Here is a 56529-nt window from a genome sequence, read left to right as displayed (position 1 = left end):
CGGCTCGTAACTTTCCCCACGGATAGCCTCGGACATCCACCGGTATGCCGATCAGGGTCGGAAGTCCCGAAGAACAACCTCGTGTACCGGACGCCGCGGCGTGGGGCTGTGCGCCAGGCCGTAGCCGACGCGAACGACCATCTGCGGCGTTCCCCCGCCGCACAGCGCGCTCAGCCGCGTCCGCACGGACGCCACCTCGATCGGCTGGGAGTAGAGCGACGCGGTCAGCCCGGACGCCGTCGCACGGAGCAGCACGTGCTGCAGGGCCTGCCCGGCGCGCAGCTCGTCGTAGCGGCTGTCACCGCTGGTCGTGAGCACGGCCAGGCACGGGTCGCTCTCGTAGGGTCGGGCCGCGCCACCGCCGAAGTCGCGCCGCCGCAGCCGTTCGTCCAGGTGCGGACGCCCGGCAAGGCGGTCCGCGAGGACGCCATCCACGGGGTCGGGGGCGGCGGAGCCGCGGGCGGCAGAGCCGCGGGCGGCGGCGTCGGAGCCGCGGGCGCCGGCGGCGGAGCCGCGGGTCCACGCGCGCCGCTCGGCGGCGTATCCCGGACGCTGCTCGAGGTCCTCGTCGGCCGCCCGGATCAGTGCGAATGCCTCACCGGCCGCCCGCGGATCCAGCACGGTCAGCCGGCACGCCTCGGCGCCTGCCGCATCGACCAGCGCCCGCAGCGTGTCCGCGGGCACCGCCACCTCGAGGTAGGGACGTCGGTTCGTGTGTCGCCGCGGGATCGCGGCGGCGAGCTCCCGCTCCGCCGGGGTCGCCACGTGCTCGGCCTCCGGGTGCACCCGGAGGATCACGTCCGAACCCGGGAACGGCTCGACCTCGGCACGCCACCCGAGCAGCGCGTATCCCAGGCGGACGTTGTACGCGGCCGCCCCGAGCGCGATCCGCACACCCCAGCCGGACGGGTCGGTGACCGGCAACGCGCGGGCGGGGTCGGGGTCGGCGAGGATCTCGACCGCGTCACGGTCCCACCGAAACCGCCACGGCTGGGTGTTGTGCAGTGAGGGCGCGCGGGTTCCGAGCGCGACCAGGTCGGCGAACCGGGTGGTGTCCAGGTCGCAGACGCGGGAGCCGTTCACGACGACGGCCCGCCTGCGTCGTGGGGCCCGGCGTCGTGGGCGCCGTCGTCGTGCGCGGCAGCGTCATGGGCGCCGGCGTCGTGGGGGGCAGCGTCGGGGGTGTCGGCGCGGGTGTCGGCGCGGACCACCGCGACCGGGCACGGCGCCCGCCACAGCGCCTGACGGCTCACCGAGCCGTGCAGCATGCCGGCCAGGCCGCCCCACCCGTGGGCGCCGACGACGAGCAGATCGGCGCCGGCCGCGTGCGTGAGCAGCGCGTTCGCCGGGGACGACCGTTCGGTCACCGACTCCACGGAGACGCCCGGGTGCTTGTCCGCCCACTCGGTGACCACCGACGAGATCGCGGCCTGCTCGGCGCCGGCGTGTCCGGCGCGTCCGATCGCGTGCACGACGGCGAGCTTCGCCCCGCGCTGTTCGGCGGCCACGAACGCGAAGTCGAGCACCGCGGCGGCCTGTGCGGTTCCGTGCTCGTGGTCGAACCCGTCGATGCCGACGACGATGCGCGAGGGCGTTCCGCTCGCCGCGGTGCTGTCGTTGACGACGACGATCGGGCACGGCGCGGTCGCCGCCAGCTCGACGCCGACCGACCCGACGATCAGCCCGGTCACCGGGTCGAGCCGCCGCGAGCCGATGACCAGCAGCTCCGCGCTGCCGACCTCCGCGAGCAGCGCCGGTACCGGCGCGCCGACCCGGAGGCCGGTGCTGACCGGGAGGTCCGGCGCGACCGTGCGTGCCCGCTCGGCGGCGGCGGCGAGCAACTCCTCGGCGGCCGCCCGGAGACCGGAGCCCTCGATACCGGGCACCGGGGCGGTGGACACGTGCAGCAGTGGCCAGATGAAGCCGTGCACGATCCGCAGCGGCCTGCCCCGGCGAACCGCCTCAGCGGCGGCCCACTCCACCGCCCGGTCGGACTGCGCCGAGCCGTCGGTTCCGACCAGGACGACCTTCTCACCGGTGACCATCGACTGTCCTCTCTCGAACTGTCCGACTTCAGCGTGCGCCACGCCCGGGTTCCATCGTCAGGGCCAGTAGGCCACTACCGCAGGACGTTGGTCCCTCGAGGGTCTCCTCGACCCCGCGGACCGCGGCGGCGACATGTCCTCAGTGAATGGGCGCGGTCGCCTCTGCCACGAGGGACGAAGGTCCTCTCGGTGGGGCATAGCGCCTCTGCCCGGGCAGCGCGGGGAGATGGCCACCCACGGCACGGAGAGGATCCACGACCCGGCCGCAACCCCGCAGCTTCTCGCCGAGATCGAGCCGACCTCGCATCGCGCCACTCGCGTCGTCCCCAGCTGGTGGCGCAACACCGCCCTGCTGCCGCCCGAGCGGATTGCATTGAGAAGGGCTCTGGCCCTCCCAAATGCAATCCGCTCACCGGCGCGCCGCTAGTTTCGGACCACCAGCACTGGGCACGCCGCCTGTCCCGCCAACGCACGCGGCACCGACCCGAGCAGCATCGACGGGAAGCCCGCCCGCCCCACCGCACCGAGCACTAGCAACGCGGCCCCCTGCGACAGCGCGCCCAGCGCCCGGATCGGCCCCTCGCGCACCACCCGCCCGGTAGCCTCGACGTCCGGGAACCGCGGCGTCCAGTCGGCGAGCGCGGCATCGATCAGCCCGCGTCCCGCGTCGTCGTCGCCGGGAGCGGGAGCATGCACGACCGTCACCCGACCGTCCCGACACGTAGCGGCGGCGAACGCCGCCGCCAGCACGTCCGGGTCGTGTGCCGAACCGTCGATCCCGACCAGCACGTCACCGTCCCAGCGCGGCGGCGCGCCGGTCGGACTACCCGCGACCACGGTCACCGGGCACGGCGCGTGCCGGATGACCGACACCGGCACCGACCCGAGGTGCATCCCCACCCGGCTGCCCCGTCCGCTGCGCCCGACGACGAGCAGGTCGGCCTCGGCCGCTCCGCCGAGCAGCGCGGCAGCGGGGGGATCCGGCCATACTGCTCCGGTTACCGTCAGCTCGGGCTCGCGGCCCGCTGCGCGGGCCGTCGCCTGTTCGAGCACCCGGGGGCCCAGTTCCCCGTCCGACGTGGTTTCGGCCACGACCACGTGCAGTGGGACGCGACGCGCCGCGGCCTCCCGCGCCGCCCAATCCATCGCCCGGACGCCGCCCGGCGAGCCGTCGACGCCGACGATGACACCGTTGGCCACACTGCACCTCCCGTCCTGCCTAGACGTGGCGCGTGTCGTCGTTGCGGTAGTGCACCTCGTCCACGACCCGCACGACGCCGTCCACCCGCCGGCTGAGCACGGCGGAGCGTCACGGCCTCGCTCCGCCCGTTCCAGGTGACCGCAGAGCATCACCACACCGTCGGTGACCTCGACCGCCGGCGTGGCCGGTGGCAGCAACAGCGCCCGCTCGACGTGGTGGTGGACTTCCCGATCCGGCCGGGCAAAAACTCTCCCGAGTTTTCGCGGCAGAGGTCGAAGTCCCGATCTCGCGCTCCGGTCGCGGTCGCGGGGAGCCGCTCGGGTCCGGCTCGGGCCGGACGCGGCGGGGCCGCAGCTCATCCGAACGGTGTAGCAGCCCTGTACACCGGAGAGTGGGCGGGTTCGTACGCCATTCGCCCGATATGCATACACTCGTTCGATAAATAGGGTATTGCCGTGGACACACCGGTAGAGCGGCTCGAAGCAGCCGCAGCCGAGATCGCCGGAGCGGACCTGACCGGTCTCTCAGCCCCGGCGCGGCTCGACCGGCTCCGCGTGCTCCACCGCGCCCGCTGCCAACTCGACGCCGCGATGGTCACCGCCGTCGGCACGGTCCACCGCGAAGGCGCGGTCGACTACGACGGCGCGGTCTCCACCCAGTCCTGGCTCCGCGGACAACTCCACATGGCCCCCGGTGGGGCCACCGACCTGCTCGAGGCCGCCCGCCACCTGCCGCACTCCCCCGGCTTCGCCGAAGCGTTCGCCGCCGGCCGGATCTCGCTGGCCCACGTCGTGGTCGCCGCCCGCCTGGCCAAGGAGGTCGGCCCCGAACACGCCGAGCAGGCCGTCGAAGCCCTCCTCGGCCCGGCGCTGGACATGGACCCCGCCGCGTTGAAGCACGTCGCCAAACGCATCCGCCTCTACCTCACCCCTGACCGCGATGACGACCCGCCGGACAAGGCCGAACAGGACCGCAGCCTGTATGTGTCCCAAACCTTCGACGGCATCTGGGACCTCAAAGGCGCCCTTAGTCCCGAAGCCGGAGCCCTGATCCGCACCGCCCTCTCGGCTGCCCTCGGCCCACCCGCACCCGACGATGACCGCAGCCCCGCCCAGCGCCGCCACGACGCGCTCGCCGACGTCCTCCGCCTCGCTCTGAGCGCCGCGCAACTACCTACCGTCGGCGGTGAACAACCCCACCTCAGCGTCCTCGTCCACGCCCGAGACCTCCAAACGACCCCACCCCGCCGAGGCCGCAGCGGGAGCCGGACCCGCACCGTGCTCCGCTTCGACGGCGATGATGCCCTCACCGCCACCCACGCCTACCTCGACGACGACCCCACCCCGACCCCTCCCGACTGGACCACCGACCCCGACGTCGCCCACACGTGGAACACCCCGGACCGGCACAGCCCGAGCCGGCACAGCCCGGACCGGCACAGCCCGGACCGGCGCAGCCCAGTCGACGCCGACCAGGACAATCTCGCCGACATCGACTGGGACAGCCTCATGGACATCGACTGGGACACCCACGCGGACATCGACTGGGACACCGTCCTCGACACCTGGACCGACGAACCGAACCCAACCGACACCGACGCATCGCCCCGGCCATACCTCCGCAGCGAGCCCGATCCGCAGGCAGGCCCGCGCAAGCGAACCGACCCGCGCCCACAAGCCGCTCCCCGGCCCGATGCTCGCCACCGGCCTGACCCGCCGCTGGATCCCGGTCTGGCCGGCATCGCCGCGGCCACCGGACGCGCATCCCGCATGCCCGGACCCGGCACCGCCGTCACCGACTGGGGCGGCATCCTCCCCGCTCACGCTGCCCGCCGCATCGCCTGCGACGCCGGCGTCAACCGCGTAGTCCTCGGTCCCGGCGACGTCCCCCTCAGCGCCGGCCGCCGCACCCGCCTGCCCACCCCCGCCATGCGCCGCGTCCTGATCGCCCGCGACGGCGGCTGCCGCTTCCACGGCTGCGACCGTCCACCCGCCTGGACCGAAGCGCATCACGTCACCCACTGGGCCGACGGCGGGCCGACCAACCTCGACAATCTCGTCCTCCTATGTCCGTTTCATCACCACCGTGCCACGACCACGGCTGGAAACTGGACTTCGACGGACGAGAACTCACGATCACCCGACCCGACGGCACCACCCTCGGCCCGCCCTGATCACCCCCACGCCGACACCCGGAACCCTTCCCGCGCTCCGGGGCATCGGCATGCCCGCAACCACCCAACCATGCTCGGCCACGCATACAACCGCCCCAGACCGCCTGGACCGCCCCAGACCGCTGGCGCAATCCGGATGACTCCTACTCATCGAAGCGCGACGGTGAACACATGCCCAACCAGATGATCAACCCGCCAGCCCTCGCCACCACCGCGCCCTACGCCTACGCCGCCCTCGCCGCTGCAGGGCAGATGGTGTTCACCGCCGGAGCCTGCCCCCTCGACCCAACCGGCCGCACCACACCGGTCGGCGACCTGGTCGGTCAATGTCATCAGGCCATCACCAACCTGACGATCGCTCTGCAGGCGGCCGGCGCCGACCTCTCCGACGTCGTCAAAACGACCATTTACGTCGCGTCCGACCAGCGAGAAGACCTCCGTGCCGCATGGACGGCCATCAGCGCCTACTTCGCGCCCCACCCACCCAGCACACTGCTCGGCGTCACCGTCCTCGGTTATGCCGACCAACTCGTCGAAGTTGAAGCGATCGCGGTGATACCAGCCTGAACGCGCTCCCAGCTACCGGGTGATCAAGACATACGGAGAGCCGGTTCGCGCCGCGGCCAGGTCTGCCCGTCGCCTCCGTTTCTCCCGCACGGGTAGGTCGCCGGGCGAGGTGGCAGGGTCTCGCCCGGCGACGTCGAGGGTCCCGCTGCGACCCACTGCCCCCAGCGGCGCGCGATCTGGCCCGACGACTCCAGCGGCCCGACGACTCCAGCGGCCCGACGACTCCAGCGGCGTCGAACACTAGTCGCGCGCGGGCGCGCGCACGATCACCACTGGGCAGGGCGCATGCCGGATCACGGTCTCTCCGACCGATCCCAGCAGCAGCGTCCGGAAGCCGCCGCTCCCCCGCGCGCCGACAACCAGCAGCGCGGCGCCCTCGGCGGCATCCAGTAGGGCGCGCGCCGGGCGGTGGTGCGCGATCAGCGGACGCACCCGGACGTCCGGGTACTTCTCCGACCAGCCGGCCAGCGCCTCGCTGAGCACCCGCTGCTGTTCGGCGATGTGATCCCCGGCCAGGGGTGCATGCGGCTCGACGATCGCCGGGTCGTCGGTCGGCCAGTACCACGACCGCAGCGCGGTCAGTGGCAGCGCGCGCAGGGACGCCTCGGCGAACGCGTACTCGACTGCACCGTGGCTCGCCTCGCTGCCGTCGACGCCGAGCACGATTCCCGGCCCGTCGTCGGCCGGCGGGGCGCTCCGTTCGGGCACGACGACGACCGGGGACGCGGCGTACGTTGCGACCTGCGCGGCCACCGACCCGACCAGCAGGTGCGGAAAGCCTCCGCTGCCGCGCCGCCCGACGACGACCAGTGCCGACTCCTCGGCTCGCTCGAGCAGGACCCCCGCCGGTCCGCCGTCCACGATCTCGGTGGTCACCGCCGTGTGCGGCGCGGCTTCGGAGGCGCGTAGGGCGGCGTCCCGCAGGACCTCACGTCCGACCGTTCGACCATCGCGGCCGTCCGGCGGACCCCAGGCCGGCCACATCGCGTGCGCGTACGTGGGCCAGGCGTTGGCGTAGACCAGGTTCAGGGAACGCCCCCGGCGGCCCGCCTCCGCCGCCGCCCAGGCGACCGCATCCAGGCTCGCCGGCGATCCGTCGACACCGACGGTCACCGGGGCTCCCGCTGCGTAGGTCATGACGTCCGCTCCCCTCGTGAGGTGTCCTCGCTGCTGACGCTAACGAGCGGCACGACCAGCGGGAACGGTCGAAGGTCCCGAGTCGGGCACCCTCCGGCCCGGTCCGGCGGCGGGATCCACGCCGGACCGGGCCGGTCGCGGCTACCGGCAACTACGCTCACTCGACCGGACGAGTCTTTACAGTCTCGGGGTGATCGTTACCGAGCCGGCCGCGCTGGCGACGCTCGTGCGGCGGAGTCGAGTCGTCGCGGTGTCGTTCACCATATTCTCCTGCGCGGTCTACCTCTGGGCGACGCTGCGGCAGTGGAACGTTCCTGATGCCCTCGGCCGCCGCGTTGCTTACGCGGGGCTGCTCGGGTTGCCGTTCGTCCTCGCGGTGGCGCATCCGATGCTGTTCCGCCGATTGCGCCGGCGGTCGCGGCACCTGCCGGGCGCTTTCCAGCTCGGCAGCCGCGACGGGCGACCGGCATTGATCGCTCCGAAGCCCCATTCGCCGCACGGCGCAGGGCTCATCCTCGGGGGTATGTTCGCCGCCGGCCGGGCAGGCAACCTCGTGACCGGAGAGCAGGACCGGTACACGCAGTTCCTCGGCCTCACTGCCGCAATGTTTCTCCTGGCCGGGAGCGCCTGGTCCATGTTCGGACGCCCCTACCTGGTGATCGGAGCGGACGGCGTCTGGGTCGGATCCTTCCGCCCGGCCCTGATCAGGTGGGATTCCATCAGTCCGACGGTTCTACCGGCATCAGCACGACAGGACCGGGCCCTGCGGATCCCGGTCGCGGCGGTCGTGGCGTCCACATCGGTCGCGCTGTCAAGGCCTGCCGCGACTGCCTCCGGAGTCTCAGCGCAGACCTGGAACCGCCTTGCCGGGCGCGGCCTGGACTACGACGCCAACGTCAACGTGTTGCTCGGCACCGACCCCGTCCCGGCGCCTGGCCGGGCCGGCAGCGGTCTCGCCTGGATACCACTCGACCTGCGGGCCGTCGCCACCGACCACGACCTCGTCGCCAACACCATCCGCTACTACCGCGGGAACCCGGCAGCCCGAGCAGCTCTCGGTACCGAGGCGGGCCACAGCCAACTACTCAACGCCGTCGGCAAGGCCGAAGGCGGTGTCCACAAGCCTTCATCGCACTAGACGTCTTCGAAGTAGGCGAGCACAACCTCGCAGATCGCCAGGTAAGCCAGCACGATGAGCCCGATTGCCCCGACCACGACGATCCCGGTCAAGGCGACCGCGCCGGCCAACCGGCCCGCCAGTCGCAAGCGCTCCACGAGCCGATGATGCCCGACAGCGACGGGGCCGCGCGGCATGGCCCCGGCGCGCGCCGTGGTGGTGAAGCGCTGCGGCCCCAGTGGACCTCAGTCCGGCGCGGGCGGGACTTCCTCCTCTGCACCAGCGGCGTACCGCGGCGCAGCATCAGAGTTGAGCGGCCCGCGGACGGCCGCGTCGAACACGGCCGGGAAGGAAGGGCGTAGGTGACCACCGACGTCCGGGCCGACCGCCTGAAGGCCGGCGGGCTGCTCGCGCGCCCCCTGGTGACCGCGCCGGCACACGGGACGGCGAGCAGCTGAGTTACCCCTCCGGACCGTTCTCTGACCGAGGAGGCAGTCATGACCACATTGGTCGTCGTGGAATCGCTGTTCGGCAACACGCGGGCCATCGCGGACGCCGTCGCCGACGGGCTGTCCGCCGCCGGTCCGGTGACGGTCGTCGGCGTCGACGATGCCCCGGCCACACCCGCCGACGACGTGACGTTGCTCGTCGTCGGCGCGCCGACGCACGCGTTCTCGCTCAGCCGTCCGAACACCCGGAAAGCGGCCGAGGATCAGGGCGCGGAACACCACCCCACCGGCGTGCGGGAGTGGCTGGCCGCGCTGCCTGCGGACACCTCCGGCCGTGCGGCGGCGGCGTTCTCCACCCGGATCCCCAAGAAGTTCGTCCCGGGCTCGGCGGCGAAGGCCGCGGCGCGGAGGCTCGGCCGCCTGGGCTACCGGCCGGCGGCTCCGCCCGAGGACTACTTCGTGCTGGACACCGCCGGGCCGCTGCGCGCGGGCGAGATCGACCGCGCGCGGGCCTGGGGGAAACGGCTGGCGAAGGCCGTCAACAACGCGCCGCGACGCTGACCGAGGGCCGACGAGCGGCGCGGGGCAGCGGACGGCCACCCGTGGCAGGCTGGCCGTCCGCGCGGGGAGGGCGGGAGACGGAGGCAGCGGGTCGAGCGGATCAGGCGGTCACCGAGTGGCGGACGACCAGCACCGGGCAGTCCGCGTGGTGGACGAGACGCCGGGCGACCGAGCCCAGCGCCATGCCCGCAAAGCCGCCGCGCCCGTGGGAGCCGACCACGACCAGCTGCGCCGTCCGTCCGACGTCGAGCAGGGCCGCGGCGGGCCGGTCGCGGACGATATGGGTTCCGACCCGGACAGACGGGTGCTTGGCCCGCCAGACCTCGAGCGTCGCCTCGACCGTGTTCGTGGCCTCCTGCCGCAACCGGTCCCAGGTCGGCCACGTCCCGACGACCGCACCGGCGGCCGCGACCAGCGACACGTCACTCCAGGCATGCGCGACCACGAGGGGCGCCTTCCGCACCGAAGCTTCCTCGAACGCGGCAGCCAGCGTCGTGTCCTCCCCGCCCGAGCCGTCGACGCCGACGACGACCGGAGCGTCGGGTGCCACCGGACGCGTGCCGCGCACCACCGCGACCGAGCAGGCCGCGTGGGTCGCGACCGCCGCGGAGACCGAGCCGAGCAGCACGTTGGCGACGTCGTTCAGACCTCGGCAACCGACCACCAGCAACGCGCTGTGGCGGGACGCCTCCAACAACGCGGGCACCGGGCGCTGAGCCACGACCGATGCGCTCACGTCGAGTTCCGGCGCGACCTGCTGGGCGCGGGTGAGCGCGGTGTGGAGCGAACGGCGAGCGTCGGCCTCAACGGCCTCGTGGACATCCGGCAGCGGATACGGCGTGTAGGCCGGGACCGGTACTTCGAGGCCGGTGACGATCCGCAGCGACGTTCCTCGCGGCCGCGCGTACTCGACGGCCCAGTCGACCGCGGCGAGCGCGGATTCCGATCCGTCGATGCCGACGGTCACGACAAGGTTCCTGGACATCGTTGCCTCCTTGTCTCTGCCCCGATCCTGCGACAAGCCGCGCCGATCGGACAGAGCCCAAAGTCCCGAAAGCAAGGCGTGAACGGTATCGATCAGCACCCGTCGCGCAACCGATTCGCACTCGGACGGCGCCCGCGGATGCCGACGGTAGGTCGCACCCCCGCGCACCCCAGGAGCCCCCATGCGTCGCCTCACCCTCGCCGTCCTGCCGCTCGTCACCGGGGCCGTCCTCGCCGGTTCGCTCGCCGCCCCGGCCGTGGCAGGCACGACAGCCGCCGCGAAGAAGCCCGCGGTCACGAAGGCAACCAAGAAGGCCCCGTCCACGAAGAAGGCCACCCCCACCAAGAAGGCCACGCCCGCAAAGAAGGCCACCCCCACCAAGAAGCCGGCCACCAAGCCCACCCCGGTCACGAAGACCGTGCCGTTCTCCTACACCGGCACGGTGACCGCCGTCGACGCGGCGGCGAGCAAGCTCACGCTGACCGTCAAAGGCGGCAAGTCCGATCGTGGGACGACCGTGACCGTCACGGTCGCGGCGGGCGCCCGGGTCATCGTGGACGACGTCCGCGGCACGCTCGCGGGCGTACCGACCGGCGCGCACGTCGCCGTCGGCGGGGCGCAGGCCGGCACGGTCCGCACCGCGATCCGGGTCGTCGCCAGCAGCCGCGCGATCCCGGCGCCGGCCCCGACCGCGAGCCCGACGGCCACCCCGACGGAGGCCCCGACCGCGGCACCGACGGAGGCATCGGCCGCCTGAACCGCCCAGAGCGGTCGCACCCGTCCGATACCGTGCGGCCGTGCCCGCTTACCTCACCCGTCGTACCGTGCTCCTCGGTGGAGCGACGCTCCCGTGGGCCGCGGCTTGCCAATCCGGCTCGCCTGAACCCGCGCCCACCCGATCGACATCGTCGTCGAACCCCGCGCCGTCGAAGTCCACGCCCTCACAATCCACACCGTCCCCCGACCTCACCGCGCTGGAGACCTCTCTCGGCACGCTGATCGGCGCATGGGCACTGGACACCGGGAACGGCGTCACCGTGTCCCACCGCGCCGACGAGCGTTTCGGGTTGAACTCGACGTTCAAGGTCCTGGCCGCCGCGGCCGTGGCGCAGCGCGGCGGCCTGGACCGGGTCGTCCGGTGGACCCGCGCCGACCTGGTGGCTCATTCCCCGATCACCGAGCAGCACGTCGACGACGGCCTGCCGCTGGAGCAGGTGTGCGCGGCGTCGGTGACCCACAGCGACAACGCCGCGGGCAACCTGCTGCTGAAGGAACTGGGCGGTCCCGGCGGCGTGACCCGATTCGTGCGGACGCTCGGCGACGACGCCACCCGGCTCGACCGCTGGGAGCCCGCGCTCAACGCGTTCACGCCCGGCGATCCGCAGGACACGACGACGCCGGCGGCGATCGGCCGGACGCTGCAGCGGCTGGTGCTCGGTGACGGCCTCGACGGCACGGCCCGCGCGCTGGTGACGAGTTGGCTGCGCGCCAACACGACCGGCAACCTCCGCATCCGGGCCGGCCTTCCGAGCGACTGGACGGTCGGCGACAAGACCGGCACCGGCGACCAGTACGGCGCGGCCAACGACATCGCGGTGGCCTGGCCACCGAGCGGCGCACCGATCGTGTACGCGATCTACACCCGCCGACCGACCGAAGACGAGGAACGCGACGAGAGCGTGGTGGCCCGGACCGCGACGATCCTCACCCGCGCGCTCGGGCGGCTCTGACCGCGCTCAGCGGCACGGCCGACGCCGCGCACAGCCGCGAAGACAACCCCTCAGAGAGCCAAGTACTCCTCGACGCGCGGGCGGGCGGTGTCGTCGAACGCGGCGTCCTCAGCGTCGTCCAGAAAGAAGGCATCAACCACGGAGCGGCGGACCGGCCGCTCGGGGAGATCCTCCGGATCGACGAAACGGGCGTCCTCACCGAAGTCGGCACCCGGCGCGGGAGCTCCGTCGGCCGTGTCCTCCGGGTCCGAGTTCCAGCCCGGAGGCTGGTCCCAGTGACCGCGTGCGGTGGCCATCGTGCTCCTTCCGTCCGAGAGCGAAACGCGGGTCTCCTACCCTCCCTCGCGCCCATCCACACCTCGGTGGCCACGAGATGAAGTTCCGCTACCAGGCTGCCGCATCCGCGCCACCCCGGTTCGCACGGTCAGTACCGGCGCCTGCCCCGTTCGCCCTGGTTGACGTGATACATCCGTAACTCTGGTTTACGCAGGGCACACGCTCCGCGACGTACCATGCGGTGGACGATGTCCGGTAGTGAGTAAGTAGGGGTGGTAGCGCGGTGCCGGATTCTGCGCGCGCGGTCCGCGTCGACGTTCTCGGCGGGGTCCGGGCGTTCCGCGACGACGAGCCGTTGCGTCTCGGTGGTGCGCAGGTCCGCGCGCTGATCGCCGCGCTCGTCCTGGCGGACGGGCAAGCCGTCACGTACGACCAGCTGGTCGACGCGATCTGGGACGGCAGCCCGCCGCGCGCCGTCCGCCAGGCGCTGCACTCCTACGTCGCGAAGCTGCGCACCGAGCTGGAGCCGGACCGGGCCGCCCGGGCCGCCGCGACGGTCCTGGTCAGCTCGCCCACCGGCTACTCACTGGCGCTCGCCGACGACGCCGTGGACGCCTGGCGGTTCGCCGCGTCGGCCCGGGCAGGCACCCGCGCGCTACGCGACGGACGGCTCGCCGAAGCGCTCTCCGCCCTCGACACCGCACTCGCGGAGTGGGGCGAACCACCGTACGGCGACCTCTCCGAACGCGCGTTCCTCGCCGCCGACGTGGCCCGGCTCCGGGAGCTCTGGATCACCGCCAGGGAGGAGCACGCCGAGGCCGCGCTGGGCCTCGGCGTCGACGCGACCCTCCACGCCGAGCTGGACCGGCTGACCCGCGAGTACCCGCTGCGCGAACGCACCTGGGAGCTGCGGGCCCGCGCGCTCGCGCGCGACGGGCGGCAGGCCGATGCCCTCGCGGTGCTCCGCACCGCGCGGACGGTGCTGCGGGAGGAACTCGGCATCGACCCCGGCCCGGGTCTGCAGCGACTCGAACAGGACGCGCTCGACGGCCGTCTGACAGACACTCCGGACGCGACGCCGCGCACCACGGACGCGGCGCCGCGCACCACCGACACCCCGCGGCGGGAATCACCGCACCTGCCCGCGCCGCTCACGCCGCTGCTCGGCCGCGCGGACGAGCTCGCCGACCTCCGCGACGCCCTCGCTGCCCACCGCCTGGTGACGCTCGTCGGCCCGGGCGGGGTCGGCAAGACCCGGCTGGCGCTGGCGGCGGCCCGGGACGAGGCGGACGGTGACTGGTCGGCGGGCCCGTGGTTCGTCGAGCTCGCCGACCTCACGTCGCCCTCGCTGCTGGCCGTGACCGCCGCCGGGGCGCTCGGCGCCGCCGGAGCGCAGCGCACCGAGGACCTGGCGCTGTTCCTCCGCGAGGCGAAGGCCCTGATCGTGCTCGACAACTGCGAGCACCTCCTCGACGCGGTGGCCGAGTTCGTCGCGGCGGTGCTGCCGCAGTGCCCCGGCGTGACGATCCTCGCGACCAGCCGGGAGCCGCTCGGTGTGCCCGGCGAGCGCCTCGCGGAGCTGGGTCCGCTGGCCGGGGAGGCCGCGGCGGTCGAGCTGTTCGTGACCCGCGCGCAGGCGCTGATCCCCCGCTGGCGTCCGACGCCGGACGAGGAGCAGCAGATCGCCGCGATCTGCGCCGAGCTCGACGGCCTGCCGCTCGCGATCGAGCTGGCGGCCGCCCGATCCCGGACGCTCTCGGTCGACGAGATCGCCGCCTCGCTGCACGACCGGTTCGCGCTGCTGGTCGGCGGCGCCCGCACCGGTCCGGAGCGGCTCCGCAGCCTGGAGGCCTCGGTGTCGCTGAGCGTCGAGGACCTTCCCGACCGGCACCGCAGGCTGTTCGCGACGCTCAGCGTGTTCGCCGGCGGCTTCGACCTGGCCGCGGTGCGCGCGGTGGCCGACGGCGCCGGCGCGGACGACGTCGAGACGTTGCTCGGGAAGTCGCTGCTGACGGCCGACCCGACCGCACGTCCGCGGCGGTTCGGCATGCTGGAGAGCCTGCGCGAGTACGGGACGCGGCTGCTGCGCGACACTGAGCAGGCGGCGGTCCGCGCGCGGCACCGCGCGTGGGTGGTCGAGGCGTGCGAGGAGGCCGACCGCCACTGGCTCGGCCGGGACGCGGTCCGGTGGTTCGCGCGGGTCCGGCTGGAGCAGGCGAACGTGCGGGCGGCGTTCGAGTCCGCGATCGCCGACGGTGACGCCACCACCGCGCTGCGGCTGGCGGGCGCGCTGGGCTGGTACTGGTACCGGTTCGGCCACATCACCGAGGGCATCGGCTGGTCGAGCGCCGCGTTGCAGCTGGTCGGCGACGGTCCGCACCCCCGGCGGGCGTCCGCGTTCATCGCGATGGCGCCGCTGCAGTACCTGGCGGGAGCGCACGACGCCGCCGCGAAGGCGATCGGCGCGGCGCTCGCCGAGGGTGACCCGGCGACGATGACGACGAAGTACGTCCGGGCGCGGGCGTTCCAGGCGTACCTCTCGGCGGCCGACCCCGCGGCGGCGTCCGCGATCGCGCAGCAGGCGCTCGACGAGGCGCGGCAGTGGGGCGACGGACCGGGTGAGGCCGAGGCGCTGGCGGCACTCGGGCAGATCGCCCGGCTCTCCGGCGCTCCGGACCGGGCCGCCACGCTGCTGGAGCAGTCGATCGCGGTGGCGCGGAAGTCCGAGCACGGCTTCGCGGTCGCGTCGGCCGGGTGGATGCTGGTCAAGGTGCGGCTCGACCGGGGTGAGGCCGAGCGCGCGGTGCGCAGCGCGGTCGCGCTGTCCCGGTTCCTGGAGAGCGAGCCGGACGTCACGTCGTGGCTGGTCGCGCTGCACACGCTCGCCGGTGCGCTCGGTATGGCCGGGGAGGCCGCGGCCGGCGCTCGCCTGCTCGGGGCGGTGAGCGCGCTCGGCAGCGACATCGGGTTCCAGCCCCAGCAGATGGATCCGCTGGACTCCGAGCGGAACGTGCGGCTGGTGCGGTCGAGCCTGTCGTCGCAGGCGTTCGCCGAGGAGTTCCGGATCGGCATGCTCGGCCGCCGGGACGTCGTCGAGGCGGTGCTCGAATCGGCGACGGCCGCGCCCGACCCGATGTTCGACCGGTCCGGACGCCGCACGGCCTGACGCCACGGCCCCGGCCCTGAGCCGATCGTGGCTCACGTCCGTCCTCTGGGCAGAGGGATCGTCCACGTGCGGCTCCACGAGCCGGGAGAAGTCATGCCGAAGTACACGCTCATCCGTCGGGCCGCCCGGTTGCTGGGGTGGACCCGGAACCCGCTGTGCCGGCCGGTCGACCGTGCCGAGGGCGCCCTGCGCGTCGCGGCAGGCCTCGCGGTCGTGCTGACGCTGGCGCTCGCGATCGGCGCCGGGGCCGTCCGGTACGAGCGCGAGACCGCGGACGCCGTCGCTGCGCGGAGCGTCCTGCTCCACGTCCCGGTCGAACTGCGCGCCGACACGCCGAGCGCCCGCACGGACGCGATCGGCCCGGGTGTCGTCGCGACCTGGACGCTGCCGGACGGCACTGTCCGCACCGGGCGGGTCTACACCGGCGAGATAGCGGCGGACGGGGACACAGTGACCGTGTGGATGGATGCGTCCTATGAGGCGGTGCATCCGCCGGCGACCGATGCCGAGTTGCTCCAGCGCGCGGTCCTGGGTGCGGTGCTGACGTTCCTGTTGGTGCTCGCGGGGCTGGCGGGCGCTTACCGGATCGCCCGGCGCCGCCTCGACCGGCACCGCGACGCGGCCTGGACCCGCGACTGGCTGGTCGCCTGGCAGTCCTGGCACGACCGCTCCCTCTGAAGCGCCCGCACTCCGGGCCCCAGGTCCCTTCCCTCGGCGGCTCGGCGGGGGAACACTCGACCTATGGACAGCCGCCTCTGACCGGCGCCCGCCGCCGGTTCCGACGCTCCCGGGGTGAGCGATGAGCCAACCCTCCGCACTGACCGGCCCGCTGAGCCCACCAAGCCCACTCAGCCCACTCAGCCCACTCAGCCCACGTAGCCCGCTGCCGGTCGCCTCGATCGACACGGTCGCCGACGCACTCGCCCGCTTGGAACACGCCGCAGCCGCGCTCCGCTGCCGCCCCACCAGCGCCGAACACTCGTATCCGGCGACGCTCTGCCGGCGCCTGGTGGACGTCCGGTCCCGCTTCGACGACCCCGGCGAGCGCGGGCGGGCAGACGCCCGATCGGTCGCCGCCGCACTCCTCCTCGCCACGGAGATCGAACACTACTTGACTACATGATGTAGACAAGTGCACGGTGGACGGTGGAGGTGCACATGGCCGAATCCGTCTTCACCGAACCACGCCGCGAGGCCGACTTCCAGACCGCGTACGACGCGGTACTGGCCCAGTGGCCCGCGAACACCGAGGCGCTCGACGTCCCGACGCCCTACGGGCGGACCCGGGTTCACCGGTGCGGACCGGCCTCCGGACGGCCGCTGGTGCTGCTGCACGGCGGTGGTGCGACGTCGACGGCCTGGTTCGCGGTGGCCTCCGGCCTGGCGGACGCTTTCCGCGTGCACGCGCCGGACCTGGTGGGCGACGCGGGCCGCAGCGTGCCCGGCGACACCCGTCTCCGCCGCCCCGACGACCTGCACACCTGGCTGGACGCCGTCCTCGACGGGTTGAGCCTGGACCGGACGTCGCTGGGTGGCCACTCCTACGGCGGCTGGATCGCGCTGACCTACGCGCTCGCTCGCCCGCACCGAGTCGAGAGGCTGGCGCTGCTCGAACCGTCGTCCTGCTTCGCGCCGATGGCGCCGGCCTACCTGCTGCGCGGCATCCCGATACTGCTGAAGAACACTCCGGCCAGGCTCCGAGGGCTGTTCGAGTGGGAGACCCGCGGCCGCGCGCTCGACCCCGCCTGGTTCCGGCTGATGCTGGCGAGCACCGGTGGGCGCTGGCAGACTCCGGTGCTCCCGAAGCGTCCGAAATCGTTGCGGTTGGGTGCACCGACGCTGGTCGTGATCGGCGGCCGCAGCCGGTCGCAGGACCCCGACCGGGTCCGGCGCACCGCCGAGGCCCTGCCGGACGTCACGACGGTCACGATCCCGGAGGCCTCGCACCACACGATCCCCACCGAGGACGCCGACCGGCTCGCCGCCGCCGTCCGGACCCACCTCAGCTGAGGTCGAGCGTCACCTCGATCGGCAGATGGTCGGAGATCTCCGGCAGCGGCGGGTACGCCGGGTCGAACCGGCCGTCGAGCACCCGGAAGCCGGTCACCGCACCCGGCGGCAGGTGCCAGCTGCCGTACCAGCGGTCGATCCGGCGGGGCGGGTGCGGGTCGTCGGGCCAGTGCCCGACGGTGGCGGTCCACGGGGCTCCCGCGAGGCGGGCGCAGTCCTGGAGCCGGCCCTGGCGCTCCAGGACGGACGGCGCGCGGCGATCGACCCCGCCGCCGGGACCGAAGGCCTGTGCGTGCACCGGGTGCCAGGCCACCCCGGCGTACGGGTCCGGGTCGTAGGACGAGTCGGCGGCCACCCCGTTGAAGTCACCGCCGACGATCCCCGGCGTCGCGTCCGCATTGATCGCACGCAGTACCTGGGCGGCGTCGGTCTCGCGCCAGGCCGGGGAGTACGGCGAGAGGTGCACCGAGGCGACCCGAAGGGTCGGACCGCCGAGGTCGAACACCGCGGCGACCAGCGAGTGCCACATCCCGGCATCGGCCCGGCCCAGCCGGGTCAGCGAGCCGGGCACGACCTCGATGCCGTCCCGCCAGAGCAGCCCGGTGTGGTGGGCGCCGCCGCCGACGCCGCAGGCCGGAACGCCGTCGACCGTGCAGACGCGGCCGGTCGCCTCGGCCAGCTGGTGCACGTGCCGCTCGGCGAGCTCGGCCTTCTCCTGCCACTCGCGCTCCGGCGCGATCACCTCCTGCACCGCGATCACGTCGGCGTCCGCCGTGCGCAGGAACGCCTCCACCGCGCGGTAGCGCTCCTGCTCGGACGCGGAGTCGGAGCCGTACAGGTTCAGCGTGTTCAGCGAGACGGCCCTCACGAGGCACGCCCGGGGCGGATCAGAACCTCGCTGCCCACCGGCACGAACCCGGCGGCGAGGAACGCGCGCAGCGAACGGGCGTTGCCCGGCGACACCGCCGCGAACACCGGCTCGCCGCGGGGCACCAGCGACAGCGCGGCCCGGATCAGCGACCGGCCGCTGCCGCGGCCGTGTGCGGTCTGCGGGTGCAGCTCGATCGACAGCTCCGGACGCCCGGCGATGCCCTCGGCGAGCGTCACCAGACCCCGCTCGTCGCCGTAGACCTGGACGTTCGCCCGGCGCGCCCGCGCGTACGCGACCCGGGGATGGTCGTCGGCGCCGGTCAGCGTGGCCAGCGCGGCGGCGCCACCGGTGCCGCGGCCGACCAGGGTCGCGTCCAGGACGCCGATGTCGCCGTCGGGGCCGGCGAGCGCGCGGAGGAAGTCCGGGGCCATCGCCCCGCCGTAGCCGTCCGGTTTCTCGGCGGCCACCTGCGCCGCGGTCAGCGCCGTGGCCACGACCGCGTGTCCGGTGAACGCGACCGCGCACTCGTGGCCGTCCGGCAGCGGCGGCAGTCTCGTCACCGCTCCGTCGGGCGCGGGGAACCGCCCGTCGGACGCGTCCAGGAAGTACCGGAGCAGGGGATGCGAGTCAGCCATGCGGAGAGCATGCGACATCACGTCGATACGGGGGCGACTCCGGCCCCGACCCGAAGTGTGGTATTAGGTACTATTTCCTTTTTGCGAGGTCTAGACCGTGGGCCCCGTTCCGCCTGCCGGTCACGAGCCGGCGGTTTCGTCGTGGAGAACGGTGAACGGCATGGTGACGACCCTGAGCCCGGAGGAATTGTCTCCACAACGCCTTGACGCGGTCCGGCGCGCCGAGGCCACGCTGTCCGCCGGCCCGATCGCGATGGACGCGGTCGCGCGGACCGCGGCTCGGGTGGCGAACGCGCCCGCCGGGCTGGTCTCCCTGGTCGGCGACGAGTGGGACGACTTCGTCGGGGTCCACGGCGTGTCCGACGACTTGATCCGCAGCCCGCGCATCGAGGTCGCGGACTCGCTCTGCCGCAACGTCGTGGTCTCCGCCGCCCCGGTCGTCATCCCCGACACGCTGGCCGACCCCCGGTCCCGCGACGCCGCCGCGGTGCCCGATCTGGCCATCGGCGCGTACGCCGGGGTTCCGCTGCGCGGGCGGGACGACCAGGTGGTCGGCGCGATCTGTGCGCTGGCCTCCCACGCACGGGACTGGACGCCGGAACAGGTCGCGGCGCTGACCGGGGTCGCCGAGACCGTGAGCCTGCTGCCGGGCGTGGCGGCGGTGAGCGCGGAGCTGACCGCCGGGATGCTGGATCCGCCGCCGCTGCTGGACGCGCTGGCCGAGGCCTTCGTCGCGGTCGACGCCGACGGGGCCGTGCTGGCCTGGAACACGGCCGCCGAGGCGCTGTTCGGCTGGACGCTCGAGGAGGTCGTGGGTCGCCCGCTGTGCGAGGTCGTGTTCCCCGACGCGATGGAGCAGGTGCAGGAGGCCGTGCGGGAGTCGGCCGCCGACGACCGGCCCGGTCCCCGGCGTCGCCGCACGGTCTGGGCCACGACGCGGTCCGGTGACCAGCGTCCGATCGACGCCACGTTCTCGGTCGTGCCCGGTCGCCACGGGCCGGTGACCTGCGTGTCGATGCTCGATCTGTCCGACCGGGTCACCGCCGAGGCCGACGCCAGCAGGCAGAAGAGCTTCCTCCGCGCGCTGCTCGACAGCATGGACACCGGGGTCTTCGCCGGTGACGCCCACGGCCGCACGCTGTTCGCCAACACCGCGTTGCGGCGCATGCTCGGGGTGACGGACACGACCCCGCTGGCCGAGAGCACGGTCGCCAGGAACGTGCTGTGGCACCCCGACGGCACCCGGCTGCACCCCACCGAGTACCCGTCCGCTCAGGCGATCTCCGGGCGGCACGTACGCGACCTGGACCTGGACCTGCGGATCCCGGGGCGGCCGGTGCGCCACCTGATGATCAACGCGGAGCCGATCCAGGTCGGCGACGCGCGGCTCGGCGCCGTCGTCGTGCTGCACGACGTCACCGCGCAGCGCCGGGCCCAGCGGCTCGGCGCCTGCGACCTGGCCGTCTACCGGGCGCTGCTCGCCGCGCCGACGCTGGAAGCGGTGGCTCCGCGCCTGGTGGAGGCGGTGGCGTCCGCGCTGGGCTGGCGGCGCGCGGAACTCTGGCTCACCGATCCGGTCGGCGACGTCCTGCGCCCGACCGCGTCCTGGGTGAGCGACGAGACCGGGACCGGCGTCCCCCACCAGGCACCGACCGGCTCGCTCGGCGCCGACGAGGACCTGCCCGGCGCCGCCTGGGCGGCCGGGGCACCGGTCTGGATCGACGACCTGACCACCACCGGCCTGCGCGCGCCCGACCAGCGTCTCCGCACCGGGCTCGCGGTTCCGGTGGGGTCCGCCGACCACGTCGTCGGGGTACTCGCGCTCTATACCGACCTCCCCGACCCGGATCAGGAGGCGGTCATCGCACACCTCGCCGGGATCGCCGCCTACCTCGGGCAGTACCTCGAACGCTGCCGGACCGAGGAGCTGGCGCTCCAGCTGGCCCGGACCAAGGACGAATACCTCGCGCTGGTCGGCCACGAACTACGCACGCCGCTGACGTCGATCGCGACCTACGCCCAACTGCTGGCCGACAGCCCGGATACCTGGGCCACCGACGGGCCGCAGCTGCTCGCGGTGATCCAGCGCAACACCGCGGTCCTGATGGCAATCATCGACGACCTGCTGGACCTGGCCGGCTTGGAGTCGGGACACATCGCGCTGGAGCCGGTCGACGTCGACTTCGCCGCGCTGGTCCGGGACCGGGTCGAGACGATCGGCTCGGCCGCCGACGCGGCCGGCCTGACGCTCTCGGTCGACGTCCCCGAGGCGCTGCCGCTGCACGGCGACCCGGAGCGGCTCCGGCAGATGCTCGACAACCTGCTGTCCAACGCCGTGAAGTACAACCGCGACGGCGGGTCGGTCACCGTGCGCGTCACAGTGCGGGACGCGACCGCGGTGCTCACCGTCGCCGACACCGGCACCGGCGTGCCCGCCGACGAGCACGGCCGCCTGTTCCAGCAGTTCTTCCGGTCCGCGGAGACCCAGCACAGCGGCATGCCGGGGTCGGGGCTCGGCCTGGTCGTCACCCGGACGATCGTCGAGCGGCACGGCGGCCGCATCACGACGACCGACAACGACCCCGGGTTGGTCGTGACGGTCGAACTACCCCTCGGCGAGTGAATGGCGTCGCCGGGTCGCTCCCTGGGCCGCGCCGCGACACGCCACCCCGTGAGGAACGCGGAGCGGTCCAGCTATACCTGGACCGCTCCGCGTTTCATCCGATCGTCTCCGGTCGGCTTAGCGCCTACTAGCGCGCAAACCTTTAGATGTATGAGAATCGCGGTCATGCCGACCACCGTCTGGGGCCTCGTCGACACCGCCGCCCGGGAGCGGCCCGACTCGGTCGTGGTGGCCGACGACCGCGGTCGCGCGCTGACGACCGTCGCGTTCCGCACCGCGGCCGAGCGGGTGGCCGCCGGGCTGCACGCCCACGGCGTCGCGCCCGGTGACACCGTGTCCTGGCAACTCCCGACGACGATCGAAGCCGCCGTGCTGATGGCCGCCTGCGCGCGGCTGGGTGCGGTGCAGAACCCGATCATCCCGGTGTTCCGCGAGCGCGAAGTGAGGTTCATCGTCGAGCAGGTGCGGCCCCGGCTCGTCGTGGTGCCCGAGCGCTGGAACGGTTTCGGCCACGGCGACCTGGCCCGGTCGCTGGGCCCTGACGTGTTATCCACGGATCCCGACGTTGGGCTGCCCGTATCGGACGCGGAGGTACCCGCGCCGACGGATCCCGGCGGCTCGTGCCGGTGGATCTACTACTCGTCGGGCACCACCGCCGAGCCCAAGGGCGCCCGGCACACCGACGCGTCGGTGATCGCCGCCTCCAACGGCGTCGTCGACCAGTTCGGCCTCGGCCCCGGTGACGTCTACCCGATCGCCTGGCCGCTCGCCCACATCGGCGGCGTCGCGATGCTGGTGTCGGCGCTGCGCACCGGCGCCCGCCTGGTGCTGTTCGACCGGTTCGATCCGCAGACGACACCGGAGCGGATGGCCGCGCACCGCCCCACGGTCCTCGGCTCGGCCACGCCGTTCTTCCACGCGTACCTCGCGGCCCAGCAGCGGGCGGGCGACCGGGTGCTGTTCCCCGCGTTGCGGGCCTGCGTCGGCGGCGGCGCCGCTACGCCGGAGACCGTCAATCAGCAGGTCGCCGACGTGCTGGGAGTGCGGGGTGTCGCCGGGGCGTGGGGGCTGACCGAGTTCCCGGTGGCCACCAGCGAGACACCGGACGACGACGGCGTCGGCACCACGGTCGGCCGCCCCGCCCGCGGCGTCGAGGTGCGGGTGGTCGACGGCGAACTGCGCCTGCGCGGGCCGCAGCAGTTCCTCGGCTACGTCGACGCGACGCTCGACGCGGATGCGTTCGACGAGGACGGCTGGTTCCGCACCGGCGACGTCGGCACGGTGGGCGGCGGCGGTCGCGTCCGGATCAGCGGCCGCCGCAAGGACGTCATCATCCGCAACGCCGAGAACATCTCCGCGTCGGAGATCGAGGACGTGCTCCTCCGCTGCCCGGGGGTCGCGGACGCGGCGGTGGTCGGCATTCCGGACGCCCGCACCGGTGAACGGGTCCGCGCGGTCGTGGTCGCCGAACCAGGACAGCACGTCACGCTCGAGGGCCTCGCCGAGCACTGCCGGAAGGCCGGGCTGGCCCGGTACAAGTGCCCGGAGGATCTCCTGCTGGTCGCCGAGCTGCCCCGCACGCCGATGGGAAAGGTGCTCAAGCGCGAACTGACGCGGTGACGATCAGGCCGCGGAGCGCGTCCAGGTCGACCTTGCCGCTGGCCAGCCGCGGTACGTCCGCGGGGTCGTCCAGCACGACCCAGCGCGTCGGTACCTTGAACGCGGACAGTCGCTGTCGCACGCCGTCGGCCAGCGTCCCGGGGTCGAGGCGCGTGACCACGACCGCGGCGACGCGGCGCACGTCGTCGTCGAGGTGGTCGGTCACGTGGGCCTCGGACACGCCGGGCAGGCTCCGCAGCGCGGTCTCCACCTCCACCGGGTAGACGCTCGCGCCGCTGACCTTGAACATGTCGTCGCGCCGCCCGCGGTACCAGAGGTAGCCGTCCGCATCGAGGGTGCCGAGGTCACCGGTGGGATAGAACCCGTCCCGGTCGAACACGTCGGCGCGGGACCGGCCGCAGATCGTCCGCAGCAGCCCCCGCCCCCGCACCCGGATCTCGCCGTCCTCGCCGGGCCCCCGCACCGCCCCGCTGTCCGGATCGACGATCCGGACGTCCACCCCGTCGAACGGCTGCCCGCAACTGCCTTCCTTTCCCACCGGCAGATCGACGTCGAGCCGCGCGCCGCAGTAGGGCCCCAGCGTCTCGGTCATCCCGAACACGTTCGCCCGCGCACCCGGCGCCGGGCGCACGTCGTCCGGCAGAATCGCGGGCAAGCTGCCCGGCCCCAGGCGCGACAGGTCCGCACCGGCGAACGAGGGGTGAGCCGCGAGCCGCTCGGCCTGGTCGGGCCAGCCGCGGAACAGCGTGGCGCCGGTGCGTTCCAGGAAGCGGATCGTGCGGCCCGGCTCGGGTTCGGCCTCGGTGAGCAGCGTCGCACCGGCCAGCAGCGCCGACAGCACACCGGGGCCGAACCCGCCGGTCCAGAAGAACGGCATCGGGAGGTACAGCCGCTCGCCGTGGCCGACGCAGCGCGCGTCCAGTCCGGACGCGGTCGCGAACAGCGCGCTCCCGTGGGTGTGGACGACGCCCTTCGGACGGCCGCGGCTGCCCGAGGTGAACAGGATGACCAGGTCGTCCGCGGGCCGGACGGCGTCCTCAAGCGCGGCACGGACACCGGCCGGTGCCGCGGCACCGGGGAGGGCTTCGGTGCTCCAGACCGCGCGCAGGTGCGGCACGCCGACGTGACGGCGGCCGCCGGTCAGGCCGGGGGCCGCCTCCTCCAGTTCGTCGAGGTAGCGGCGGTTGCGGAACGCCGGCACCGCGATCAGGTGGCTGACGCTCGCCTCGCGGAGCTGCGCGAGCAGTTCCGGGGGCCGGAGCAGCGTGCTCAGCGGCACCAGCACCGCACCGATCCGGGTCACCGCGACCGCGGCGACCACCCAGTCGACGCCGTTCGGTGCCAGCAGGCCGACCCGGCTGCCCTTCCGCACTCCGGCGGCGACCAGCGCGGTGGCCAGGGTACGGCTGGCGTCGTCCAGCTCGGCGTAGGTGACCGAACGCTCGTCGTCGACCACGGCCTCGCGCGCGGCGTCGAGCCGCAGCCGCGTCCGCAAGACGGCGGGAACGGTCCGCTCGCCCCCCGGGCCGGCGCCGGCGCGCGCCGCCCACGGCGCTTCAGCCGCCGGCACGGAGGCGCTCCTTCAAGGCCGGAACGTCGAGTTTGCCGCTGGACATCGTCGGCACGTCGTTCTCGGCGAGCAGCACGATCCGGCGGGGCACCTTGTACGCCGACAGGCGGTCGGCCAGCCGGCCGCGCAACGCGTCCGCGTCGATCTCCCGGCCCGGCGGCACCCGGACCGCGGCGGCCACGATCTGCCCCCGGGCCGCGTCCTCCAGGCCGACGACGTGCGCGGTCAGACCGGCGACGTCCCGGATCGCCTCCTCCACCTCGGCCGGGGAGACGTTCGCGCCGGATGTCTTGATCACGTCCCCCCGCCGCCCCCGGAAGTAGTAAAAACCCTCCTCATCGACGACGAACAGGTCACCGGTGCGGAACCAGCCGTCGGCGTCGAACACCTCGTGCCGTTCCCGGCCGTAGTACCCCTCCATCAGCGCCGGACCGCGCAACCAGAGCTCGCCGAGGCGTCCGGGCGGGCAGTCCGTGCCGTCGTCGGGGTCGACCACCCGGGCCTCGAACCCCGGCACCGGACGCCCGAACGACCCGCGCCGCCGCTCGGGCTGATCGCTCTCGTCCGGGCTGGCCAGGCACACGCTGCCGGTCTCGGTCAGCCCCAGCATCTGGTGCCGCAGCTGCGGATCGGCCGGCCGGACGTCAGCGGGCATGATCGGGTACAGGTTGCCCCGCCGGATCGAGGACAGGTCCCGCCGCGCGAACGTCGGGTCGCGCGGCAGGTGCGCCACCGACTGGGCGTAGCCGTTGACCATCGTCGGGCGTTCGCGCTCCAGGACGTCCAGCACGCGCGCCGCGTCCGGCGCGTTCGAGCAGACCAGCCGACCGCCGGCGAGCAGCGTCCCGAGCAGCGCGTACGCGAACCCGCCGATCCAGAAGAACGGCGAGTTCGAGAACAGCACCTCGTCGTCAGAGAAGCGGCGAAGGTCGTTGAGGTTCGCGAGGTGCTCCAGCAGCGCGCCGTGCGTGTGGATAACACCTTTCGGCGCGCTGGTGGAGCCCGACGTGTGCACGATCACCAGCCGGTCCCCCGGGCCGACGTCGTCCTCGGCGGCGCGCAGCACCTCCGGCGGCACCGCGTCCCCGTGGGCGAGCAGCGCGGCGACGGTCCGATCCGGATGGACGGCGTCGGACGAATCGTGGACGAACACGTGCCGCAGCGCGGGCGTGGAGGCGGCGGTGGTGAGGTCCAGGTCCTCCAACGCGGCCACGTAGTCGTGCCCCCGGTACGACCGGGCGCTCAGCAGCACCTCGATGTCGGCGCCGCGCAGCAGCGTCCGCAGCTCGGCGGCGGTGGAGAACGTGCTCAGCGGCACGGTCACCGCGCCGATGCGGGCCGCCGCCAGCCAGCCGAGCACGAAGTCGCTGCCGTTCGGCTGCAGGACGCCGACGTGCGTGCCCTTGCCGACGCCGATCGCGAGCAGCCCCCGGGCGAGCAGGCTCGACCAGCGGTCGGCGTCGGCGTAGCTGAGCCGGTCGTCGTCGCAGACCACGAACCGCTTGTGGCCGTAGCGTGCGGCCTGATCGCGGAGCAGCGCGCCGACCGTCATCGCAGCAGCCCTCGCACGGCGGTCAGATCGACCTTCGCCGACGGCGTCCGCGGCAGCGCGTCGACGATCCGGATCTCCACCGGCCGCTCGTACGGCGCCAGTTGCGCGGACGCGTGCGCGAGCAGGTCGTCGCTGGTGACCGGTGTCCGGATCTCGACGGCCGCCACCGGCACCGCGCCGAGCCGCCGATCGGCGCGGCCGACCACCGCCGCGGCCCGCACGGCCGGGTGCTGCTCCAGCACCGCGCGGACGTCGTCGGGCAGGATCTTGAAACCACCGCGGATGATCGCCTGGTCGGCGCGGCCGAGGATCCAGACGAACCCGTCGGCGTCGATCCGGGCCAGGTCGGTGGTCCGGATCCACTCGTCTCCGGAGCCGAGCTGGGCGGCCCGCACCTCCAGCAGGCCCGGCTGATCGGGCGGGAGCGCGGCGCCGGTTTCCGCGGAGACCACCCGCAGCGCGCACCCCGGATGCGCCCGCCCGACGCTGCCGCGTTTGGTCGCCCAGTACTGCTGGTGGTCGGCGAGGTTCCAGCCGGCGACACCGCCCCCGAACTCCGTCGCGGCGTACGACACCAGCACGGGGACGCCGTACTTCGCGGTGAACGCGTCGGCGTCGTCCGGCGACAGCGGCGCGGTCCCGCAGATCACCGAGCGGACGCTACTCAGGTCGGCGCGGTCCAGGTCGGCGTCGAGCACCATCCGGAGCGCGGCGGGCACCAGGCTCACGGTGGCCGGCCGGTGCCGCCGGACGGCGTCCGCCCATGCCTCGACCGTGAACCGTTCGAGCAGCGCGAACGACCGCCCGTCGAGCACGCACTGCAGCACGCGGAACAGACCGCCGAGGTGCACGAGCGGGGCGTTGACGACCGCGATGCCCGACCGCAGGCGCACCCGGGCATCGCGGCTGCCCTCGTAGTGTTTCGCGCCCGCGAAGACCCGCTCCAGCGTGTCGTAGGTGAGGTCGATCCGTTTCGGCGGGCCGGTGGTGCCGCTGGTGAGCATCTGCACCGCGACGCCCGGCCGCAGCGCAGCCGACACACCGCGAGAGCCCGGCCGCAGCGCAGCCGACGCGCCGCGAGAGCCCGGCCGCAGCGCACGCACCTCGAGCGACGCATCCACGGCGAGCGTCGCCCCCGGATGATCCCGCACGTCGTCTGGCTGCCCGGCGACGATCGGGGCGCCGAGCTCCGTCAGCTCCGCCCGGACGCGCTCGGCGCCCCGGTGCGGGTTGACCGTCACCACACAGCCGCCCGCGCGGAGCACTCCGAGCACGATCCCGACCGACGCCGGGCTGTTCCGGAGCAGGACCGCGACCCGGGTGCCGGGCTCCGGCACGTGCGCGGCCACGGCCCCGGCGATCGCGCCGAGCTCACCCCAGGAGACCCAGCGTCCCTGGTAGTCGATCGCCGGGCGATCGGGCTCGAGCGCGGTCACCGCCGCGATCCGGTCCCCGAGAGTCATCGAACCCACCCCCGCCGCGGTGCGGTGGGATCAACCGCTGCCATCCCGACCGGGTTGCCGAGCCGCGTGTAGATCAGCGCCTGCTCGGTCGCCGCCCGGTACGGCCGGTCCAGCGACTCCCAGATCGCCCGCACCGTGCCCTGGGTCGCCGCGGTCGGCTTCTCCGCGATAGCTGCGGCGATCTCGTGAGCCCGGCCGTGCAGGGCGTCCGGGGAGGTCACCTCGGTCACCAGCCCGATCCGCAGCGCGGTCTCCGCGGACACCCGCTCGTCGTTGCCGAGCAACGCGATCCGCAGCGTCTCGCCGAGGCCGATCCGGCGCATCAGCCCGACCGGTTCCACCGCGCTGACCCGGCCGCCGCTGACGTGCGAGTCGAAGAACGTCGCATCGGTCGAGCAGATCACCACGTCCGCCTCGTTCACGAAGTAGAACGCACCGGCCGTACACAGGCCCTGCACCGCGCAGACCACCGGCTTCCAGACCTTCTGCCACTTCGGACTGAGCAACTCACCCGGATCCTCGTGGTTCCAGACGTCGTCGGGCTGGCCGTACGCCTTCTTGACGTCGAGCCCGGCGCAGAACGCGCGCTCCCCCGCCGCCCGCAGCACCACCGCGTGCACGTTCGGGTCGGCTTTGACCTGCTGCCAGGCGTCCCGGATCTCGTGGCACATCTGCCGGTCGAACGCGTTCAGCGCCTCGGGCCGGTTCAACGTGATCGTGGCGACCCGGTCGGGTGTGACCTCGTACAGGATCGTCATCGACACTGCCACTTCGGCGCGCGCTTCTCCAGGAATGCCTGCGGCCCCTCACGAGCGTCCTCGGTACGCACCACCCGCTCCCGGTACGCCTCGGCGAGGATCTCCGCGTCGTGCAGCGGCAGGTCGAGCCCGCGCCGGATCGCCAGCCGAGTACCCCGCACCGCCAGCGGTGCGTTCCGGTTGATCATCCCGGCGACTTCCCGGGCCCGGGTCAGCAACTGCTCGTGCGGCACGACCTCGGACACCAGCCCGAACTGGTAGGCCCGCTCCGCACTGAGCCGCTCGTGCTTCCCCATCAGCGCCACCCGCAGCGCGATGCCCGGTGGCAGCACCCGCGCGAGCCGCACCGACTCGCGTCCGGACACCAGGCCGATGCTCACGTGCGGGTCGAAGAACTCCGCCCGCTCGGACGCGATTGCGATGTCGCCGGTCGTGACGAGATCCAGCCCCGCGCCGCAGCACAGTCCGTTGACCGCGGCGAGCACCGGTTTGGTCATCGTCCGGAACGGCGGGGTGGCCTCCTGCGGCGCCTCCCACTGCGGATACGTGGACAGGTACGGCTCCTCGTAGATCACCCGCCCGTCGTCGGGAATCTCCCCCACGTCGGCACCCGCGCAGAACGCCCGCCCGGCACCGGTGACGATGATCGTCCACACCGCCTCGTCGGCCTCGGCCGCCGCGTACGCCGTGTGCAGTTCGCGCACCATCAGCGGGTTCACCGCGTTCAAGGCCTCCGGCCGATCGAACGTGATCGTCGCGATCCGGTCGGACACCTCGTAGCGGATCGTCTCGAACTCCATGGGTACCTACCGTCCGGTGAAGCGGGGCGAGCGGCGCTGGGTGAACGCCGCGAGTCCTTCTTTGAAGTCGGCGGTCCGGGACGACAGCTCGAGCGCCGTCGCCTCGTACTCCATCGCGTCGGCCAGGCCGAGCGAGAGCCCGCGGTGGATCGCGCGTTTGGTCAGCCCGACCGCGACGGTCGGTCCTGCCGCGAGCTGATCGACGACCGACGCGGTGGCCGGTTCGAGCTCCGCGGCCGGTACGGCACGGTGGACGAGACCCCAGTCGGCAGCCTCGGCACCACTGACCTTGCGCCCGAGCAGCAGCATCTCCTTCGCCCGCGCGACACCGGCCAGGCGGGGCAGCAGCCAGGTCGCGCCGCTGTCGGCGCTGAAGCCGCGCTGGACGAACGGCTCCCAGAAGCAGCTGTCGTCGGTGGCGATCGTGAAGTCCGCGGCCAGCGCCAGCTGGCAGCCGAGCCCGGCGGCGTACCCGCGGACCTCGCAGACGACCGGGAGCTGCACCTCGGTGACCAGCTGGACCAGCCGGTGCGCCTCGACCGCGGTACGCCGCTGCACGGCGCCGGTGCGCGGCCGCGGCCGATCGCCGCGGTTCGTGCTCACCCAGTCGGCTCCGGAGCAGAAGTCCGGTCCGGTGCTGCCGAGGACGACGACGCGCAGATCGTCGTCGGTGGCCGCGGCGCGAAGGACGTCGATCAGCGCGCCGACGGCGGCGCTGTCCAGTGCGTTCTTGCGGGCCGGCCGGTCGAGGTCGACGCGGAGCACGCCGCCGTTCCGGCTCACGGCGAGACCGCTCACGCCGTACCTCCTTCCGGGCGCCCGATGCGGGACGGCCCGATCGTAAACGCCGACACGGCGAAATATCTAGATGTATAAAGTCCTCGACGCCCAACCGAAGGGAACCGCCATGGGGACCGGCCGCGTGCTGTTGGACCGCGACGAGGAGACCGGCATCGCCCGGCTCACGCTCGACAACCCGGACCGTCGCAACGCCTACGACGCGGCGATGCGCGAGCAGCTCGGCGCGTACCTCGACGACCTGGCGCTCGACGACACGATCAAGGTCGTCCACCTGCGCGGCAGCGGCGACGTGTTCAGCACCGGCGCGGACATGGGCAACGCCTACGCCTGGTACGGCGACGGCACGGGGAACGACCGAAAACGCCGCCCCAGCCAGCGCCGGCGCCTGTCCGTCGACCGCAAGACGTTCAGCTTCTACCACAACCTGATCGGCTACCCGAAGGTCACGATCGCCGAGGTCCGCGGTTACGCGCTGGGCGGCGGGTTCGAGCTGGCGCTGATGGCCGACGTCGCGGTGGTCGCCGAGGACACGCTGATGGGCATGCCCGCGACCCGGTTCCTCGGCCCGGCGCTCGGGTCGCTGCACACGTTCTTCCACCGGCTGGGCCCGATGCTGGCCCGGCGCCTGCTGCTGACCGGCGACACGATCCGCGCCGCCGAGTTGCGCCAGTGGCCGATCTTCACCGAGGTCGTGGCCGCGGACGACGTCGCGGCGCGGGCCGACTGGTGGGGCCGCAAGATCGCCCGGATGCCCGCCGACGGCCTGGTCATCGCGAAGGAGGCGTTCCGCCTGGTCGAGCAGCTGCAGGGTTACCAGGGCGAGGAGGTGGTCAGCTACCTCGTCCACGCGTTCGGAACGAACCTGCAGTTCGAGGACGGCGAATTCAACTTCGTCAAGACCCGCGCGGAGCACGGCACCCGGCGCGCGTTCGAGCTGCGCGACGCACACTTCGAAGTCCCGGAACCGAGCTGAGTTAGTCTCAAACCTCCAGATGTTTCGGAGGAGAACACTCAGATGGCCGCCGAGGCGCGCGAGAAGCCACAGCGGATCGCCGACGAGATCCGCATGCTCATCGTCCGGGGTGAGTTGTCGGAGGGCGAGTCGCTCGGACGGGAACCGGACCTCGTCGAGAGGTTCGGCGTCTCCCGCCCGTCGCTGCGCGAAGCGCTGCGCATCCTGGAGGCCGAAGGCCTCATCTCGGTGAAGCGGGGCGCGCGGGGCGGGGTCGTCGTGCACCGCCCCGACCACCGGATGACCGCGCGGACCGCGGCGCTGGTGCTGCAGGCCCGCAACGTGCCGCTGGCCGACGTCTACGACGCGCGGCGGCTGCTGGAGCCGGTCGCGGCGCGGACGGTGGCGGCCTCGGACGGCCGCCGGGAGGCGGCCGGCGAACTGCGTCGGCTCATCGCCGATCAACTCGAGGTCGTCGACGATCCGGACGCGTTCGGGCGCGCCAACGCCCGGTTCCACGCGCGCCTGGTCGAGCTGGCGGGGAACCGGACGCTCGGCATCGTGGCCGAGATGCTCAACGAGGTTGTCGCCCGAGCCGTGACGACGGTCAGCCAGCCGAGCGCCGCCGACACCAGCGCCACCCGGCTGCGTGGCCTGCGCTCCCAGGCCCGCCTCGCCGCGCTGATCGAGGACGGTGACGCGGTCGCGGCCGAACACCACTGGTCCGAGCACATGGCGGTGGTCGGACGGGTACTGCTCGCACAGCGCGCGAAGACCGTGATCGACCTGATGCGACACGACTACTGAGCCGCGTTGCTCAGGCGCTCCGTGCCGGGCCCGCGAGCACCTGCGTCTCGGTGAAGCCGTACAAGCCCCACGGCCCGTTCTCGACGCCGATCCCACTCCACTTGTGCCCGCCGAACGGCAGGTCCGGTGTGACCGCGCCGCCGTGCATGTTCACGGTGACCTGCCCGGCGTCCACCTCGGCCGCGACCTCGGCGGCGTGCTCCGGGTCGGCCGACCACACCGAGGCCGTCAGCCCGTACCGGGTGCTGTTGGCGCGCGCGACCGCGTCGTCCACCTCGCGGTAGGAGATCACCGGTAACACCGGGCCGAACTGCTCCTCGTCGACGACCGCGAGCCCGTCGGAGACGTTCGCGAGGATTGTCGGGGCGAAGAAGTACCCCGGCCGGTCGAGGGCCTGGCCGCCGGCCGCGACCGTGGCGTCGTGCGCGACCGCGTCCGCGACCAGCCCGGAGACCCGCTCGAACTGCGGACGGTTGTTGATCGGCCCGAGCTGGACGCCCTCGGCGGTGCCCTCGTCGACCCGGACGTCCCGCGCGATCCCGGCGAGCGCCTCCACCAGGTCGTCGTGCTGTTCCTCGTGGACGTAGATCCGCTTGACCGCCAGGCAGGTCTGCCCGTTGTTGATGAACCCGCTCCAGAAGAGCCCGGCCGCGATGTCACCGATCGGCGCGCCGGGCAGGACGATCGCCGGGTCGTTGCCACCGAGTTCGAGCGTGACCCGCTTGAGGTCGTCGGCCGCGGCGGCCGCGACCTTCTTGCCGGTCGCGGTGGAGCCGGTGAAGCTGATCTTGCGCACGAGCGGGTGGGTGGTCAGCGACGCGCCGAGCGGGTCCGGCCCGGTGACGACGTTGAGGACGCCCGGCGGCAGCACATCGCGGAGCACCTCGCCGAGCGCGAGCGTCGCCAGCGGCGTGAACGGCGACGGCTTGATCACGACCGTGTTGCCCGCGCGCAGTGCCGGCGCGATCTTCCACATCGCCAGCGTCAGCGGGAAGTTCCACGGCGTGATCGCCGCGACGACGCCCAGCGGCCGCCGGTGGACCTCGGCGTAGCCGTTCTCGTCGTCCCGGACGATCTCCGGCCCGAGCTCGAGGTTGGCGTAGTAGCGCAGCCACAGCGACACCAGGAAGGTCTCGGTCGCCGCGTCCTGGAGCGGCTTGCCCTGCTCCGCGGTCAGGATCGCGGCGAGCTCGCCCGCGGCGGCGTCGACCGCGTCGGCGGCGGCCAGCAGCGCGGCTTTCCGCGCGTCCTCGTCGCGGCGCCAGCGGCCGTACGCGGCGTCGGCGGCGCGCACAGCGGCGTCGAGTTGTTGCGGCGAGACGGCCGGCGCGCTGGCGAACGGCTCGCCGGTGGCCGGGTTGATCACGTCGAAGTGGGCGGCGGTTTCGACTCCCGAGCCGTCGATCGTCACGGTACGGGGGTGGTCGGCGGTGACGGACATGCGAGCCTCCGAAAGGATCAGGGCTTGAGCAGGAGCACCGGCTTCACGGTGACGCCGGAATTGGCGTCGGCTTCTGCCTGGTCGATCGCCTCGAACGGATACTCGGTGATCAGCCGGTCGAAGGGGAAGAGCCCGCGCTTCCAGAGGTCGATCAGGCGCGGGATGAACAGCTGCGGCACCGCGCTGCCCTCGTAGACGTAGGTCACGGTCTTCCCCGCCAGCGCGGCCGGGAAGACGGTCAGCGTGTCCAGGCCGGCTCCGACCAGGATGCACAGGCCGGGCCGCCGGAGGACGTCGATCGCCGCGCTCATCACGGCGCTGACGCCGGTGGTGTCGAACGTGACGTCGAGGCCGGGCCCGTCGCCACGAACCGCGGCGATCAGGTCCGGATCGTTCCCGTCGACGACCCGGGTGGCGCCGAGCTCCGCGGCGAGTGCGCGCCGCGTCGGGTGGAGGTCGACCGCGACGATCTCGCTCGCCCCGGACAGCTTCGCGGCCATCACCGCGGCGAGCCCGACCGCGCCGACGCCGAAGACGCCGATCGTCTGGCCCGGCGCGAGCCGCGCGGTGTTGAGCACCGCACCGGCGCCGGTCTGGATGCCACAGCCCAGCGGGCCGAGCAGCGCCAGCGGGACGTCGGTGTCGACCTTCACCATGTTCCGCGCGGTCGCCAGCGTGAACTCGCCGAACGACGACTGCCCGAACCAGCGGCTGGTCACCCGGGCGCCGGACGCGTCGGTGACGCAGCCGCTGCCGTCGGGGCGCGATCCGGTGACGTTGTGCAGCTCGAACGAGACGCAGTTCGACGGCGCACCGCCGACGCACGCGTCGCAGGAACCGCAGGAGTCGAACGACAGCACGACGTGGTCGCCGGGCGCCACGGTCGTCACGCCGGGTCCGACCGCCTCGACGATCCCGGAGCCCTCGTGTCCCAGGATCGCGGGCAGGAACGTGTCGCCGAGCAGGCCGCTGCGTCCGAACTGGTCGGTGTGGCACAGCCCCGCGGCCACCACCCGGACCAGTGCCTCACCAGGGCCGGGTGGGTCGACGGTGACGGTCTCGATCGAGTAGGGCCCGGTGAGGTCGCGAAGGACAGCACTACGAGAGTGGGTCATCGGGTCAGGCTCCGATCCGGGCGGGAAGCGACGCGATGCCGTGGATGAAGTTGCTCTCCAGCGGCACCGGCTCACCGAACTCGATCGACGGCACCCGGGTCAGCAACTGCCCGATGATCGCCCGCAGCTGGGTCTTCGCGACCCCGCTGCCGAGGCAGTAGTGGGCTCCGCCGCCCCCGAACCCGACGTGGAGGCTCTTGCGCCGGCGCAGGTCGAACACGTCCGGCCGGTCGAACACGGTCTCGTCCCGGTTGCCCGAGCAGTAGAACAGCGCGACCTTGTCACCGGCGGCGATCTGCGCGCCGTGCAGCTCGACGTCGCGGGACGCGGTGCGGGTGAACTGCATGACCGGGGTGGAGTACCGGACGAACTCCTCGATCGCCGGCATGATCCGGCCGTCGTAGTCCGCCAGCAGCCAGTCCCGCTGCTCGGGGTAGTCGTTCAGCGCGAGCATCGTCCGGGTCGTGGCCTGCTTGGTGGTGTCGTTGCCCGCGACGCTCATCAGCACCATGAACGCGCCGATGTTGTCGTCGGTCAGCCGGTGGCCGTCGATCTCCGCCTGGACGAGGTTGGTCATCAGGTCGTCGGCCGGGTTCTTCCGCCGGTGCGCGGCCAGATCGGCGCCGACCTGGAACAGGTAGAGCACCTCGCCGAACGCGAACGAGTGGAACTCCTCGCGGGACAGCCCGGCCGCCTCACCGCCGCCGACCAGGTGCTCGGCGGCCTGGGAGACCCGGTCGCGTTCGGAGTCCGGCACCCCGACGATGTCGGAGACCGTCGTCATCGGTAACCGGGCCGAGCAGGCCGTCACGAAATCGACGTCACCCGCCCCGATCAGCCCGTCGACGATCGACACGGCGTTCTGCTCGATCCGCTCGGTGATCCGCCCGATCGCCTTCGGGGTGAACGCCGCGCTGATCAGCTTGCGATACCGGGTGTGCTCGGGCGGATCCATCGCGAGGAAGAACGAGATCGCGACGGACTCCTCCGGCGACACCGGGTCGAGCGTGATGCCGTGCTTGGACTCGAACACCTCGCTGTCGCGGCTGACCGCGGTGATGTCGGCGGCGCGGGTGACGGCCCAGAACCCGCGCTGGTCGTGCGGGAAGTCGACTTCGATCGGTGGATGCCAGCTCACCGGCGCTTCGGCCCGCAGCCGGGCGAACGACGTCTCCCGCTCGGCGAACGGCAGCGACCAGAACCGCTGGGAGGAGATGTCGATCTGTGTCTGCACCGGATGGGGGGTCGCGAACAGCGTCATGGACATCGCTCCTCGATGAGCACGCGGACGCAGTGGGGCAACAGTGAACTCGGAGTTCAAGCTTGTCAAGCGGCTAGGAAGCCGCCCGGTCGTCGATCGAATACGGGCCGTTGACCTGAACGCAGAGTTCAGTTTAGTGTCGGCGCGCCGACCGAGTCGGCACTTTCCCCACGCGCCTCCGCCGCACCCGATCGCCCTCGGTTCGCCGCTCGACGTGGTTTCCTGCCCGGCCGACCAGGAGGTCCGCCTTGCCCGACGTTTTCCTCTACGACCACGTCCGGACGCCACGCGGCCGGGGCAAGCCCACCGGCGCGCTCCACGAGATCACGCCCGTCCAGCTCGCCGTGCAGACGCTGCGCGCCGTCCGGGAGCGCAACACGCTTCCCGCGGACGGCGTCGACGAGGTCGTCCTCGGCGTGGTGAGCGGCGCCGGCGAGCAGGGGCCGCTGCTGCCCCGGATCGCGCCGATCGCGGCCGGATTCGCCGACCAGGTCCCCGGCCTGCACGTCAACCGGTTCTGCGCGTCCGGATTGGAGGCCGTGGCGATCGGCGCCGCGAAGATCGCCGCCGGGTCCTGCGACGCGGTGATCGGCGGCGGCGTCGAGAGCATGTCCCGGGTGCCGCCGGGCTCCGACGGCGGAGGCCCGTGGGGCCTCGATCCGGCGCTGACCGCCGACCACCCGATGGTGACGCAGGGCGTCAGCGCGGATCTGCTGGCGACGCTCTGCGGCTTCACCCGCAAGGACCTGGACAGCTACGGGCTGGCCAGCCAGCAGCGTGCCGCCCAGGCGTGGGCGGAGGGACGCTTCGACCGGTCGGTGATCCCGGTGACCGACGTCCTCGGGTTGACGGTCCTCGAGCGCGACGAACATCTACGACCGGACACCACGCTCGACGGGCTCGACGCCCTGGCGCCCGCCTTCACGTTCTTCGGCGAGAAGCTCGGCCAGGACGCGATCGCGCTGCAGCGCTACCCGCAGCTGGAGAAGATCGAGCATCTGCACACCGCGGGCACCAGCTCCGGCGTCGTCGACGGCGCGGCGGCCGTCCTGATCGGTAACACCGAGGCCGGGGAGCGCCTGGGCCTCACCCCCCGCGCGAAGATCCGGTCGTCGGTCTCGCTGGGCTCCGAACCGCTGTTGTTCCTCGACGCACCGCCCGCGACCTGCCGCAGGGCGCTGGCCCGCGCGGGCATGGCCGTGCACGACGTCGACCTCTGGGAGATCAACGAGGCGTTCGCCGCGGTGCCGCTGCTGCTGATGAGCGAGCTGGACCTCCCGCACGACCGGGTCAACGTCAACGGCGGGGCGATCGCGCTCGGTCATCCGCTCGGGGCCACCGGCGCGATGATCCTCGGCACGCTGCTCGACGAACTCGAGCGCCGTGACCTGGGCACGGGCGTCGTCACGCTCTGCGCGGCCGGTGGCATGGGCATCGCGATGGTCATCGAGAGGGTCTGAGTCATGAGCAACCCGGTCACCACCGTCGTCGACGCCGACGGCATCGCCACGCTGACGATGGACCTGCCCGGCAAGACGATGAACACGCTCGGGGCGGAGCTGACCACCGCACTGGCGACCGCGGTGGACGACGCCGCAGCCGACCCGGCCGTCAAAGGCCTGATTCTGACGTCGGGCAAGCCGGCGTTCGTGGCCGGAGCCGACCTCAAAGAGATGGACTCCGGGAGCGGCAGCCGTCCGCGGACCACCGAGGAACTGCTCGACGGCCTGCTGTCGCTGTCGAGGCAACTGCGCCGGCTGGAGACCTGCGGAAAGCCGGTCGCCTGCGCGATCAACGGCACCGCGCTCGGCGGCGGGCTGGAGATCGCGCTGGCCTGCCACTACCGGGTGGTCGCCGACGACCCGGCGATCCTGCTCGGGCTGCCGGAGTCGAACGTGGGGCTGCTGCCGGGCGGCGGCGGCACGCAGCGGCTCCCCCGGCTGATCGGAATCGCCGCGGCGCTACCGCTGCTGCTGCAGGGCACGGCGATGAACCCTTCCGCGGCGCTGAAGGCAGGCGTCGTCCACGCGGTGGTCCCGGCCGAGCGGCTGCTCGCCGAGGCCAAGCGGTGGCTGCTGGAGGAGGGCGACCCGGTCGCGCCCTGGGACAAGAAGGGGTTCACGGTTCCCGGCGGGGCGGGCGCGCTCGTGCCGGACGTCCGGAACCTGCTGAGCGTCAGCAACATGAGGACGCGCGCGAACACGTTCGGGAACCATCCGGCGCCCGCGGCCATCTCGGCCGCGGTCTACGAGGGCACGCAGCTCCCGTTCGACACCGCGCTGCGTCTGGAGGGCAAGTACTTCTACACGCTGTTCACCAGCCCGGTCTCCAAGGCGTTGATCCGGACGATGTTCGTGAGCAAGCAGAAGGCCGACAAGCTGGCGGCACGTCCGGCGGGGGTGGAGAAGGCCCGCTACCCGAAGATCGGCATCCTCGGCGCCGGAACGATGGGCGCGGGGCTCGCGCTCACCGCGGCGAAGGCCGGGATCGAGGTCGTGCTGCTCGACCGCGACCTGCCCTCGGCCGAACACGGAAAGGCGTACGCCGGTTCGCGGCTGGCGCGTGAGGTCGCGAAAGGACGCCGGACGCAGGACAAGGCCGACGCGACGCTGGCCCGCATCCACCCCACCACCGACTACGCCGACCTGGGTGACGTCCCCCTCGTCGTGGAGGCGGTCTTCGAGGACCGCGCGGTCAAGAAGGACGTCATCGCGCGCGCCGACGCGGTGCTGCCGGCCGACGCGGTGTTCGCCTCCAACACGTCCGCGATCCCGATCACCTCGCTGGCGGCGTTCAGCAGACGACCCGAGCTGTTCATTGGTGCGCACTTCTTCTCGCCGGTCGAGCGGATGGCGCTGGTCGAGATCATCCGCGGCGAGCAAACCTCCGACGCCACGCTGGCGCGAACGCTCGACCTCGCGAAGGCGCTGCGCAAGACGCCGATCGTCGTCAACGACAGCCCGGGGTTCTTCACGTCGCGGTTCATCGGGTCGTTCCTCACCGCCAGCCTGACGATGGTCAACGAGGGTGTGAACCCGAACCTGGTGGAGAACGGCGCCCGGATGGTCGGCATGCCGATGGGCGCGCTGACGATCTCCGACTCGGTCGGCCTCGACCTGACCGTGCACGCGAGCCGCAGCCACGGGCACGGCGGCGACCTGGGCATCGTCGGCACGCTGGTGGACGCCGGTCGGCACGGCCGGAAGAACGGCAAGGGCTTCTACGACTACCACGACGACGGCACGAAGTCGCTGTGGCCGGGTCTGTCCGACGCGCTGCCGACCCGCGCCGACCAGCCCTCGATCGACGAGGTCAAGGCCCGGATCCTCTACGCCCAGCTCGCCGAAGGTGCCCGCGCGTTCGCCGAGGGGGTGCTGCCCGACGTCATCGACGGCGATCTGGGCGCGACGCTCGGCGTCGGCTTCCCGGCGCACCTGGGCGGACCGTTCGTCGCGATCGACACGATCGGCCCGGCGCGGTTCGTCGCCGAGTGCGACCGGCTCGCCGCCGCGCACGGCGAGCAGTACGCGCTGCCCCCGCTGGTGCGGGACATGGCGGCGGCCGGGCAGACCTTCTACGGATCCAACGCCGTGGTGTCCCCCGGCATCTGAGACTCATTGAGGAAGGGCGGCCGACGATGTCCACTGTTCCCCCCGGCGTCTACGCGCTGGCGACCGACGATCCCGAGCGCCTGGCGGTGGTCGGCCCGGACGGCTGCGAGGTGACGTTCGGCGAGCTCGGCGAGGCGGCGAACCGTCTCGCCAACGCGTTGCGCGCGCAGGGCCTCGGCCCCGGCGACGTCGTCGCGACGATGCTGCACAACGCGGTCGAGCACTTCGAGGCTGTGATGGCCACGACGCAGATCGGTCTGTTCCAGGTGCCGATCAACGTGCACCTGACGCCGGAGGAGGCCGCCTACATCATCGGCGACAGCGGCGCGACGGCGCTGATCGCCCACGACGACCTGGCGCGCGGGCTGGCTCCGGTCGCCGATCGTCTGCCGTCGGCGCGGTTCGCGGTCGGCCCGTCGGAGGTACCGGGGTGGGCCGACTACTCCGGTTGGAAGGCCGGAGCGTCGGCCGAGGCGCCGTCGGACCGGGTCGCCGGGACGTACATGGGCTACACGTCGGGCACCACCGGCCGGCCGAAGGGCGTCCGGCGGGAGATGCCGCCGATCGAGCCGGAATTGATGATCACGTTCTTCGGCGCGCTGCTGGGCGGCTTCGACCTCCACCCCGGGCCGGGCGTGCATCTGGCCTGCTCACCGCTGTACCACGCGGCGCCGGGCAACATCGCCGCGCAGTCGCTGCACCTCGGCCACACCGTGGTGATCCGGGCCAGGTTCGAACCCGAGGACGTCCTGCGCACGATCGAGCAGTACCGGGTGACCAGCTCGCAGATGGTGCCGACCCACCTCCACCGGCTGCTGCGGCTGCCCGACGACGTGCGGAAACGCTACGACCTGTCGAGCCTGACGAACCTGCTGGTGGCCGGCGCGCCGTTCGGTCCGGAGGCCAAGCGGGCGGCGCTCGACTGGCTCGGTCCGGTGGTCTGGGAGTACCTCGCGTCCACCGAGGGGATGGTGGCGATCGCGTCCCCCGCCGACGCCGTGTCGCACCCGGGGACCGTCGGCAAGCCCACCGGCGAGGTGCGGATCCTCGACGACGCGGGCAACGACGTGCCGGTCGGCGACGACGGGCGGATCTTCTTCGCGTCACCGTCGGCGTTCGTCTACCACAACGACCCGGAGAAGACCGCCGCCGCGGTGCGCTCCGACGGCTTCGCCACCGCCGGTGACCTGGGACGTCTCGACAAGGACGGTTACCTGTACCTGCTCGACCGGCGCGACGACCTGATCATCTCCGGCGGCGTCAACATCTATCCGTCCGAGGTCGAGCAGCGGCTGCTGCTGCATCCGGACGTGGCCGACGTCGCGGTGATCGGGGCGTCCGATCCGGACTGGGGCCAGACGGTGATCGCGATCGTGCAGACCGAACCGGGCGCGGTGCCGGGTTCGGCGCTCGCCGAGGCGCTCGACCGGCACTGCCGAGAGGGCCTGGCCGCCCAGAAGTGCCCCCGCCGCTTCGAGTTCCGCGACCAGCTACCACGAACGCCCACCGGCAAGCTGCTCCGCCGGACGCTCCGCGAGGAGGTGTCCGCGTCATGACGCCGCTTCCCTTACCCACGGTCAGCGACCCGGCGCTGCTGATCGATGACCCGGCCGGGCTCACCCCGGAGTGGCTGAGCCAGGCCCTGGGCTTCCCGGTGCGGGCCGCGCGGCACGCGCCGATCGGCAACGGCCAGATCGGCGGCAGCTACCGGATCGAGTTGGAGTACTCGCCGCCGGCTCCGCCCGAAGCGCCGTCGAGCGTCGTCGCCAAGATCGCGGCCGGCAGCGAGGCGCAGCGCAAGCTGCTCGGCCCGGCGTTCGTCTCCGAGGTGGGGTTCTACCTGCACCTCGCCGAACGGGTGCGCGCCCGGATCCCGCGCTGCTGGTACGGCGCGATCAGCACCGACCACGCGAGCTTCACCCTGCTCCTGGAGGACCTGACACCCTCGGTGCCGGGCAGCCAGGCCGCCGGGTGCACGCCCGCGCAGGCCGAGGACGCGGTGGTGAACCTCGCCGCGCTGCACGCGTCGTTCTGGAACGACGAGTTCCTGCGGACCGGGCTGGAGTGGCTCACGCTCCCCACGACCGAGCTGGCCGAACTCGCCGGTGCGGCGCTGGCCGACGCCACCGGGACGTTCGTCTCACGGTTCTCGTCCGGACTGTCGGCAGCGGACGCCGCGACCCTCACCGAGGCGGCGTCCGTGGTGACCGAGTGGGTGCTCCACCACCAGACGCCGTTCTCGCTGGTGCACGGCGACTACCGGCTCGACAACCTGATGTTCCCCCCGTCCGGGGCCGGGTCGGCCGGGGCCGGGTCGGCCGGGGCCGGACCGTCCGGGGCCGGACCGTCCGGGGCCGGGTCGGCCGGGGCCGGGTCGGCCGGGGCCGGGTCGTTCCGGGCCGGGTCGGCGGCGCTGGACTGGCAGGGTCTCTCGATCGGCCACCCGGGGCGCGACCTCGCGTACTTCATCGCGCTGTCGCTCCCCCCGGACGCCCGGCGCGCCCATGAGGAGTCCCTGGTGGCGGCGTACCACGCCGCGCTGGACGTGCCCGGCTTCTCTCTCGAGGACTGCCGCACCGGGTACCGGATCGGCATGCTGCAGGGGCCGCTGATCACGGTGCTGGGCTGCGTCTACTCCCCGGCGGAGCGGACGGCGGCGGCCGACGCGATGTTCCTGTCGATGGCGTCGAGATCCGCCCAGGCGATCCGCGATCTGGACACGCTCGCCCTGATCCGGAATCAGCGGTGACTCAGCTCGCCAGCGCCTCCCGTAGCTCCCGGCTCCCGACCAGGTTGGGCCAGCGGGTAGTCAGTGCTCGTGTGAGAGTCCGCAGTTCTCCGGTGATGCGAGCGGAGCCCGTCTCCGCGGCGACCGGGACGCACGCCAGTCCGATCTCGCTCGCGCGCTCGGGATCGGGACTGGCTGTGGCCACCAACGCATTGGCCAGCTTCGCCTGTTGGTGGGCATAGTCGCGGCGCTGACCGGGCGGGGTGGCGATGATTTGCCGCTCGAGGATCTCCACTGCTGCGTCCGCGCGGCCGCAGTCACGCCAGCCACTGGCTGACTGTTCCTCCAACGTCGCGAGGTCGTAGTGGTGCAGGTAAACCGGGGCGGTGTGGTCGAGGTCGCCGGGATGGTCACACAGGAGACCGGCGGCGATCTCGAGCCGTCGCTGGAATTGATCGGCGTCACCGAGTAGCGCCCACCCGCGGGCCTCCTGCTGCGCCGCCAATGCGCGTAGCAGGGGGCTGACGGGACCCGGTGTCCGGCCGGCCGCCGCGGCAAGCTCGACGACGTCCACGGGATCACCGCCGCGTAGCGCGATATTGCTCTTGCGGACGAGCATGTAAGCGACCATTTGCTGATCCCCGACGCCCTGCGCCCACTGGCTCGCCCGATCCGACCAGTGCATCGCGGCAGTGATGTCTCCCGCATCCTGGTACAACCAGCCCGCCATCTCGGCGTATTGAGCGAGAACGCGCAGCAGCGGCCCAGAGGTGCCTGGTCGGCTGCTGCGTCGCAGTTCAGCGAGCACGTCGATCTCGGCGGTGACGAGCCGGACAAGATGGCGTGGGCCGAGCGTCTTGTCGGCGGCGTAGTGCTGTCCGAGTGCGTTGCCGAAGTAAGCGATGACCTGCGGATCGGTGCGGGTCGGCTCAGCCAGGACGCGCGCCACGCGGTCGGCGGCGTCGAGGTCGATGACTCCCGCGGGCAGGAACGCAGCGAAGGTTCCACCGGCCAGCAGCTTGGCGAAGTCACGCCGCGACAGGCTCACTCGCACCGTCCTTCCGTCCGGTGTCCGCAGCTCCACGGTCACCATATCGGCGGCCTCATCGGTACACAGCGCTCCGAAGGTCGACATCGGCCGGGAAAGGTTCGCCGCACGGGTCGCGTCGCGCCCAGGGCCAGGGATGAGGGACCGGAGCAGGCAGAGCAGCCCTCCGGCACCGACCGCCTCGTCAAGCGCGGTGACCAACGAATGATCGGGCAGATGCTCTCCGCGTTCGACGCGGCTGATCCGTGTGTAGTCGTAATGGGCGGTCTGGCCCAACCTCCGCAGGCTCAGGCCCGCATCGCGGCGGAGGTGCCGCAACGCCATTCCGAAGACTTCGAGGGCGGCATCGCTTTCCATAGCGTCCTCCGCTCCATGTTGCCGCAACACCGATCGAGCCACAAACAGCGATCAGTCGATCACTCTAAGTGCTGTCGACCCTCGGTTGACGAAGGAGGGAACATGCAGATATTCGAGACCGCCCGCTTGAACACCCTCGACCGCTACTTCGCGGCAGTCACTGACACCTTCGGCGGCGGCGCAGCCCGGTCGTTGCTGATCACGCATCTGCTGCCCGACCGTGCGGCGTTCGTGAGGGCGGTCAATCGTGTGGCACCCGTCACGGCCTTGTTGCCCAAGCCCAAGAGTGCCGATCCGGACGTCATAGCTACCCTCAGCCGCGACTACCCGGTGGGCTGCCTCTCCCGGGGCCTGTTCAGCGACGCCGCCAGCGCCCTTGCCTACCTCGAACACCATGCTCCGGACCAGGACGTCGTACTTCTCGACGTGGGCGGGTACTTCGCTCCGACGTTGGGCCATCTCTGCGACCGGTTCAGCGGGCGCGTTGTCGGTGTCGTCGAGGACACCGAGAACGGCTGGCGTCGCTATCGCAACGCAGGAAAGCCGCCCTGCCCGATCTTCAGCGTCGCCCGATCTGCGCTAAAGCGGCCCGAGGATCACCTGGTCGGCTACTCGCTGGTCTTCAGCGCCGAGGCGCTGATCCGTGGGCTCGGGGACATCGTGCCTGGCCGGGCGACCGTGCTGGGGTACGGAAAGATCGGCGCGAGCATCGCCCGCTGTCTCCACGGACGCGGTGTGCAGGTGACCGTGTACGACACCGACCCGGTACGCACCACAGAAGCTCTGGCACACGGCCACACCGTCGCCACTGCTCTCTCGGACGCGCTGCGCGGTGCCGGCCTCGTCCTCTCGGCCACCGGCAACAAAGCGCTACGGGGCGACGACTTCGCCCTCCTTGCCGACGGTGCCTACCTCGGCTGCGTCACCAGCAGCGAGGACGAACTCGACGTCGGCGCGCTCCGCAGCTGGGAGCGGGTCCGGGTCGGCGACCACGTCGTCCGATACTCCCGGCACGGGAAGTCCTGGTACGCCCTGGCAGGTGGTGAAGCCGTCAATTTTCTGCACGGCGCCGTTGTCGGCCCGGCGATCGCGCTCGTCCAAGCGGAGATCCTCGCCGCTGCCGCACGGTGTGTCACCGCCGACTTACCACCCGGCTACCATGGCGTCGCCCCGCTGGACCGTCGCCGCATCGCGGCGCTCTGGCTTACCCACTTCAGGGAGCCGCTCGGTGATCCACGCCGATGACATTCGCGTCGACGTCAGTGCGTACCTCGACCGGTATCCCAACGACGCCACACGACTCGAATCGCTGACGGATGCGCTGACGCGGCTTGATGGCGACCTGACCGACCGCAGCACGCTGCCCGGGCACGTCACCTGCTCCGCAGTGGTCGTCGACCCACGCCGACGCGTGCTCCACATCCGCCACAACGTGCTCGGCACATGGCTACGGCCCGGTGGTCACCTCGAAGCGGCCGATACGACCCTCGCCGGCGCCGCCAGCCGGGAAGTCAGGGAAGAAACCGGCATCCATACCAAAGACCTCGAACTCCTCAGCCCCGTTCCCGTCGACGTCGACGTACACCTGATACCCGCCAACCCTGACAAGGGAGAGTTGGCCCATCACCACTACGACCTGCGGTATCTCTACCGCACCCGAACTGGCGCCCTCACCGTCGTTCTCGACCCTGACGAGGTCAGTGGACATCGATGGATGCCCGTTGGCAATGTGCAACCGGCGCACCTCCCGACCAGGGTCGCTCAGCAGCTGGCTTGACCGATCACCTCGGTGACCGGCGGGCGGCGCGGGCGCGTTGTTGGGCGACGAAGCGGGTGGCGGCGCGATTGAGCATCAACGGGGCGGCGCGGCCGAACCGCCATGCCATCCGGCCGCTCCGTGGCGTCACGACCATCGCCCGGTCGGCCGCGACCGCGCGCAGTACCTCGCCGGCCAAGCGGTCGACGTCGTACGGCTTCTGACTACCCTGCAAGAACAGGTCGCGGGCGACGATGCGCCCCACCGAGCCCTTGTCGAGGATCGGAGTGTCGACCGCGCCGGGGCAGACGACGGTCACGCCGACGCCGTGCGCGGCCGCCTCGGAGCGCAGCGCCAGCGACAGGCCGACGATCGCGTGCTTGGTCATGACGTAGCTGGTCAGCAGCCCGGACGGGAGCAGGCCGGCGAGCGAGGCGACGTTGATGATGTGCCCGGAACCGCGGGCGACCATCCGCGGATAGGCCGCGGAGATGCCGTGCACGACGCCGCGCACGTTGACGTCGATGATCTGGTTCCACTGGTCGGGCGTGAGGTCGGTCGTCTCGCCGCCGAACACGATGCCGGCGTTGTTGAACAGCAGGTCCGGGCATTCGACCTCCTCGACGGCGCGCTGGACGGCGTCCGCATCAGTGACGTCGAGGCGGGCCGCGCGGGCGCCCGGCAGGTCGGCGGCGACGCGCGACGCGGCGTCGCCATCAAGGTCGGTGCAGACGACCACGGCCCCGGCCGCCGCCAGGGCCCGGCACAGCGCGGCACCGATGCCGGAGCCGCCACCCGTGACGAGGGCGGTCTTGCCGTCGAACCGCACCTCCGTCACCCGAACGCCTTCGTGACGTGCCCGAGGACGTCGGGGTAACGCTTCAGGTGGGCGCCGCCGTTGATGTCGAGCACCTCGCCGGTGATCCACGCGGCCTGGTCCGAGCACAGGAAGAGTGCGGCCGCCGCGATCTCCTCGACGGTGCCCGGCCGGCCCAGCGGCGTGTTCTCCACGTAGTCCTCGACGACGCCGGGGACGCCCAGCGCGGGCTCGGTCAGCGGCGTCAGCACGAGGCCGGGCGCGATCGCGTTGACCCGCACGCCGCGCTCGCCCCATTCCAGCGCCGCGACCTGGGTGAGCATCGACAGCCCGGCCTTGGCCGCGCAGTACGCCGACAGCGCCGCGGCTGGCTGCCGCGCGTTCAGCGACGACAACGACACCGCGGCACCGCCAGGGCGCAGGCGGCGTCCGGCGTGCTTGAGGACGAGGAACCCGCCGGTCAGGCACGTGTCGACGACCGCGCGGAACTGGTCGGCGTCGTGGTCGACGATCGGCGCGAACGCGCTGATGCCCGCGCAGTTGACGACCGCGTCCAGTGGGTCCGGCGTCTGCGCGAACAGCGCCTCGACCGACGCCTCGACCGTCACGTCGGCCTCCGCGCTCGTGTGCGGCGGCCCGAGTTCCGCGGCGACGTCGGCGGCCTGGGCGGCGTTGCGGTCGGCGACCACCACCCGGTAGCCGTTCGCCGCGAACGCGGCGGCGATCGCCCGGCCGATGCCCGACGCGCCTCCGATGACAACGGCGTTCCTGTGTTCGTCCACGCTGGTCCTCACTGACGTCAGCAACCGTTGACCCGTGTCAGAACACGTTCTAGTGTCTGCGGAGCAGGCTGTCCAGCCTTGGGAGAAACCATGAGCGGACCCCAAAACCCGAGCGGCCTCAGCACCGCGGTCATCGGCGCCGGAATCAGCGGCCTCACCGCAGGCAAGATGCTCGGCGACTACGGAGTGCCCTACACCTGTTTCGAGTCGTCCGACCGGATCGGCGGGAACTGGGCGTTCGGCAACCCGAACGGGCACAGCAGCGCCTACCGCTCGCTGCACATCGACACCTCGAAGTACCAGCTGTCGTTCAAGGACTTCCCGATGCCGGGGTCCTACCCGGACTTCCCGCACCACACCGAGATCAAGGCGTACCTCGATTCCTACGCCGAGGCGTTCGGGCTGTGCGACCGGATCGAGTTCCGCACCGGGGTCGAGCACGCGCAACCCCGCGAGGGTGGTGGCTGGCGGCTGCGCACGACCGCCGGTGAGACGCGGGAGTTCGACTTCCTGGTCGTCGCGAACGGGCACCATTGGGATCCCCGGTACCCGGACTTCCCGGGCGAGTTCGACGGGCGGATCCTGCACTCCCACCACTACGTCGACCCGCAGACGCCGCTGGACCTGCAGGGCAAGCGGATCCTCGTGGTGGGGATCGGCAACAGCGCCGCGGACATCACGGTCGAGCTCTCGTCGAAGGCACTGCAGAACCGGGTCACGCTCTCGACCCGGTCCGGCGCGTGGATCGTGCCGAAGTACATCGCCGGGCGCCCCGGTGACCGGTTCCTCCGCACCTCGCCCTACCTCCCGGCGTCCTGGCAGCGCAAAGCCGTCCAGGCGCTCGGCCCGGTGCTCGCCGGGCGGCCCGAGCTGTGGGGCCTGCCGGCGCCGGATCACAAGCTGTTCGAGGCCCACCCGACCCAGTCGGTGGAGCTCCCGCTGCGGCTGGGTTCCGGCGACGTGATCCCGAAGGGAAACGTCGAGCGGCTCGACGGCTCGACCGTGCACTTCGTGGACGGCACCAGCGACGAATTCGACGTGATCGTCTACGCCACCGGCTACAACATCACGTTCCCGTTCTTCGACCCCGGGTTCCTGTCCGCTCCCGGCAACCGGATCCGCCTGTTCAAGCGGATCCTCAAGCCGGGGATCCCGAACCTCGCGTTCGTGGGGCTGGCGCAGGCGATTCCGACGCTGTTCCCGTTCGTCGAGTGTCAGTCCCGGCTGGTCGCCGCGTACGCCACCGGGCACTACCTGCCGCCGGCCGACGCCGAGATGGAACGTGTTATCACCGCCGACGAAAAGAAGTACCTCGGGCACGTCGTCAACCGGCCGCGCCACACCCAGCAGGTCGACTACTTCCTCTACGAACACGACTTGCGTACCCGGGAGATCCCGCGGGGCCTGCGTCGGGCCCGAGCGGCGGCCTGACGTGGCGGCGGCACCCGACGGCGACAAGCTCCTCGACCGCCGCACACCGCAGCGCAGCGACCAACGCCGGGCCGCGCTCCTGCACGCGCTGGACGACCTGCTCCGGGAGCAGACGTTCGACGAGATCAGCATCGCCGACGTCGCGGCGCGCGCCGGAGTCACCCGCTCGGCGTTCTACTTCTACTTCGAGAACAAGGCCGCGTCCGCGGCGGCGCTGAGCGCCGAGATGTGCCAGGAGGTGCTGGCCGCCACCGACGATCTGGTCACCGGCGACGGCACTCCGCGGGAACGCGTCGAGCGGGTGATCGCCGCGCTGCTGACGTCCTGGCGATCCCACCGCCACCTGTTCCGGGCGATGGTCGACGCCCGCCGCCGCAGCCCGGCCGTCCAGGGCCTCTGGGACGACTTCCGCGCGTCGTTCGTCGCCCCGCTCTCCACGATGATCGACGCCGAGCGCGCGGCAGGCGTCGCCCCACCGGGGCCGGACAGCCGCGCGCTCGCCACCGTCCTCCTCGAACTCAACGACCGGGCGCTGGAGCAGTTGTCGGACGGCGACCCGCTGGAACCGGAGCAGCGCGCCGGTGCGCTGGCCACCGTCTGGCTCCGGACCATCTACGGCACCGCCGCCGACGAGCATCGGAGCTCGACATGACCCACGCCACGATCCGGTTCCGCTCCGGTACCGACGACTGCGACGCCTGGCACTTCGCCGCCGCCGACGACAGCCTGGCCACCGACGCGGGCCGCCCGATCGCCGTGATGGCGCACGGGCTGGCCGGCACGAAGGACTCCGGGCTGGAGGCGTTCGCGCTGGGGCTGTCGGCCGCCGGCCTGGACGTCCTCGTGTTCGACTACCGCGGTTTCGGCGCGAGCGGCGGCGAACCGCGGCAGACGGTCAGCGTCGACGCCCAGCTGGAGGACTACCGCTCCGCGATGCGCACGGCGGCCGCACTGCCCGGCGTCGACGCGTCGCGCCTGGTGCTCTGGGGCGAGTCGCTGTCGGGCGGCACCGTGCTGCGTGCGGCCGCGGGCCGGGCCGACGTCGCCGCGGTCGTCTCGATGGTTCCGCTGGTGGACGGGTTCGCAGCCGGACGCCATGCGGTCCGCAGCGTCCCGCTGCCGGCGATCGCGCGGGCGTCCGCGCTCGGGATCGCCGGAAGCCTGGGTGCGCTGGCCGGACGCCGTCCGCCGATGATCCCGGTGGTCGGGCGACCGGGCGAGGTCGCGGCGCTCAGCCTGCCCGGTTACTACGAGGACTACCACGCGATCGCGGGCCCGACCTGGCGCAACGAACTCGCCGCGACGATCGTCACCGAGCTGGGCCCGGGGTACCGGCCGGCACGCGCGATCCGTGGGCTCCGTGCGCCCTGGCTGGTCCAGATCGCCGATTTTGACCGCAGCGCACCACCGCACTCCGCGGCCAAGGCCGCGTTCCGCGGCCGCGCCGAGGTCCGGCACTATCCCTGCGACCACTTCGACACCCAGCCGGGCAAACCGTGGCACGAGCCCGCAGTGGCGCACCAGGCGGCGTTCCTCCGCCGCGTGCTGACGACTACCGGAGCTCGGGCGCGAGCGAATCGATGAACCGGTCGGCGAGCCGGTGGACCTTCGTCATCTCGCCGCCGTGGAAGATCGCCCGCATCGAGCCCCAGTTGACGATCGAGAACAGGATGTCGGCGGCGTCGGCGGCACGGTCGGGCCCCAGCACCGCCAGGTGCTGGGTGAGCCGCGCCACCGACCCCACGGCCATCTCGCCGAGGATCCGCTTCGCCTCCGGATCCGCGCTGTGCTGCAGCGCCAGCGACGCCCGGAAGAACGAAGGCTCGCGCTCGAACGCCCGGATCAGCCGGTGGATCCAGGTTCGGACGCGGTCCTCCGCGGTGGCCTGCCGCAGCGCCGGGTCCGGACGGTCGAGCGCCGACCACTTCTGCAGGACGCAGGCGTAGAGATGGTCTTTGGACGCGAAGTAGCGGTACAGCGTGGCCCTGGCGACGTCGGCGGCCTCCGCGACGTCACGGATCTGGATGCGCTCGTACTCCTGCTGCCGGAGCACGGCGAGTGCGGCGTCGATGATGCGTTCCCGCCGGGCCAGCTGCCAGGGCGGCAGACCGTCCAGCGGCACACCGCCGGCCCCGCCCTCTGTCTCCGCCGTCATCGCGATCCGGACTTTAGTTAGCCGGGCCAACCTGGTCAATCGCGGGGCCGGGCACCGCGAGCGGGAAGCTGATCAGGAACCGTCTCCGGTCAGACCATGGACGGCATACCGCTGCACGAACGAACTGACCGACTGCGGATCGTCGGCCTCGAACGCGACCGAGGTCTGGAACACCGTGAACGACAGCAGCATGCGCGCGAGCCACTCGCTGGCGTCCTGAACGTCGAGATCCGCCCGAACCTCGCCCCGACCCAGCGCGGCCTGCAGGTAGGGCCGGAGGAACTTCGACGTCCGGCGCAGCGCGTGCGGGCTCTGGGTCATCAGCATCCGGATCATCGCGGTCCGGCTGTTGCCGAACTGGTCCGGGCCGGGGTGCAGCGCCCGGATCATCGTCTCGGAGAACTTCCCGACCTGCTCGGCGAGCGTCGGGCTGGCGTCCATCGCCGCGCCGGCGTCGGCGAAGAAGCGGTCGGTGGTGCGCTGCGAGAGCGCGTCGAGCAGCGCTTCCCGGGAGTCGAAGTACCGGTAGAGCGTGCCGCGGGAGACGTTGGCCGCGCGCGCGACGTCGGCCATGCTGGTCTTGCCGATGCCGATCTGCTTCACCAGACGTTCGGTCGCGTCGAGCAGTCGCTCGGCCGTGTCACCGTCGGAGGGGCCCGCCTTCTCCGCCAGGCCGGCCGCGGGCCAGAGCCCGTCTGTCATCCCGTCGGTCCCCTCACCTCGAAGCCGTCGCTGCAGTCTACGTTCCGACGCTGCAAGCGCGCTCAGCGTCCCCTGCCGATGACCTCCTCGACCAGCGTGTTCAGCTTGGCTCCGGTCGGCCAGCCGACGTAGTGGCTGAGGAAGATCACGATCTCCCGCAGCTCGTCCTCGTCGAGTTCGCCGTTCTTGTACGCGGCCGGGAGCTGGATCCCGAGCACGTCGATCGTGCCGGTCGCCGCGAGCAGCCCGATGATCATCAGCCGGCGGTCGCGGGTGCTCAGGCCCGGCCGGTTCCAGATGTCGGCGAACAGGTGGTCGGTGGTGTACCGCCAGAAGTCGCCCGCGCCGTCCTGGAACTCGAAGCCGTAGACCTCGGCCATCCGTTCCAGGCCGCGGCGGCGTAACTCGTCGGACGGCTCGGTCATGGGGTGTCCTCCGGGAGGCTCAGCGCGCGGCCGAGGTGGGTGAGTGCGTACCGGGCGAGCGGCGTCTCGACCCCGAGGCTGTCGGCCAGCTCGACGGCGAGCCCGAGGTCCTTCTCGCCGAGCGTCCGGACGTGCTCGAAGATCCCGGTCCAGGGATCACCCGGCAGGAGCTGCGCGGTCGAGTCGCGGTGCATGATCGCGCCGGGCCCGCCGGTGATCGCGTCGGTGTGCCTCACCACCGCACCGAGGTCGACCAGGTCGATCCCGGCCGCTTCGGCCAGGCGCTGGGCCTCGGCGACCGCAGTGAACGAGACGAAGTGCACCAGGTTGCGGGCCAGCTTCATCCGGGTCCCGGCGCCGATCGGCCCGGCGTGTACCACCCTCGTGCCCATCGTGGCCAGGACCGGCTCGGCGGCGGCGAAACCCTCGGCGGAGCCGCCGACCATGATCGCCAGCGTGCCCGCGGCCGCGCCGATCGTGCTCCCGCTGACCGGCGCGTCGATCACCGTGACGCCGCGCTCCGCGGCCCGCTTCGCGAGCTGCGCCGGGGTGTCCGGAGCGACCGTCGAGTGGATCGCGACGACGAGCCCGTCGGCTACCGATCCGAGAATCTCGTCGAGGACGTCCCGCACCTGCTCGTCGTCGCGCACCATCACGCAGACGACGCTTGCCGCGGCCGCGAGATCGGCCACGCTCGCGGCCACCGTCGCGCCGGCCCGCGCGAACTCGGCGAGCGGCTTCGGTGCGACGTCGTACACGTGCAGCCCGCCCGGCCACTCCAGTAGCCGCCGCGCCATCGGCGCGCCGATCGCGCCCAGCCCGACGAACCCCACCGGCCCCGTCATCCGCGCACTTCGGCGGTGACCGGGAGGTATCCGAAGCCGCGCACGTTCGCGGAGTAGAAGCGGACGCAGCGGTCGTGGTCCACCTCGATCGTGCGGAACCGCCGGACCACCTCGCGCAGCACGACGTTCGCTTCCAGCCGCGCGAGGTTGGCGCCGAGGCAGTAGTGCCGCCCGCCGCCGAAGCTGAGGTGCCGGCTGAGCTCTTCCTTCGGCCGGGTGACGTCGAACGTGTCCGGCGCGGTGAACACCGCGTCGTCCCGGCCGGCCGAGCCGAGCGCGAGCAGCACCTGGGAACCGGCCGGAGCGGTGACGCCGTGCAGCGTGACGTCCTCGACCAGGTGCCTGGCCAGCAGCTGGGTGGAGGTGTCGAAGCGCAGCGTCTCCTCGATCCACGCCGGGATCAGCGCCGGGTCGGCGAACACCTGATCGCGCTGCTCCGGGTTCGCGGTGAGCTGGTAGACGGCGTTGCCGAGCAGCTTGGTCGTCGTCTCGTTGCCGGCCACGACCATGAGGAACAGGAACGCGACGACCTCGTTGTCGGTCATCCGCTCCCCCTCGGAGGGCGGTGCCATGTCGGACGGCTGGGCGATCAGCGCCGACGTCAGGTCCGCGGTGGGGCGTCGGTGCCGCTCGGCCACGTGCTCCCGGTAGTACTCCATCAGCGTCAGCCCGGCCTCGAGGCCGGCCGGTGGCACGTCCCGCAGCCCGTCCTCGCGCTGGACCAGCAGGTCGGCGAGGCGACGCACCTCGACCCGGTCGGCTTCCGGGACGCCGAGCATCTCGCTGATCACGTCCATCGGGACCTTGGCCGCGAAGTCACCGATCCAGTCGAACGACGTCCGGTCGCCGGGAGCCGCCTCGGCCAACAGGCGGTCGAGGTAGTGGTCGGTGATCCGCTGGATCTGCGGCTCCAGTTCGGCGACCCGGCGCGGGGTGAAGCTCCGGGACACGAGCTTGCGCAGCCGGGTCTGCTCGGGCGGGTCGGTGGCCAGGAACGACATGACCGAGCTCGCGTGCGGGCCCCAGGCGCTCTTGTCGAGCGTGACGCCCATCGCGTTGCTGTACGCCCGATCCGTGCGGAACGCGGCGCTGACGTCGGCGTGGCGGGTGAGCACCCAGAAGTCGTGCTCGGCGTTGTGGTAGAGCGGGCGCTCCTGCCGCATCTCCCGGTAGACCGGATACGGGTCGTCCTGCAGCGGGTTGTCGTACGGATCGAAGTTCACGAGCGGCGCCTCCCAGCGGCTCAAAATAGAACACGTTCCTGCGCGGATCGGGCCGCGTGACGTCCGCTGCGCCGACCGAAGAACGACGCCTCCCCCAGCTGGGTCCCCGAGGCGTAACCGCGGCCGTCCACGGCGATGTTCGAGGCGCAGGCCCCCGCCGCGTAGACGCCGGTGACGACCGAATCGTCGGCCCGCAGCACCTGCCCGTCCGGGCTCACCCGGAGGCCGCCGCAGCTGAACCCGGAGTAGAAACACGCGCCGGGCGTGAGGTCGTACGCGCCCCACGGGCCCTGGTCGAGCGGGACCACGTACTGCGCGGCCTTGTGGAACTCGGGGTCGTCGCCGGTGGCGGCCGCGGTGTTGTACGCCCGCATCGTGGCCACCAGCGCGCCGGACGGCATGCCGAGCGCCCGCTCCATCTCCTCGACCGTCTCCCACCCGTCGATGAGCGGCTGGAACGCGTAGCTGGGCTGCGCCATCGTCGCCGAGTCGAGGATCAGATACGCGGCCTGTCCGGGCTGGTCGAACACGAACGCCGCGACCCGGGAGTGGTAGGCGTCCTCGGTGACGAACCGCTTGCCGAGCGCGTTGACGACGATGCCCTTGAGCGTCTCCTCCGGCGGATAGAACGGCGACGTGAAGAACGCGCCCTCCATGTGGTCGGCCACGCCGCCGACCGACTCGCCGAGCCGGATGCCGAGCCCGTCGTCGTACGTGTTGCCCAACGCCATCCCGCGGGTGAACAGCGCGCCGAGTTGGGGAGCGTAGGCCTCGACCATCTCCGGGTTGAGCACGAACCCGCCGGCGGCCAGCACCACCGCGCGCGCCCGGATGTGGCCGTGCTCCGCGTACCGCTTCCAGCGCGCGCCGACGACCGCACCGTCGCGCACCACCAGCGCGGTGGCGCCGGTGTCGTACCGCACTTCGACCGACAGTTCGTCGAGCCGCCGTAGCGCCAGCTCGACGACGAACCCACCGCCGCCCATGTCACCCACGACCGGCGGCTTGTGGCCGCGCGGTGCGGGCTTGGCGATCTCCCGGAACGGCCAGCACTTCTCGTTGCCGGTGAACATCAGGCCCTGGGTTTCCGGCTGCACGACGGCCTTGTGCGGATAGAACGAGCGCTCGAACTCGAAGCCGAGCGACTCCAGCCAGCCGAAGTGCTCCACGCTGCCCTCGGCGTAGAGGCGGATCTTGGCCGGATCACACTCCGGCGACATCCGCGTCAGGTACGCGGCCATCTCGGCGGGTGAGTCCTCCCACCCGGTGGCCTGCTGAACCGCGGTGCCGCCGCCGAGGTAGAAGTGCCCGCCGGACATCGCGCTCGTGCAGGTCAGCCGCCCGCCGCGGTCGATGACCAGGACCCGGGCGCCGCTGGTGGCCGCCTCGATCGCGGCGCTCACCCCGGCCATCCCGGCGCCGACCACCAGCACGTCGACGTCGTCGGACCAGTCGGTCACCTGGTCTGCCGCGACCGCCGGAACGGGCTCCACACACACCACTCCTCGACGCCACCCGGTTCCGTTTCTGGAACCTGTTCTCGTCAGAGTGTCAGGCTCGGGAGACCACCCGCAAGCGTCGCGGTGCTCACCCGCCGAGGACGCCGCGGTCGCGCAGCAGCCGGACGGCGCTGTTGCCCGCGCGGCGGAACGACTCGACGATCTGCCGCTCGGCGCGCTCGCCGTCGCCGGCTTCGATCGCCGCGACCACCCGGTGCGTGGCGCGCTTCTGGCCGTCGAGCGTCTCGGGGATCTCGACGAAAAAGTTGCCGGGGATGATCGTGCCGGTCAGGAGTCCTCCGACCGCGGTGAGGCGGTGGGAGTGCGCAGCACCGATCAGCCGCGTGACGAACCGCCGGTTAGCCATCCAGAACTCGTCGGCGTCGGTGATCGCACCGAGCGCCTCCGCGAGTCCCCGGATATCGGCCAGGTCCTCCGGTGTGCCGCGCTCGGCGGCGCGGCGCGCGGCCAGACCGTAGACCAGCCCGAGGATCTCGTAGTGGTCGTGCACGGTGTTCTCGTCCAGCCCGGTCACGTACGCGCCGCGGTGGGCCTCGGCGCGCAGCCAGCCCTCGCGGTCCAGCGCGACGATCGCTTCCCGCACCGGGAGGCGGCTGACGCCGAGCCGGTCGGCGATCTCCTCCTGCCGCACCCGGTCACCGGCGCGGAGTTTGCCCTCGAAGATCAGCCGCCGGATCGCGGCGGCGACCCGCTGGGCGCCGGTCTGGCGCACGGTGCCGGGGAAGTGCCCGCTGTCCCAGCCGCTGACGTACTCGTTGTCCGGCGAGTTGCGCACGCTAGTCGTTCCCTTCGTCGTACGAAGCTCCGGGCTCGTCCGGAGACTCGCACGGGCGGAAGCGCGGCACCACGACGTCGGGGCGCACGGTGTCGTAGACGACCTCGACGGGCAGGCCCACCCGCACGTCGGCCGGGTCGCATCCGACCAGATCAGTATGGAAGAACGGCCCCTCCGCCAGCTCGACGACCGCGAGCACGTACGGAACCCGGTCGGCCAGCTCCCGGTCGTACGCGTGGTGGTACACCGTCCACGTGTGGACGGTCCCCCGGCCGGACGCCGGTTCCCAGCGCATCGACGCGGCACCGTGCTGCGGGCAGCTGGACGCCGGCCAGTAGGCGCGGCCGCAGCCGCCGCAGCGCTGGACCAGGAACTCCGAGCGGAGGCACGCGTCCCAGAACGGTGCGTCGAGGTCGTCGGGAACGACGTCCCGCGGCCCCGTCACGCCGCACCTGGCAGCGCCGCACCCAGCAGCATCGTCGCGTGCGACCAGGTGTTCTGGACGCCGCCGTTGCCGCCGTGGCCGGTGACCAGCGCGACCTCGGCGCCCGGGACCTGGGTGGCGCCACCGTCGCCGCGCATCTGCAGTATCCCTTCGACGATCGCGGTGAAACCGGCCGCGTAGTAGCCCGAGAGCTGGCCACCGCCGGTGTTGGTGGGGATCAGAC

The 56529-nt window shown here is 72.4% G+C and carries 53 protein-coding genes (1 of these 53 running past the window's edge); 23 read left to right on the top strand and 30 right to left on the bottom strand.

Annotated features, from left to right (window positions below):
• Positions 1 to 51: 51 nt before the first annotated feature.
• The 3 genes from BUB75_RS45450 to BUB75_RS24880 form a co-directional block, all read right to left on the bottom strand.
• Positions 52 to 1083 carry an Acg family FMN-binding oxidoreductase gene (locus BUB75_RS45450; RefSeq protein WP_218617744.1) on the bottom strand — a complete coding sequence of 344 codons (1032 nt, stop codon included), beginning with the start codon at positions 1081 to 1083 and terminating at the stop codon, positions 52 to 54.
• The gene (locus tag BUB75_RS24885) at positions 1080 to 2045 is read right to left on the bottom strand and encodes a universal stress protein (RefSeq protein ID WP_073260199.1); all 966 of its coding nucleotides are present in this window, start codon (positions 2043 to 2045) and stop codon (positions 1080 to 1082) included. Before BUB75_RS24885 ends, BUB75_RS45450 begins: the two co-directional genes overlap by 4 nt.
• Before the next feature lie 423 nt (positions 2046 to 2468).
• Positions 2469 to 3245 carry a universal stress protein gene (locus BUB75_RS24880; RefSeq protein ID WP_073260198.1) on the bottom strand — a complete coding sequence of 259 codons (777 nt, stop codon included), beginning with the start codon at positions 3243 to 3245 and terminating at the stop codon, positions 2469 to 2471.
• Between the two features lie 456 nt (positions 3246 to 3701).
• On the opposite strand from BUB75_RS24880, the gene BUB75_RS24875 reads away from it, so the two are divergent.
• Both BUB75_RS24875 and BUB75_RS24870 read left to right on the top strand, forming a co-directional pair.
• Complete coding sequence (locus BUB75_RS24875) at positions 3702 to 5606, top strand: HNH endonuclease signature motif containing protein (RefSeq protein ID WP_073260197.1); 1905 nt, start codon at positions 3702 to 3704, stop codon at positions 5604 to 5606.
• Complete coding sequence (locus BUB75_RS24870) at positions 5591 to 5986, top strand: RidA family protein (protein WP_073260196.1); 396 nt, start codon at positions 5591 to 5593, stop codon at positions 5984 to 5986. The genes BUB75_RS24875 and BUB75_RS24870 overlap by 16 nt, the downstream gene beginning before the upstream one ends.
• A gap of 240 nt (positions 5987 to 6226) precedes the next feature.
• On the opposite strand, the gene BUB75_RS24865 is transcribed toward BUB75_RS24870, so the two are convergent.
• Positions 6227 to 7123 carry a universal stress protein gene (locus BUB75_RS24865; RefSeq protein ID WP_073260195.1) on the bottom strand — a complete coding sequence of 299 codons (897 nt, stop codon included), beginning with the start codon at positions 7121 to 7123 and terminating at the stop codon, positions 6227 to 6229.
• Positions 7124 to 7313: 190 nt separating this feature from the next.
• Here BUB75_RS24865 and BUB75_RS24860 point away from each other — a divergent pair, with 190 nt between their 5' ends.
• Complete coding sequence (locus BUB75_RS24860; protein WP_073260194.1) at positions 7314 to 8261, top strand: hypothetical protein; 948 nt, start codon at positions 7314 to 7316, stop codon at positions 8259 to 8261.
• Here the strand turns inward: BUB75_RS24860 and BUB75_RS46445 are convergent.
• Entirely contained in the window at positions 8258 to 8398 is a 141-nt protein-coding gene (locus tag BUB75_RS46445) for a hypothetical protein (protein ID WP_178379970.1), read from the bottom strand. The genes BUB75_RS24860 and BUB75_RS46445 overlap by 4 nt on opposite strands.
• 339 nt (positions 8399 to 8737) lie before the next feature.
• On the opposite strand from BUB75_RS46445, the gene BUB75_RS24855 reads away from it, so the two are divergent.
• Positions 8738 to 9250 carry a flavodoxin family protein gene (locus BUB75_RS24855; protein ID WP_073260193.1) on the top strand — a complete coding sequence of 171 codons (513 nt, stop codon included), beginning with the start codon at positions 8738 to 8740 and terminating at the stop codon, positions 9248 to 9250.
• Between the two features lie 100 nt (positions 9251 to 9350).
• On the opposite strand, the gene BUB75_RS24850 is transcribed toward BUB75_RS24855, so the two are convergent.
• Positions 9351 to 10235, bottom strand: coding sequence for a universal stress protein (locus BUB75_RS24850; RefSeq protein WP_073260192.1), 885 nt, complete (start codon positions 10233 to 10235; stop codon positions 9351 to 9353).
• A 181-nt stretch (positions 10236 to 10416) separates the two neighbouring features.
• On the opposite strand from BUB75_RS24850, the gene BUB75_RS24845 reads away from it, so the two are divergent.
• Both BUB75_RS24845 and bla read left to right on the top strand, forming a co-directional pair.
• The gene (locus BUB75_RS24845; protein WP_073260191.1) at positions 10417 to 10992 is read left to right on the top strand and encodes a hypothetical protein; all 576 of its coding nucleotides are present in this window, start codon (positions 10417 to 10419) and stop codon (positions 10990 to 10992) included.
• Positions 10993 to 11032: 40 nt separating this feature from the next.
• Positions 11033 to 11965, top strand: coding sequence for a class A beta-lactamase (gene bla, locus BUB75_RS24840; protein ID WP_073260190.1), 933 nt, complete (start codon positions 11033 to 11035; stop codon positions 11963 to 11965).
• A gap of 50 nt (positions 11966 to 12015) precedes the next feature.
• Here bla and BUB75_RS24835 read toward each other — a convergent pair whose 3' ends face one another.
• Positions 12016 to 12261 (bottom strand): hypothetical protein, encoded by a 246-nt coding sequence (locus tag BUB75_RS24835; RefSeq protein ID WP_073260189.1) that lies wholly within the window; start codon positions 12259 to 12261, stop codon positions 12016 to 12018.
• Positions 12262 to 12524: 263 nt separating this feature from the next.
• Between BUB75_RS24835 and BUB75_RS24830 the strand changes: the two genes are divergently transcribed.
• The 4 genes from BUB75_RS24830 (at position 12525) to BUB75_RS24815 (ending at position 17417) form a co-directional block, all read left to right on the top strand.
• Positions 12525 to 15407 carry an AfsR/SARP family transcriptional regulator gene (locus tag BUB75_RS24830; protein ID WP_073260188.1) on the top strand — a complete coding sequence of 961 codons (2883 nt, stop codon included), beginning with the start codon at positions 12525 to 12527 and terminating at the stop codon, positions 15405 to 15407.
• Between the two features lie 93 nt (positions 15408 to 15500).
• A complete protein-coding gene (locus tag BUB75_RS24825; protein ID WP_073260187.1) occupies positions 15501 to 16085 on the top strand; it encodes an Rv1733c family protein in 585 nt (194 codons plus the stop codon).
• A gap of 121 nt (positions 16086 to 16206) precedes the next feature.
• On the top strand, positions 16207 to 16530 hold the full coding sequence (locus tag BUB75_RS45445; RefSeq protein WP_143175382.1) for a hypothetical protein: 324 nt from the start codon (positions 16207 to 16209) through the stop codon (positions 16528 to 16530).
• Positions 16531 to 16565: 35 nt separating this feature from the next.
• A complete protein-coding gene (locus tag BUB75_RS24815; protein ID WP_073260185.1) occupies positions 16566 to 17417 on the top strand; it encodes an alpha/beta fold hydrolase in 852 nt (283 codons plus the stop codon).
• On the opposite strand, the gene BUB75_RS24810 is transcribed toward BUB75_RS24815, so the two are convergent.
• Together BUB75_RS24810 and BUB75_RS24805 are read right to left on the bottom strand one after the other, a co-directional pair.
• Positions 17410 to 18285 (bottom strand): endonuclease/exonuclease/phosphatase family protein, encoded by an 876-nt coding sequence (locus BUB75_RS24810; RefSeq protein WP_073260184.1) that lies wholly within the window; start codon positions 18283 to 18285, stop codon positions 17410 to 17412. The two genes, BUB75_RS24815 and BUB75_RS24810, sit on opposite strands and share 8 nt — an antisense overlap.
• Positions 18282 to 18923: a GNAT family N-acetyltransferase gene (locus tag BUB75_RS24805; RefSeq protein WP_073260183.1), complete on the bottom strand. Its 642-nt coding sequence runs from the start codon at positions 18921 to 18923 to the stop codon at positions 18282 to 18284. The genes BUB75_RS24810 and BUB75_RS24805 overlap by 4 nt, the downstream gene beginning before the upstream one ends.
• A gap of 160 nt (positions 18924 to 19083) precedes the next feature.
• Here BUB75_RS24805 and BUB75_RS24800 point away from each other — a divergent pair, with 160 nt between their 5' ends.
• Positions 19084 to 21546: a sensor histidine kinase gene (locus tag BUB75_RS24800; RefSeq protein WP_143175381.1), complete on the top strand. Its 2463-nt coding sequence runs from the start codon at positions 19084 to 19086 to the stop codon at positions 21544 to 21546.
• A 150-nt stretch (positions 21547 to 21696) separates the two neighbouring features.
• Positions 21697 to 23166, top strand: a complete 1470-nt coding sequence (locus tag BUB75_RS24795) for a class I adenylate-forming enzyme family protein (protein WP_425430897.1) — start codon at positions 21697 to 21699, stop codon at positions 23164 to 23166.
• Here the strand turns inward: BUB75_RS24795 and BUB75_RS24790 are convergent.
• The 6 genes from BUB75_RS24790 to BUB75_RS24765 are packed head-to-tail and all read right to left on the bottom strand — an operon-like array spanning position 23144 to position 30107.
• Complete coding sequence (locus BUB75_RS24790) at positions 23144 to 24736, bottom strand: class I adenylate-forming enzyme family protein (protein ID WP_073260180.1); 1593 nt, start codon at positions 24734 to 24736, stop codon at positions 23144 to 23146. The two genes, BUB75_RS24795 and BUB75_RS24790, sit on opposite strands and share 23 nt — an antisense overlap.
• Positions 24723 to 26288 (bottom strand): class I adenylate-forming enzyme family protein, encoded by a 1566-nt coding sequence (locus tag BUB75_RS24785; RefSeq protein ID WP_073260179.1) that lies wholly within the window; start codon positions 26286 to 26288, stop codon positions 24723 to 24725. The genes BUB75_RS24790 and BUB75_RS24785 overlap by 14 nt, the downstream gene beginning before the upstream one ends.
• Positions 26285 to 27751 (bottom strand): class I adenylate-forming enzyme family protein, encoded by a 1467-nt coding sequence (locus BUB75_RS24780; RefSeq protein ID WP_073260178.1) that lies wholly within the window; start codon positions 27749 to 27751, stop codon positions 26285 to 26287. The genes BUB75_RS24785 and BUB75_RS24780 overlap by 4 nt, the downstream gene beginning before the upstream one ends.
• The gene (locus tag BUB75_RS24775) at positions 27748 to 28509 is read right to left on the bottom strand and encodes an enoyl-CoA hydratase/isomerase family protein (RefSeq protein ID WP_073260177.1); all 762 of its coding nucleotides are present in this window, start codon (positions 28507 to 28509) and stop codon (positions 27748 to 27750) included. Before BUB75_RS24775 ends, BUB75_RS24780 begins: the two co-directional genes overlap by 4 nt.
• Entirely contained in the window at positions 28506 to 29309 is an 804-nt protein-coding gene (locus BUB75_RS24770; RefSeq protein ID WP_073260176.1) for an enoyl-CoA hydratase/isomerase family protein, read from the bottom strand. The genes BUB75_RS24775 and BUB75_RS24770 overlap by 4 nt, the downstream gene beginning before the upstream one ends.
• A gap of 6 nt (positions 29310 to 29315) precedes the next feature.
• Positions 29316 to 30107 carry an enoyl-CoA hydratase/isomerase family protein gene (locus BUB75_RS24765; RefSeq protein ID WP_073260175.1) on the bottom strand — a complete coding sequence of 264 codons (792 nt, stop codon included), beginning with the start codon at positions 30105 to 30107 and terminating at the stop codon, positions 29316 to 29318.
• Positions 30108 to 30216: 109 nt separating this feature from the next.
• Between BUB75_RS24765 and BUB75_RS24760 the strand changes: the two genes are divergently transcribed.
• On the top strand, positions 30217 to 31083 hold the full coding sequence (locus tag BUB75_RS24760; RefSeq protein WP_073260174.1) for an enoyl-CoA hydratase/isomerase family protein: 867 nt from the start codon (positions 30217 to 30219) through the stop codon (positions 31081 to 31083).
• Positions 31084 to 31125: 42 nt separating this feature from the next.
• The gene (locus BUB75_RS24755) at positions 31126 to 31869 is read left to right on the top strand and encodes a FadR/GntR family transcriptional regulator (protein ID WP_073260173.1); all 744 of its coding nucleotides are present in this window, start codon (positions 31126 to 31128) and stop codon (positions 31867 to 31869) included.
• Positions 31870 to 31879: 10 nt separating this feature from the next.
• On the opposite strand, the gene BUB75_RS24750 is transcribed toward BUB75_RS24755, so the two are convergent.
• The 3 genes from BUB75_RS24750 to BUB75_RS24740 are packed head-to-tail and all read right to left on the bottom strand — an operon-like array spanning position 31880 to position 35686.
• Positions 31880 to 33310, bottom strand: coding sequence for an aldehyde dehydrogenase family protein (locus tag BUB75_RS24750; RefSeq protein WP_073260172.1), 1431 nt, complete (start codon positions 33308 to 33310; stop codon positions 31880 to 31882).
• A gap of 17 nt (positions 33311 to 33327) precedes the next feature.
• Positions 33328 to 34425: an NAD(P)-dependent alcohol dehydrogenase gene (locus tag BUB75_RS24745; RefSeq protein ID WP_073260171.1), complete on the bottom strand. Its 1098-nt coding sequence runs from the start codon at positions 34423 to 34425 to the stop codon at positions 33328 to 33330.
• Positions 34426 to 34429: 4 nt separating this feature from the next.
• Positions 34430 to 35686, bottom strand: coding sequence for a cytochrome P450 (locus tag BUB75_RS24740; protein ID WP_073260272.1), 1257 nt, complete (start codon positions 35684 to 35686; stop codon positions 34430 to 34432).
• 248 nt (positions 35687 to 35934) lie between these two features.
• Here BUB75_RS24740 and BUB75_RS24735 point away from each other — a divergent pair, with 248 nt between their 5' ends.
• The 4 genes from BUB75_RS24735 to BUB75_RS46440 are packed head-to-tail and all read left to right on the top strand — an operon-like array spanning position 35935 to position 42046.
• Positions 35935 to 37146 (top strand): acetyl-CoA C-acetyltransferase, encoded by a 1212-nt coding sequence (locus BUB75_RS24735; protein ID WP_073260170.1) that lies wholly within the window; start codon positions 35935 to 35937, stop codon positions 37144 to 37146.
• Between the two features lie 3 nt (positions 37147 to 37149).
• Positions 37150 to 39297, top strand: coding sequence for a 3-hydroxyacyl-CoA dehydrogenase NAD-binding domain-containing protein (locus BUB75_RS24730; protein WP_073260169.1), 2148 nt, complete (start codon positions 37150 to 37152; stop codon positions 39295 to 39297).
• Positions 39298 to 39323: 26 nt separating this feature from the next.
• Positions 39324 to 40853 (top strand): AMP-binding protein, encoded by a 1530-nt coding sequence (locus tag BUB75_RS24725; RefSeq protein WP_073260168.1) that lies wholly within the window; start codon positions 39324 to 39326, stop codon positions 40851 to 40853.
• A complete protein-coding gene (locus tag BUB75_RS46440; RefSeq protein ID WP_073260167.1) occupies positions 40850 to 42046 on the top strand; it encodes a phosphotransferase in 1197 nt (398 codons plus the stop codon). The genes BUB75_RS24725 and BUB75_RS46440 overlap by 4 nt, the downstream gene beginning before the upstream one ends.
• A 1-nt stretch (position 42047) precedes the next feature.
• On the opposite strand, the gene BUB75_RS24715 is transcribed toward BUB75_RS46440, so the two are convergent.
• Positions 42048 to 43430 (bottom strand): helix-turn-helix domain-containing protein, encoded by a 1383-nt coding sequence (locus BUB75_RS24715; RefSeq protein WP_084741656.1) that lies wholly within the window; start codon positions 43428 to 43430, stop codon positions 42048 to 42050.
• A gap of 102 nt (positions 43431 to 43532) precedes the next feature.
• On the opposite strand from BUB75_RS24715, the gene BUB75_RS24705 reads away from it, so the two are divergent.
• Both BUB75_RS24705 and BUB75_RS24700 read left to right on the top strand, forming a co-directional pair.
• A complete protein-coding gene (locus tag BUB75_RS24705) occupies positions 43533 to 44675 on the top strand; it encodes an adenosylhomocysteinase (RefSeq protein WP_073260166.1) in 1143 nt (380 codons plus the stop codon).
• Positions 44659 to 45207 (top strand): NUDIX hydrolase, encoded by a 549-nt coding sequence (locus BUB75_RS24700; RefSeq protein WP_218617743.1) that lies wholly within the window; start codon positions 44659 to 44661, stop codon positions 45205 to 45207. Before BUB75_RS24705 ends, BUB75_RS24700 begins: the two co-directional genes overlap by 17 nt.
• Before the next feature lie 4 nt (positions 45208 to 45211).
• Here BUB75_RS24700 and BUB75_RS24695 read toward each other — a convergent pair whose 3' ends face one another.
• Positions 45212 to 46015, bottom strand: a complete 804-nt coding sequence (locus BUB75_RS24695; protein WP_073260269.1) for an SDR family NAD(P)-dependent oxidoreductase — start codon at positions 46013 to 46015, stop codon at positions 45212 to 45214.
• Between the two features lie 5 nt (positions 46016 to 46020).
• Positions 46021 to 46785 carry an SDR family NAD(P)-dependent oxidoreductase gene (locus tag BUB75_RS24690; RefSeq protein ID WP_073260165.1) on the bottom strand — a complete coding sequence of 255 codons (765 nt, stop codon included), beginning with the start codon at positions 46783 to 46785 and terminating at the stop codon, positions 46021 to 46023.
• Between the two features lie 90 nt (positions 46786 to 46875).
• Between BUB75_RS24690 and BUB75_RS24685 the strand changes: the two genes are divergently transcribed.
• Genes BUB75_RS24685 through BUB75_RS24675 form a run of 3 tightly spaced genes read left to right on the top strand, consistent with a single transcriptional unit; the run spans position 46876 to position 49800 of the window.
• Positions 46876 to 48216 carry a flavin-containing monooxygenase gene (locus tag BUB75_RS24685; protein ID WP_073260164.1) on the top strand — a complete coding sequence of 447 codons (1341 nt, stop codon included), beginning with the start codon at positions 46876 to 46878 and terminating at the stop codon, positions 48214 to 48216.
• A 1-nt stretch (position 48217) separates the two neighbouring features.
• Complete coding sequence (locus BUB75_RS45435) at positions 48218 to 48868, top strand: TetR/AcrR family transcriptional regulator (RefSeq protein ID WP_073260163.1); 651 nt, start codon at positions 48218 to 48220, stop codon at positions 48866 to 48868.
• Positions 48865 to 49800: an alpha/beta hydrolase gene (locus BUB75_RS24675; protein WP_073260162.1), complete on the top strand. Its 936-nt coding sequence runs from the start codon at positions 48865 to 48867 to the stop codon at positions 49798 to 49800. The genes BUB75_RS45435 and BUB75_RS24675 overlap by 4 nt, the downstream gene beginning before the upstream one ends.
• Here BUB75_RS24675 and BUB75_RS24670 read toward each other — a convergent pair.
• From BUB75_RS24670 to BUB75_RS24630, 9 genes are all read right to left on the bottom strand, one after another.
• Positions 49769 to 50371 carry a TetR/AcrR family transcriptional regulator gene (locus BUB75_RS24670; protein WP_073260161.1) on the bottom strand — a complete coding sequence of 201 codons (603 nt, stop codon included), beginning with the start codon at positions 50369 to 50371 and terminating at the stop codon, positions 49769 to 49771. The two genes, BUB75_RS24675 and BUB75_RS24670, sit on opposite strands and share 32 nt — an antisense overlap.
• Positions 50372 to 50443: 72 nt before the next feature.
• Positions 50444 to 51073: a TetR/AcrR family transcriptional regulator gene (locus tag BUB75_RS24665; protein ID WP_073260160.1), complete on the bottom strand. Its 630-nt coding sequence runs from the start codon at positions 51071 to 51073 to the stop codon at positions 50444 to 50446.
• A 62-nt stretch (positions 51074 to 51135) separates the two neighbouring features.
• Positions 51136 to 51498: a carboxymuconolactone decarboxylase family protein gene (locus BUB75_RS24660; RefSeq protein WP_073260159.1), complete on the bottom strand. Its 363-nt coding sequence runs from the start codon at positions 51496 to 51498 to the stop codon at positions 51136 to 51138.
• Complete coding sequence (locus BUB75_RS24655; RefSeq protein ID WP_073260158.1) at positions 51495 to 52343, bottom strand: NAD(P)-dependent oxidoreductase; 849 nt, start codon at positions 52341 to 52343, stop codon at positions 51495 to 51497. Before BUB75_RS24655 ends, BUB75_RS24660 begins: the two co-directional genes overlap by 4 nt.
• Positions 52340 to 53506, bottom strand: a complete 1167-nt coding sequence (locus BUB75_RS24650) for a cytochrome P450 (protein WP_084741679.1) — start codon at positions 53504 to 53506, stop codon at positions 52340 to 52342. Before BUB75_RS24650 ends, BUB75_RS24655 begins: the two co-directional genes overlap by 4 nt.
• An 80-nt stretch (positions 53507 to 53586) precedes the next feature.
• On the bottom strand, positions 53587 to 55059 hold the full coding sequence (locus BUB75_RS24645; RefSeq protein ID WP_218617741.1) for an FAD-binding protein: 1473 nt from the start codon (positions 55057 to 55059) through the stop codon (positions 53587 to 53589).
• 94 nt (positions 55060 to 55153) lie between these two features.
• Positions 55154 to 55861: a GntR family transcriptional regulator gene (locus BUB75_RS45430; RefSeq protein WP_178379969.1), complete on the bottom strand. Its 708-nt coding sequence runs from the start codon at positions 55859 to 55861 to the stop codon at positions 55154 to 55156.
• A 1-nt stretch (position 55862) separates the two neighbouring features.
• Positions 55863 to 56306, bottom strand: coding sequence for a Zn-ribbon domain-containing OB-fold protein (locus BUB75_RS24635; RefSeq protein WP_073260156.1), 444 nt, complete (start codon positions 56304 to 56306; stop codon positions 55863 to 55865).
• Positions 56303 to 56529, bottom strand: partial view of a thiolase family protein gene (locus BUB75_RS24630; protein ID WP_073260155.1) — the 3' portion only. 934 nt of this gene lie beyond the right edge of the window; 227 of the gene's 1161 nt are visible here — the last part of the coding sequence; its start codon lies off the right edge, out of view; it ends in the stop codon at positions 56303 to 56305. The genes BUB75_RS24635 and BUB75_RS24630 overlap by 4 nt, the downstream gene beginning before the upstream one ends.

It is taken from the genome of Cryptosporangium aurantiacum, from assembly GCF_900143005.1.
Taxonomy (GTDB): Bacteria; Actinomycetota; Actinomycetes; order Mycobacteriales; family Cryptosporangiaceae; genus Cryptosporangium; species Cryptosporangium aurantiacum.
Note: the sequence above shows the minus strand (reverse complement) of the source record. Positions and strands in the feature narration are given on the sequence as shown.

Bases quoted from the DNA above. Each gene is read 5' to 3' on its own strand.
- BUB75_RS24885 (WP_073260199.1), bottom strand. From the start codon at position 2,045: ATGGTCACCGGTGAGAAGGTCGTCCTGGTCGGAACCGACGGCTCGGCG.
- BUB75_RS24870 (WP_073260196.1), top strand. From the start codon at position 5,591: ATGCCCAACCAGATGATCAACCCGCCAGCCCTCGCCACCACCGCGCCC.
- BUB75_RS24865 (WP_073260195.1), bottom strand. From the start codon at position 7,123: ATGACCTACGCAGCGGGAGCCCCGGTGACCGTCGGTGTCGACGGATCG.
- BUB75_RS24855 (WP_073260193.1), top strand. From the start codon at position 8,738: ATGACCACATTGGTCGTCGTGGAATCGCTGTTCGGCAACACGCGGGCC.
- BUB75_RS24850 (WP_073260192.1), bottom strand. From the start codon at position 10,235: ATGTCCAGGAACCTTGTCGTGACCGTCGGCATCGACGGATCGGAATCC.
- BUB75_RS24845 (WP_073260191.1), top strand. From the start codon at position 10,417: ATGCGTCGCCTCACCCTCGCCGTCCTGCCGCTCGTCACCGGGGCCGTC.
- BUB75_RS24835 (WP_073260189.1), bottom strand. From the start codon at position 12,261: ATGGCCACCGCACGCGGTCACTGGGACCAGCCTCCGGGCTGGAACTCG.
- BUB75_RS24825 (WP_073260187.1), top strand. From the start codon at position 15,501: ATGCCGAAGTACACGCTCATCCGTCGGGCCGCCCGGTTGCTGGGGTGG.
- BUB75_RS45445 (WP_143175382.1), top strand. From the start codon at position 16,207: ATGAGCCAACCCTCCGCACTGACCGGCCCGCTGAGCCCACCAAGCCCA.
- BUB75_RS24815 (WP_073260185.1), top strand. From the start codon at position 16,566: ATGGCCGAATCCGTCTTCACCGAACCACGCCGCGAGGCCGACTTCCAG.
- BUB75_RS24805 (WP_073260183.1), bottom strand. From the start codon at position 18,923: ATGGCTGACTCGCATCCCCTGCTCCGGTACTTCCTGGACGCGTCCGAC.
- BUB75_RS24800 (WP_143175381.1), top strand. From the start codon at position 19,084: ATGGTGACGACCCTGAGCCCGGAGGAATTGTCTCCACAACGCCTTGAC.
- BUB75_RS24795 (WP_425430897.1), top strand. From the start codon at position 21,697: ATGAGAATCGCGGTCATGCCGACCACCGTCTGGGGCCTCGTCGACACC.
- BUB75_RS24785 (WP_073260179.1), bottom strand. From the start codon at position 26,288: ATGACGGTCGGCGCGCTGCTCCGCGATCAGGCCGCACGCTACGGCCAC.
- BUB75_RS24780 (WP_073260178.1), bottom strand. From the start codon at position 27,751: ATGACTCTCGGGGACCGGATCGCGGCGGTGACCGCGCTCGAGCCCGAT.
- BUB75_RS24775 (WP_073260177.1), bottom strand. From the start codon at position 28,509: ATGACGATCCTGTACGAGGTCACACCCGACCGGGTCGCCACGATCACG.
- BUB75_RS24770 (WP_073260176.1), bottom strand. From the start codon at position 29,309: ATGGAGTTCGAGACGATCCGCTACGAGGTGTCCGACCGGATCGCGACG.
- BUB75_RS24760 (WP_073260174.1), top strand. From the start codon at position 30,217: ATGGGGACCGGCCGCGTGCTGTTGGACCGCGACGAGGAGACCGGCATC.
- BUB75_RS24755 (WP_073260173.1), top strand. From the start codon at position 31,126: ATGGCCGCCGAGGCGCGCGAGAAGCCACAGCGGATCGCCGACGAGATC.
- BUB75_RS24750 (WP_073260172.1), bottom strand. From the start codon at position 33,310: ATGTCCGTCACCGCCGACCACCCCCGTACCGTGACGATCGACGGCTCG.
- BUB75_RS24745 (WP_073260171.1), bottom strand. From the start codon at position 34,425: ATGACCCACTCTCGTAGTGCTGTCCTTCGCGACCTCACCGGGCCCTAC.
- BUB75_RS24740 (WP_073260272.1), bottom strand. From the start codon at position 35,686: ATGACGCTGTTCGCGACCCCCCATCCGGTGCAGACACAGATCGACATC.
- BUB75_RS24730 (WP_073260169.1), top strand. From the start codon at position 37,150: ATGAGCAACCCGGTCACCACCGTCGTCGACGCCGACGGCATCGCCACG.
- BUB75_RS24725 (WP_073260168.1), top strand. From the start codon at position 39,324: ATGTCCACTGTTCCCCCCGGCGTCTACGCGCTGGCGACCGACGATCCC.
- BUB75_RS46440 (WP_073260167.1), top strand. From the start codon at position 40,850: ATGACGCCGCTTCCCTTACCCACGGTCAGCGACCCGGCGCTGCTGATC.
- BUB75_RS24715 (WP_084741656.1), bottom strand. From the start codon at position 43,430: ATGGAAAGCGATGCCGCCCTCGAAGTCTTCGGAATGGCGTTGCGGCAC.
- BUB75_RS24705 (WP_073260166.1), top strand. From the start codon at position 43,533: ATGCAGATATTCGAGACCGCCCGCTTGAACACCCTCGACCGCTACTTC.
- BUB75_RS24685 (WP_073260164.1), top strand. From the start codon at position 46,876: ATGAGCGGACCCCAAAACCCGAGCGGCCTCAGCACCGCGGTCATCGGC.
- BUB75_RS24675 (WP_073260162.1), top strand. From the start codon at position 48,865: ATGACCCACGCCACGATCCGGTTCCGCTCCGGTACCGACGACTGCGAC.
- BUB75_RS24670 (WP_073260161.1), bottom strand. From the start codon at position 50,371: ATGACGGCGGAGACAGAGGGCGGGGCCGGCGGTGTGCCGCTGGACGGT.
- BUB75_RS24665 (WP_073260160.1), bottom strand. From the start codon at position 51,073: ATGACAGACGGGCTCTGGCCCGCGGCCGGCCTGGCGGAGAAGGCGGGC.
- BUB75_RS24660 (WP_073260159.1), bottom strand. From the start codon at position 51,498: ATGACCGAGCCGTCCGACGAGTTACGCCGCCGCGGCCTGGAACGGATG.
- BUB75_RS24655 (WP_073260158.1), bottom strand. From the start codon at position 52,343: ATGACGGGGCCGGTGGGGTTCGTCGGGCTGGGCGCGATCGGCGCGCCG.
- BUB75_RS24650 (WP_084741679.1), bottom strand. From the start codon at position 53,506: ATGCGGCAGGAGCGCCCGCTCTACCACAACGCCGAGCACGACTTCTGG.